Raw genomic sequence first — 54,918 nt, forward strand, 5'->3', positions numbered from 1 at the left:
GGCGGACGTCGTGCTCGAGCGCAGCGGCGCGATGGCCTACTTCCGCGGGATCAAGCGCGGGTAGCCGCTGGTTGAGGTGCGACGAGCGTAGCGAGGAGCCTCGAAACCAAGGCACCGGTGGTTTCGAGGCTCGGCCGCGGGCGGCCTCGCACCTCAACCAGCGGTGCTGCTCAGTGGCCGCTTGTCTTGTGACGCTCGAAGGACGCGTTGATCTCGAGCTCGGCCTCGGTGCGGCCGACCCAGTCGGCGCCCTCGACGGACTTGCCGGGCTCGAGGTCCTTGTAGACCTCGAAGAAGTGCTGGATCTCGAGGCGGTCGAACTTCGGGACGTGGTTGATGTCGCGGATGTGCTCCATCCGCGGGTCGCTGGTCGGGACGCAGAGGACCTTGTCGTCCCCGCCCTTCTCGTCGGTCATGCGGAACATGCCGATCGCGCGGCAGCGGATGAGGATGCCGGGGAATGTGGGCTCCTGCAGCAGCACCAGCGCGTCGAGCGGGTCGCCGTCCTGACCGAGGGTGTCCTCGATGTAGCCGTAGTCGGCGGGGTACATGGTCGAGGTGAAGAGGAAGCGGTCGAGGCGCATCCGACCGCTCTCGTGGTCGACCTCGTACTTGTTCCGGCTCCCCTTGGGGATCTCCACGAGGACGTCGAACTCCAGCACTTGTTCCTCCGCTCCGCAGGACCCGCGGGAGGGCCCGTTTCCACGACGGGGGACATCCTCCCGCAGAATGTGCCCGAACGCGCAGTCGAGAGGGGTGAGATCGTGGCCCAGCGTGACCTGGACCACAACCGGGCGTCCCTCGTGGGCTGGGTGTCGGCCGCGCTGGCGCTGCTCCTCGTGGTCGGCGTCGTGGGCTGGCAGCTCGGCTGGCTCGACCGCTTCCTGGACGGCGACGGGGACCGGCCGGTCGACCCGGCGGCGATCGCACCCCCGTCCGAGGTCGACGTACCTCCGGTGCGCCGTCCGCGTCCGGTCGCGCCGCCCGCCGACGGCTCGGTCCGGCTCGATCCCGCCGCCGTGCAGGCCGCGATCACCGGCTACCTGCGGGACCGCGACCTCGGTCGCAACGTGCTCGCCGCGGTCGCGCCGCTCGAGGGCGCGTTCGACGGCTTCTCCTACGGCTCCTCGACCGCAAGGCTCGCGATCCCGGCGTCGACGACGAAGATCGTCACCAGCGCGGTCGCGCTCTACCTCCTCGGCCCCGACCGCGTCTTCGAGACCCGGACGGTGCTCGAGAGCGGCGGTGGCACCCCACGCCTGGTCCTGGTCGGCGGCGGCGACCCGTTCCTGCTGAGCAGCCCGAAGGCCCAGTGGGGCACCAGCACCGCCGCGACCTTCGCGGCGCCGAAGTCCGACGTGGTCGCCCTCGCGCGGCAGACGGCGCGGTCGCTGCGCGCCGACGGCGTACGCCGGGTGCGGCTCGGCTACGACGACTCGCTGTTCAGCGGGCCGACCGAAAACCCGCACTGGCGTCCCGACTACGTGCCGGACGACATCGTCTCCCCGATCACCTCGCTGTGGGTCGACGAGGGCCGCGACCCGATCGGCTACGGCAGGGTGGCGGACCCGTCCCTCACCGCCGCCCAGGTGTTCTCGAACGCCCTCTCCGCAGCCGGGGTCTCCATCGTCGGATCGCCCACGGCGACGGTCGCCGAAGGCGGCGCACCCGAGATGGCGGCGGTCGCCTCCGCGCCGCTGGCGCAGATCGTGCAGCGGATCATCGAGGTCTCCGACAACGAGGCGTCCGAGGTGCTGCTGCGCCACATCGGCATCGCCGAGCAGGGAGAGGGCTCGTTCAGCGGCGGCCAGCGGGGCGTCGAGCGGGCGCTCGCCGCCAACGACATCGAGATGCGCGGCAGCGTCCTCTACGACGGCAGCGGCCTCTCCCGCGAGAACCAGATGTCGCCCCAGCTCCTGCTCGACGTCATCCGCTGGGCAGCGTCCGACGACCAGCCCGACCTGCGGTCGGTCATCACCAGCCTCCCGGTCGCGGGCTTCACCGGCTCGCTCGCAGACCGGTTCGACCAGGCGGCGGCCGAGGGCCCGGGGCGGGTCCGCGCCAAGACCGGCACCCTCACCGGCGTGACCTCGCTCGCCGGCATCGCCGTCGACATCGACGGTTCGCTCCTGGTCTTCGCGATGCTCGCCGACAAGGTCCGCCGGAACCGCGCGGAGCTCGCCGAGGTCGCGATGGACAACGCCGCCGGCGCCCTCGGCGCCTGCCACTGCGCCCGATGACCCGGCGCCGGCTCGGCGCCGCCCCGTACGCTTCACGGCATGACGAGCCCCGCCCCGAGCCCCGAGCCGCAGATGGTGGACTGGGGGCTCGCCGTCGCGATCGGGTCGAAGCTCGCCGGCGAAGGCCCCACCGTGACGCGGGCCGAGGCGGGCTCGGTGGTGGCCGAGCTCCGGGCTGATGCCGTGCGCAGCACGGGCCTGGTCCGCGACTTCACCGGGCTCGACGCGCCCGACGGCACCGCGCCACTGCTGGTGGTCGACCGGCCGGGCTGGGTGCGTGCCAACGCGGAGGGCTTCAAGGTCGCGACCGGTCCGATGATGCGCAAGCTCGTCGAGAAGCGCGAGCCGCACCGGATCTCGCAGATGATCGGCTCGAAGGTGACCGGCGCCGAGGTCGGGGGCCTGCTGGGCTTCCTGGCCGGCAAGGTGCTCGGCCAGTTCGACCCGTTCCACGACCCCGCCGGCCGGCTGCTCCTCGTCGCGCCCAACATCGTGCACGTCGAGCGGGAGCTCGACGTCGACCCGTCCGACTTCCGGCTCTGGGTGTGCCTGCACGAGGAGACCCACCGCGTGCAGTTCACGGCGGTCCCGTGGATGCGTGACCACCTCTTCTCCGAGATCGAGGCGATCGGCGAGACCCTCGACCCCGGCTCCCTCCTCGAGGGCGGGCTCGACCGGATCACCGACGCGATCAAGGCCGGCCGGCAGGGCGGCAGCATCATCGACATGTTCAGCACTCCCGAGCAGCGCGAGATCCTCGACCGGGTGACCGGCATGATGTCGCTGCTCGAGGGGCACGCCGACGTGGTCATGGACGACGTGGGCCCGCAGGTGATCGGCTCGGTCAAGGAGATCCGCGCGAAGTTCACCAAGCGCCGCCAGGGGATCGGCACCCTCGACCGGATCCTGCGCCGGCTGCTCGGCCTCGAGGCGAAGATGGCGCAGTACCGCGACGGAGCCAGGTTCGTCCGCGCCGTCGTCGACAAGGTCGGCATGGACGAGTTCAACGCGGTCTGGGCCGAGCCGGCGCACCTGCCGTCGAAGGCCGAGCTGACCGACCACGACGGCTGGGTCCGGCGCGTGCTGGGATAGGACCGTGGCGCTCCATCCCTCCGTGGCCGCGTGCCGACGCGGCGTCCGCGGGGTGCTGGCCGGCATCGAGCCAGGCGACGCGGTCCTCGTCGCCTGCTCGGGCGGCGCCGACTCGCTCGCGCTCGCCGCAGCCACCGTGTTCGAGGGGCACAAGGCCGGCCTGCGCGTGATCGGCGCGACCGTCGACCACGGGCTCCAGCCCGGTTCCGCCGACCAGGCGGCGCGGGTCATCGGCCAGCTCGCCGAGCTGGGCGTCGACGAGACGGCGACCATCCGGGTCGAGGTCCACGGCGGCGGCCAGGGCCCGGAGGCCGCCGCCCGCCGGGCCAGGTACGACGCGCTCGAGCAGCTGCGCGAGCACTTCGGCGCCGTCCTCGTGCTGCTCGGTCACACCCGCGACGACCAGGCCGAGACGGTGCTGCTGGGCCTGGCCCGCGGCTCGGGCGCGCGGTCGCTGGCCGGGATGCGGCGGGCGTTCGACCACTACGCCCGCCCGCTGCTCGACGTCACCCGCGACGACACCCTGACCGCCTGTCAGGTCGAGGGCCTCGCGCCCTGGGACGACCCCCACAACGACGATCCGGGCTACGCGCGGGTCCGCGTGCGTCGTACGGTCCTGCCGGTCCTGGAGGAGAACCTCGGCCCCGGCGTCGCCGCCGCGCTCGCCCGGACCGCCGACCAGGTCCGCGACGACGTGGAGGCGCTCGACGCCCTGGCCCGCACGGCGTACGACGACCTGCGGACCCCGGCCGCTCGCGGGGCCGAGGGCCTGCCGCTCGACCGGCTCCACGACCTCCACCGGGCCGTCGCCTCGCGCGTGCTCCGGCTCGCCGCGCTCGACGCCGGGGCGATCGACAGCGAGCTCTTCCACGTCCACGTGCGAGCGCTCGTCGACCTCGCTGCCGGCCTGGCCGACGGCGAGGTGCAGCTCCCGGGCCACGTCTCCGCCTACCGCGAGAGCGGTCGCCTGCGCTTCCGCCCGACTCCTGTGCCACGATGACGCTCATGGACTCTGGGGCAGTCGAGAAGGACCTGGTCGAGGTGCTCTTCACCGAGAAGCAGATCCTCGACCGGCTCGGTGAGCTGGCAGCCGAGATCGAGCGCGACTACGAGGGCAAGGACCTCGTCATCGTCGGCGTCCTCCGCGGAGCGGTCATGGTGATGGCCGACCTCGCCCGCGCGCTCGGCCGCCACGTCGAGATGGACTGGATGGCAGTGTCGTCCTACGGCTCCGGCACGAAGTCGTCGGGCGTCGTCCGGATCCTCAAGGACCTCGACGCCGACATCACCGGCCGCCACGTCGTGATCGTCGACGAGATCATCGACACCGGCCTGACCCTCTCGTGGCTCACCTCGAACCTCGGGTCGCGTGGCCCGGCGAGCGTCGAGATCTGCACCCTCCTCCGCAAGCCGGAGGCGCTGCAGATGCCGGTCGACGTGAAGTACGTCGGGTGGGACATCCCCAACGAGTTCGTCGTCGGCTACGGGCTGGACTACCGCGAGCGCTACCGCAACCTGCGCGACATCGGAACCCTCGCCCCGCACGTCTATTCGTGACGGCTGTCCGTGACGGGGTCCTGGTCACGGGGGGACCAGCCGCTCGTCACTCGGCCGCCCTGGGATCGTTGACCCTTGGGTCCTACCACCGGGCTGCGACAATGAAGGAAACCGGCGGCAGGTAACGTCGTCGGATCACTTGTGCCCGGGTCATGGCCAACACGGCCCGGGGTTGGGGTCCGATCGGGCCCGGTAGGAGCGGATGAGTCTGTGAAGCGCGTGTTCAGGGGTCCTTGGCTGTGGATCGTGGTGGCGGTCCTCGCGGTCCTTCTCGCCCTGGAGTTCCTCGCGCCCGGTGGCGGGTACGACGAGGTCTCGACCTCCCGGATGAGCGAGTACATCGCCGACGGGGAGGTCAAGGAGATCACCTTCATCGACGGCGACCAGACGATCGAGGCCACGCTCGACTCCGGCGCCCGTGACGAGGGCGACAAGGTGATGTCCCACTACATCCAGGGCCAGCAGGAGACGATCCTCGCCGCCGTCGACGAGCAGGTCGCCGAGGGCACCATCGAGGAGTCGAACTCCGAGAACCCGCAGCCCAGCCTGCTCGGCTCGCTCCTGGCGACGCTGCTGCCGTTCGCGCTGATCATCCTGCTGTTCATCTTCCTCATGAACAACGTCCAGGGCGGCGGCCGGGGCGTCATGCAGTTCGGCAAGTCCAAGGCGAAGATGATCAGCAAGGACATGCCGAAGACCACCTTCGCCGACGTCGCCGGCTGCGACGAGGCGATCGAGGAGCTCGGCGAGATCAAGGAGTTCCTCCAGGAGCCGGCGAAGTTCCAGGCCGTCGGCGCCAAGATCCCCAAGGGCGTCCTGCTCTACGGCCCTCCGGGCACCGGCAAGACGCTGCTGGCCCGGGCGGTCGCCGGGGAGGCCGGGGTGCCGTTCTACTCCATCTCCGGCTCCGACTTCGTCGAGATGTTCGTCGGTGTCGGTGCCTCCCGCGTCCGCGACCTGTTCGAGCAGGCCAAGGAGAACGCCCCCGCGATCGTCTTCATCGACGAGATCGACGCCGTCGGCCGCCACCGCGGCGCCGGCATGGGCGGCGGTCACGACGAGCGCGAGCAGACCCTCAACCAGCTGCTCGTCGAGATGGACGGCTTCGACGTCCGCGGCGGCGTCATCCTGATCGCTGCCACCAACCGGCCCGACGTCCTCGACCCGGCGCTGCTGCGCCCCGGCCGGTTCGACCGGCAGATCGGCGTCGACGCCCCCGACCTGGCCGGCCGCAAGCGGATCCTCGAGGTGCACTCGAGGGGCAAGCCGCTGGGTCCCGACGTCGACCTGATGGGTGTGGCGCGTCGTACCCCCGGCTTCAGCGGTGCCGACCTGGCCAACGTCCTCAACGAGGCCGCGCTGCTGACCGCGCGCAACAACCAGAAGCAGATCACGGCCTCGGCGCTCGACGAGGCGATCGACCGGGTCATCGCCGGCCCGCAGCGCAACTCCCGCCTGATGTCGGAGAAGGAGAAGCTGATCACGGCCTACCACGAGGGCGGCCACGCCCTCGTCGCCGCGGCGCTCCCCGGCACCGACCCGGTGCACAAGATCACGATCCTCCCGCGCGGCCGCGCGCTCGGTTACACGATGGTGCTGCCGGACGAGGACAAGTACAGCCAGACCCGCAGCGAGATGCTCGACAAGCTCGCCTACATGCTGGGTGGCCGGGCGGCCGAGGAGATGGTCTTCCACGACCCGACCACGGGCGCCGGCAACGACATCGAGAAGGCCACCAGCCTGGCCCGCGCGATGGTCACCCAGTACGGCATGACCGAGCGGCTCGGTGCGATCAAGCTGGGCGAGGCCAACGGCGAGCCGTTCCTCGGCCGCGACATCGGCCACACCCGCAACTACTCCGAGGACGTCGCGGCGATCATCGACGAGGAGACCAAGAACTTCCTCACGGCCGCCCACCAGGAGGCCTTCGACATCCTCGAGGAGAACCGCGAGGTGCTCGACGCGCTCGTGCTGGCGCTGCTCGACAAGGAGACCCTCGACAAGGCCGAGGTCGCCGCGGTCTTCGAGCCGCTCAAGCGGCGTCCGGAGCGGCCGGCCTGGACGGGCTCGCCCACGCGGGTGCCGTCGACCCAGCCGCCGGTGGAGATCCCGGAGGAGATCCGCAAGCGCGCCGCGACCAACGGCACCAACGGCACCGCGCCCGACGAGCACGAGGACGCCGGCACCGTGCTGACGCCGCCCGGGCCGGGTGGCGACGTCTACGGCGGGCACCCGGTCGCGCCCCCGTCCGACCCGAAGCCGCCGAGCCCGCCGATGGGCGCCTAGGCTTCCCTCCGTGCTCGACCCCATCCACACCCCGGACCGCGACCCTGCCGAGGTCCCCCCGTTCGACCACGCGCGCGCCGAGGCGGCCGTGCGGGAGCTCCTCATCGCCATGGGCGAGGACCCCGAGCGCGAGGGACTCCTGGAGACGCCCGCCCGGGTGGCGCGCGCGTACGCCGAGCTGACCAGCGGTCTCCACAAGCGGCCCGACGACGTCCTGACGACGACCTTCGACCTTGGACACGACGAGATGGTCCTGGTCCGCGACATCGAGCTGTGGTCGATGTGCGAGCACCACCTGGTGCCCTTCACCGGCGTCGCGCACGTCGGCTACATCCCCGCCGAGACCGGCAAGATCACCGGCCTCTCCAAGCTGGCCCGGCTGGTCGACGTCTACGCCAAGCGACCGCAGGTCCAGGAGCGGCTCACCACCCAGATCGCCGACTCACTGATGCAGATCCTCGAGGCCCGGGGCGTCATCGTCGTGATCGAGGCCGAGCACCTCTGCATGACCATGCGCGGCGTGCGCAAGGCGGGCGCCCGCACCATCACCTCTGCGATCCGCGGCTCGATGCACAACGCGGCCACCCGCAACGAGGCGATGAGCCTGATCATGCACGGGACCCGCTGAGCGGTTCGTTCACGAGACGTTCCTGGCGGGCGTCGTGGCATGTCAACGCAGGCTGGACGACTGGGGACAACGCCGCGCTGCTGGTCGGTGGCCGGGCCGGATAGCCTGCCGCGCATGGCCTCGACCCCGCTCGTCATGGGCGTCGTCAACGTCACGCCGGACTCGTTCTCCGACGGCGGGCGCTACCTCGACGCCGAGCGGGCGATCGCGCACGGACGGCGGCTGCTGGCCGACGGGGCGGACATCTTGGACGTCGGCGGTGAGTCGACCCGACCGGGGGCGACCCGGCCGCTGCTCGAGGAGGAGCTGGACCGCGTCGTACCCGTGATCGAGGCGCTCGCCGCCGACGGCGCGACGGTCTCGGTCGACACCATGCGGGCCGAGGTCGCGGCCGCCGCGCTCGGGGCCGGCGCCCGGATCGTCAACGACGTCTCCGGCGGCCTCGCCGACCCGGGGATCCTCCAGGTCGCGGCGGAGTCAGGGGCGACGTACGTCGCCATGCACTGGCGAGCGCACAGCGACCGGATGCAGGACTTCACGACGTACGACGGCCCCGTGGCGGCTGTCGTGGCCGACGAGCTGGGCGCACGCGTCGACGCCATCCTCGCGGCCGGCGTCGCCCGCGACCGGATCGTGCTCGACCCGGGCCTCGGGTTCGCCAAGACCGGGGACCAGAACTGGGAGCTGCTCGGCCGGATCGGGCTGGTCCGGGACCTGGGGTTCCCGCTGCTGGTGGGGGCCAGCCGCAAGCGGTTCCTCGGCGACCTGCTGGCCACCGGGGGGACGCCGCGCCCGGTCGACGAGCGCGAGTTCGCGCACGTCGCGATCGTGGCGGCGCTGGCGCTGGACGGCATCTGGGGGGTCCGCGTGCACGACGTCCGGGCGACCCGTGATGTGCTCACCGCACTGGACCGGATCGAGAGGGAGAAATGACCGACGAGCTGAGCGTGGTCGGCATCGAGTGCTGGGGTCACCACGGCGTTTTCGAGCACGAGCGCCGCGACGGCCAGGTGTTCGTCATCGACCTGACGCTGGGCGTCGACACCGCCCCCGCGGCGGCGTCGGACGACTTGCGTGACACCGTCGACTACGGAAGTCTCGTGGACGAGGTGACGGCGGCGGTTGCTCGGGAACCTGTCGACCTGATCGAGACTCTCGCTACGCGGATCGCCGGTGTGTGCCTCTTGGACGCTCGTGTTGAATGGGCGCGGGTGACCGTGCACAAGCCGGACGCGCCGATCGACGCCACGTTCGCCGACGTCCGGCTGACGATCACCCGACACCGACCACCGACATCCCCCGGAAAGGGAGAGGCCGACGATGAGTGAGACGCCCAACCCCAACATCATCGACGCGGACACCCTCACTGGTGAGATGCGGCCGATCCGCCGGGTGGTCATCGCCCTCGGGTCCAACCTCGGCGAGCGGCTCGGCAACCTCCAGGGTGCGGTCGACGCACTGGCCGACACCCCCGACGTCTGGATCACCGGCGTCTCGCCGGTCTACGAGACCGAGCCGGTGGACTGCCCGCCGGACTCCCCGACCTTCCTCAACGCCGTGGTGCTCGTCGACACCACGCTGTCGGCCCACCGCCTGCTCGACCGCGCGCTCGCGATCGAGGACGCCTACGACCGCGACCGAAGCCACGGCGGCAACGCGCCGCGCACCCTCGACGTCGACCTGATCGTGGTCGGCGACCGGCTCAGCGAGACCGACGTGCTCCGGCTCCCGCACCCGCAGGCGCACGAGCGGGCCTTCGTCCTCCAGCCGTGGCTCGACCTCGAGCCCGACGCGCAGATCCCCGGGCAGGGACCGATCTCGGTGCTGCTCGAGAAGGTCGGCACCGACGGCCTCACCCGCCGCGACGACCTGGTGCTCGAGTACGACGAGTGAGGGACCAGCCGGAGCCGGAGCCTCGCGGCGACGGTCCCGAGGACCCCGGCTCGTCGGGGCCGCAGGGCTCGCTGACCCCCACCCCGCCGGGGGTGATCGCCGGCTGGGCGCTCGTGGGCCTGGTGCTCGGCTGGGCGCTGCACCCGGTGAGCGACCGCCTGGGCCGGGTGCCGCCGTTGGTCACGTGGGGCCAGCCGCTGGCGCTGGTCCTGCTGGCGGTGATCCTCGGCTACGTCGCGTGGGCGACCTGGCGCACGGTGCACGTACGACGCGAGCGGCTGCTCCCGCACCAGGCCGTCAACCGCCTGGTCCTGGCCCGCGCGAGCGCCCTGGTGGCCGCGCTCGTCGCCGGCGGCTACCTCGGCTACGGCCTCAGCTGGGTCCGGGCCGAGACCGACAACGGCCGGATGTGGCCGTCGCTGGCCGCCGCGGCCGCCGCTGTGCTCGGCGTCTCAGCGGCGCTCCTTCTCGAGCGCGCGTGTCGCATCAGAAACACGAGTAACAACCCGTAACGTCAGTCACATGACTATCTCAGCGGGCAGCTCCCGCCGTCGTCAGCGGTCGACCCGCCTCGTGGTCGCCGTGCTCCTGCTGCTCGTGGCCGTGCTCGCGGTCACCGGCACCGCGGTCACCGGGTCGTGGCTCGCCGTGACCGTGGCCGGCGGGCTCGCCGTGCTCCTCGGCGGCGCCGCCACCAAGATCACCCACAGCGAGCTGATGGCCTCCCGCCTGGAAGCGGCCCGCGACCGCGCGGCGCAGGCCCAGGCCTACCGCGAGCTCGACAGCAAGCGGTCGGCCGAGGGCGTCGAGTTCGCCGCCGACATGCAGGGCCGCCTCGCCAAGCGCGACGCCACCGTCTCCCGCCTCGAGCGCCGCCTGTCCGACGCGGCCCAGGAGCTCGCCGACGCCCGCCGTGAGCTGGCCGAGGTGGAGAGCCAGGCCGCCCTCGCCGAGAAGGAGAACGCCCGTCTCGCCGAGCGCCTCGGTGACGCCGAGGAGCGCGCCGCCCAGGCCGTCGTCCGGGTCGCCGAGCTCGAGGTCGAGGTCGACATGCTCACCTCCCAGTGGGAGGCCGCCGAGGCCGCCCTCGCCGCGCGGTCGATCCGCAAGGGCGCCTGACCGGGCCCTAGGCCTCCAGCGACCTCCGCAGCGCCCGGTGGACCCCGGCGGGCGTCAGCACGCCCACGAACCGGGGCCCGTCGGTGACGCCGACCATCGCCCGGTCGTCGCGGAGCATCAGCGCGAGCGCCTCCTCGAGGGTGGCGCCGACGGCGACCGTCGACGCGAGCTCGGCCGCCTTCACGCCGTCGACCGGCTCGAGGTGGGCAGGGTCGATCCTGGTCACCGACAGCCGGCGAAGGCCGCGCTCGGCGCCGACGAACGTCGCGACCTCCTCGTCGACCGGGTGGGCGAGCAGGGCGGCCGGGGTGTCGTACTGCAGCAGCCGCCCTCCCTCGGCGAACACCGCGACCCGGTCGCCGAGGAGCACGGCCTCGTCGATGTCGTGGGTGACGAGCACGACGGTCTTCCCGAGCTCCTGCTGCAGCCGCCGGAACTCCTCCTGCAGCCGACCGCGGATGACCGGGTCGACCGCGCCGAACGGCTCGTCCATCAGCAGCACCGGCGGGTCCGCGGCCAGCGCCCGGGCCACGCCGACGCGCTGCCGCTGACCTCCCGAGAGCTGGTGGGGGTAGCGGTCGCCGTACAGCTCCGGGTCGAGCCCGACCAGTGACATCAGCTCGCGGGCGCGCTCCCGCGCGGTCGCCTTCGACTCGCCGTACAGCAGCGGCACGGTCATCACGTTGGTGATGACCCGCTGGTGCGGGAACAGCCCGATCTGCTGGATGACGTAGCCGATCCCGCGCCGCAGCTGGACAGGGTCGCCATGGGTGACGTCGCGGCCGTCGATCTCGATCAGGCCGGTGCTGGGCTCGACGAGACGGTTGATCATCTTCAGCGTCGTGGACTTGCCGCACCCCGAGGGGCCGACCAGGCAGACCAGCTCGCCACGCCCGACGTCGAGGTCCAGCTCCCGCACTGCGACCGTGCCGTCGGCGTAGGTCTTGCTGACGCCGGTGAGCCGGATCATCGGCTGGTCCGCGGTAGCGTCCATGCCGTGACCTTACTGGGAGTCACGGCCGCGCCGGCTGCGCGCGAGCCCAGCTGCTACAGCGCGTTCGTCAACGAGTGGTGGTGCGCGGAGTACGTCGATGACCGGCGCGACGACATCCTGGCGGCGACGACCGAGCACCTGCAGATCACCGTCGCCGCCGTCCTCCTCGGGCTGCTGCTCGCGTTCCCGCTGGCCCTGCTGGCGCGCCGCTACCCGAGGCTCGAGTCGACGATCCTCGGCGTCTCGACCGGCCTCTACACGATCCCGTCGCTGGCCCTGCTGCCGCTGCTCGTGCCGTTCACCGGGCTGTCCGCCAACACCGTGATCATCGGCCTCGGCGTCTACGCGCTGACCATCCTCGTCCGCGGGTTCCTCGACGGCCTCCGGTCGGTGCCCGACGACGTGGTCGAGTCGGCGGTCGGGCTGGGCTACGGCTCGGCCCGGCTGCTGTTCAAGGTGCAGCTCCCGCTGGCGCTCCCGGTGCTGGTCGCGGCGATGCGGGTGGCGACCGTGTCGACGGTGGCGCTCACGACGGTCGGCACGCTGGTGTCGTACGGCGGCCTCGGCGACCTGATCTCGCACGGCGTGCAGCGCAACTTCCGCGCCGAGCTCGTCACCGCCGCCGTGCTGTGCGTGCTGCTCGCGCTGCTCCTCGACGCCGTGCTCGTGGTCGCGCAGCGGCTCCTGACGCCGTGGGCCCGGCAGGAGGCGCGATGAGCCTCTTCGAGCTGACCTGGCAGTACCTCACGACCGCAGCGAGCTGGACGGGCTCCGGCGGCCTGCTCGACCGGCTGGCCGAGCAGCTGCTGCTGACCGTGACCGCACTGGTCCTGGGCCTGCTGATCGGGCTCCCGGTCGCGCTGTGGCTGGGCCACGTCGGCCGCGGCGGCTTCCTGGCGATCAACATCTCCAACATCGGCCGTGCGGTCCCGACGTTCGCCCTGCTCGCCGTCCTCGTCACGGCGGACTGGCCGGGTCCCGCCCACCTCGGCCCCTACGGCCGGGCCGGACTGGCGACCCTGATCGCCCTCGCGCTCTTCGCGCTGCCGCCCCTGGTCACCACCACCTACACCGCGATCCGGGAGGTGCCCGACGACGTCCTCGAGGCGGCCGACGGGATGGGGATGTCCGGCGTCCAGCGGTTCTGGCGCGTCGAGCTCCCGCTCGCGCTGCCGCTGATGATGTCGGGGGTCCGGCTCGCCCTGGTCCAGGTGTGGGCGACCGCGACCATCGCCGCTCTCGTCGCGGGGCCCGGCGTCGGGGCGATCATCGTGTCCGGGTTCGCCCGCAACCAGTACAGCGAGGGGATCGGCGCGGCGATGGTGGTGGCCGTGGCGGCGCTGGTGCTCGAGATCGCGGCCGCCGGCGCCCAGCGCCTGGTCGAGCCGACGCGCGAGCGGGCCGTCCCGACCAAGGTCAGGGCGCCTGTCGGCGATCCGGCCTAGGGTGTCGGCAGGCGCCCTGGAGCGCCAGGCGGGCTCCCGCCGACCGGACACGCGCGGGACCCCCGCGGGACACAGAAGGTAGACACCCATGACCATCCGCCGGACCCTCATCGCGGCTGCCCTCTCGGGCGGCCTCCTCATCACTGCCGGCTGCGCCGGCGACGACCTCACCGAGGACGACGACAGCAACGAGTCGGGCTCGGGCGGCGGCGGCACCGTCGTCCTGGCGAGCCAGAGCTTCGACGAGGCCGCCCTGGTGACCGCGATGTACGAGACGCTGCTCACCGACGCCGGCTACGACGTCGAGAAGAAGCTGGTGGACACCCGCCCGGCGTACCTCAGCGAGTTCCCGGGGTCGGTCGACATCGTCCCGGAGTACGTCGCGGGCCTCGGCGACCAGCTCAACACCGACGCCAACGGGGAGAACGCCCAGCCGATCAGCAGCAGCGACCTCGATGAGACCCTCGCCGCGATGGAGCCGCTCCTCGAGGAGAAGGGCATCACGCTCCTCGAGGCGTCCGAGGCGGCGTCGCAGAACGCCTACTTCGTCACCCAGGAGTACTCCGACGACAACGGCGTCACCCTGCTCTCCGACCTCGAGGGCGAGGCGGTCACCCTCGCCGCCGCCCCCGACTGCGAGGGCCGCGACGACTGCGAGGCGGGGCTGACCGAGGTCTACGGCATGGACATCGAGCTGCTGCCGCTCGGCTACGCCTCCCCGCAGACCTACCAGGCCGTCCTCGACGGCGAGGCCGACCTCGGCCAGACCGGCACCCTCGACGGCACGCTGGACGACCAGGGCCTGGTGCTGCTCGAGGACGACCGCGGCATCCAGCCGGCGCAGAACCTCGTCCCGGCCGTGTCGACCGAGTTCCTCGCGGAGCACGAGGACGTTCGCGAGCCGCTCGAGGAGCTCATGGCGGCGCTCGACAACGCGACCCTCGGCGAGCTGATCGCCCGGGTCACCGTCGACCGGGAGACCCCGGAGGACGTCGCCGCCGAGTTCCTCGAGCAGGAGGGTCTCGTCGGCTGACAGCCCGACGTCAGGCCTCGTGGGCCCGGAGGAGCATCGCCTCCGGGTCCACGGTTGCCGGGTCCAGCGCCGGTACGTCGACCCGCACCGACCCGTCCGCCAGGGTGATCCGGGGCAGCGGGCCGCCGAGGCTCCGCGCGTAGCCGCTGACGAGGGCGGCGTCCTCGCGCCGGTCCTGCTCGACGAGCCACCCGATCAGTCGCTGCGCGGGCGGCAGCGTCGTGCGGGCCAGTGACCGCTCGGGGCCCCAGAGCTCCCGGACCCCGCTCACCAACAGGTCCCACCACTCGTCGGAGCAGTCCGGGATGTTCACGAAGTAGGTCCCCATGTCGCCGGGCAGGACCCGGTCGCGGAAGACCTCGGTGACCCCCGCGGCGTCGTACGCCTCGACGGCGTCGAGCGCCATCCGCTTGGTGGTCCAGCGGTCGGTGAGGTCGGCGACAGTCCCCCGCTGCTGGGTGATCGAGCTGCCGTCGTCGCGCACCCGCCAGAGGTAGACCACCTCGCTCACGATGCCGATCCGTCCGGCCCGGAGGTAGGCGTCGGTCGTGGTGGGCTGGTCCTCGTAGCGGATCCGCTCGGGCCACGACAGCCCTGCGTCGTCCCAGAAATCGCGCCGGAAGAGCTTGTTCCAGGCGAACACGTCGCCGAGCAGCTCGGGCAGGTCGTCGATGACGATCGCACCCGGATCGGCGTGCAGCCGGTCCATCCAGCGCATCCGCGCGCGGCGCTCACCCTCGAGCCGCACCACGTTGCCGGTCACCAGCGGCGCGTCGCTCTCGCGCGCCCGGCCGACCAGCAGCTCGAGCGCCCGCGGCGTCATCAGGTCGTCGGCGTCGCAGAACCCGAGGTACTCCCCGCGCGCCTCCCGGATCCCGACGTTGCGGGCCGCGCCGAGCCCGCCGTTCTCGACGTGCAGCACCCGCACCCGCGGGTCGCGGGCGGCGTACTCGTCGGCGATCGCGCCCGACGCGTCGGGCGAGCCGTCGTCGACGACGACCACCTCGAGGTCCGGCAGTGTCTGCCCGAGCAGGCTGTCGAGGCAGGCCGGGAGGTAGACCGCGACGTCGTACGCCGGGACCACCACGCTGACTGCGGGGGTGGATCGCCGGCGCCGGAACACACCATGACCGTACTCAGGTCTCACCGGTCACACGTGGCACCGGGGCGTGTAGCCCACGTCACGCCGCCGTGACCTGTCGGCGCGCCATCGGTTGCACCTACGCTTGCGTTGCATCGAATGAGAGACGTCCGGTACCCACACCGGCCCGCACACGAGCGGGTGGTCGGAGGGATTGGAACGAAAGGTTCGAACAAGATGACCCCGTCGACGAGGTCGCCCGCGCACCGTGCCCTGAGCATCGGTGTGATCGGCGCCGGCAAGGTAGGCGCCGTGCTGGCCGCCCGCCTCCGCGAGGCAGGCCATCCCGTGACCACCGTCGCCGGTGAGTCCGACGCCTCCCGGCAGCGCGCAGCCACTCTTCTCCCGGGGGTCCCGGTCGAAAAGCCCAGCGCGGTCGCGCGCGGCTGCGACCTGCTGCTCCTCACCGTCCCCGACGACATGCTCGCCAACGTGGTCCGCGTGCTCGCCGACTCCGGCGCCCTCCGCGAGGGTCAGTACGTCGTGCACACCTCCGGGCGGCACGGGCTCGCCGTCCTGGCGCCCGCCGCCGCGGTCGGCGCCAAGGTGATCGCCCTCCACCCGGCGATGACCTTCACCGGCACCGAGGTCGACCTCGACCGGCTCGACGGCTGCGTCTTCGGCCTCACCGCCGGTGCGGAGGAGCGGGAGCTCGCCGAGCAGCTCGTCAGCGAGCTGGGCGGCCGGGCGACGTGGGTGCCCGAGGAGATGCGCACCCTCTACCACGCAGGTCTCGCGCACGGAGCCAACCACCTGGTCACCCTCGTCACCGAGGCGATGGAGCTGCTGACCGCCGCCGGGTCCGACGACCCGGCGGGCACCCTGCGGCCGCTCCTCGAGGCCGCCCTCGACAACGCGCTCGCGCACGGAGACGCCGCGCTGACCGGCCCGATCGTCCGCGGCGACGTCAAGACGGTCGCGGCCCACCTCGAGGACATCGCCGCCAACCGGCCCGACACGCTGCCGTCGTACGTCGCGATGGCGCGGGCCACCCTCGACCGCGCGGTCACCGACGGCCGCGTGCTCCCGATCCGGGCGGCTCGGATCGTCGCGGTCCTCGACGCCGCCGTCGCCCGCTCCACCCACGCAGCGGAGCGCTGATCCCGGTGACCACCGCTGTGCGGACGCCGGTCGTGGCGCGCTCGCGCGCGGACCTGATCACCCGGCTGGCCGACAAGCGGACCGGGGACGTCGTGCTCGTGCCCACCATGGGGGCGCTCCACGAGGGCCACGCCAGCCTGATCCGGCTCGCCCGCGAGCGCGCGGGTGCCCAGGGTGCGGTGGTGGTGTCGATCTTCGTCAACCCCCTGCAGTTCGGGCCGGGCGAGGACCTCGACCGCTACCCCCGCACGTTCGACGCCGACCTCGAGCTGTGCGGCCGCGAGGGCGCCGACGTCGTTTTCGCGCCCACCGTCGCCGAGATGTACCCGGGGGGCGTCCCACGCGACCCTTCGACGGGCTCAGGGACCGGAGCGGGCGCGGTGACCGTCGAGCCCGGCCCGCTCGCGGACGACCTCGAGGGCCGGACCCGGCCCGGTCACTTCCGCGGTGTCCTCACCGTGGTCGCCAAGCTCTTCGGCCTGGTCCGGCCCGACGTCGCCGTGTTCGGCGAGAAGGACTACCAGCAGCTGGTGCTGATCCGGCAGATGGTGGCCGACCTCTGTATCAGCGGCAGCCGCGGCGCCCTCGAGATCATCGGTGCGCCCACCGACCGCGAGGACGACGGCCTGGCCCGCTCCAGCCGCAACCGCTACCTCGACGCCGAGCAGCGCCGGCAGGCGGCGACCCTGAGCCGGGTCCTCTACGCGGCCGCCCGTGAAGCGTCGTACGGCCTGGAGGCGGCTCTCGACGCCGCCCGGGCCGAGCTGCGGATGGCCGACGGCGTCGACCTCGACTACCTCGAGATCCGGGCCACGGACCTCGCCCCGCTGCCGGGTCGCGTCGAGCCCGGCACGCCCGCCCGCGCGCTCATCGCCGCCCGGGTCGGGACGACCCGCCTGATCGACAACCTGCCCCTCACCATCGGAGGGCCCACCACCCAGGATTCAAGCCCGGATTCAAGCGAGGGGAGCAACTGATGTTGCGCACCATGATGAAGTCGAAGATCCACCGCGCCACGGTGACCCAGGCCGACCTGCACTACGTCGGCTCGGTCACCGTCGACGAGGACCTGCTCGAGGCCGCCGACCTGCTGCCCGGCGAGCTCGTGCACATCGTCGACATCACCAACGGCGCCCGGCTGGAGACCTACACGATCGCGGGCGAGCGGGGGTCCGGCGTGATCGGGATCAATGGCGCCGCCGCACGGCTCGTACACCCAGGCGACCTGGTCATCCTGATCGCGTACGGCCAGATGACGACCGAGGAGGCGAAGGCCTACCAGCCGCACGTCGTCTTCGTCGACGCCGACAACAAGATCATGGGCACCAGCGCCGACCCGGCGGACACGTTCGACGACCCGACCCTCCGCCGCGGTGACCTCACCGCAGCGGGGGTCTGACTCCGCCCACCCGGCCGCCCACCCGGTCGCTCACTCGGTAGCCTGCACGGATGCCAGACGCTCCCGCCGCGACGCGGCGCCTGCCCGGTCGGCTGACGGCGCCGCAGCCCGGCTGGACGACGCAGGCCGACGTGGTGATCATCGGGTCCGGCATCGCCGGGCTCACCGCGGCGCTGCGGCTCCGCGAGCACGTCGGCACGGTGCTGGTCGTGACCAAGGACGTGCTCAACGCCGGGTCGACCCAGTGGGCCCAGGGCGGCATCGCCGCCGCGCTCGGGCCGGAGGACACCCCCGAGGAGCACGAGGTCGACACCCTCGTCGCGGGCGCGGGCGCCTGCGACCGGGACGCGGTGCGGGTGCTGGTGACGGAGGGCCCCGACGCCGTCCACGAGCTGATCGCGCTCGGCACCAACTTCGACCTCGACGCCGCCGGCGAGCTCTCGCTGACCCGGGAGGGCGGCCACCACCGCGACCGGATCGCGCACGCCGGCGGCGACGCCACCGGCGCAGAGATCCAGCGGGCGCTGATCGCGGCCATCGAGGCGGCGCCCGACATCGAGGTCATCCAGCACGCGCTGGCCGTCGACCTGCTCCTCGACGAGGACGGCGGCGTGGCCGGCGTGACCCTCCACGTGATCGGCGAGGGTGTTCGCGACGGTGTCGGCGCCGTCCACTGCCGGGCGGTCGTGCTCGCCAGCGGCGGCCTCGGCCAGGTCTTCTCCCAGACCACCAACCCGGCCGTCTCCACCGGCGACGGCCTGGCGATCGCCCTCCGGGCGGGCGCGACCCTGCGCGACCTGGAGTTCGTCCAGTTCCACCCGACCGTGATGTACCTCGGGCCGGACTCACGCGGCCAGCAGCCGCTCATCTCCGAGGCCGTCCGCGGCGAGGGCGCGTTCCTCGTCGACCACGAGGGCGACCGGCTGATGCCGGGCGTGCACCCGCTGGCCGACCTCGCACCGCGCGACGTGGTCGCGAAGGCGATCATGAAGCGGATGCTCGAGACCGGGCAGCCGCACATGTGGCTCGACGCACGCCATCTCGGTGCCGCGTTCTGGGAGAAGCGGTTCCCGACCATCCTCGCCACCGCGCGCTCCCACGGCCTCGACCCGGTGACCCAGCTGATCCCGGTCGCGCCCGCCTGCCACTACGCGTCGGGCGGCGTCCGTACCGACCTCGACGGCCGGACCGACCTCCCCGGTCTCTACGCCACCGGTGAGGTCGCCTGCTCCGGTGTGCACGGCGCCAACCGGCTGGCGTCGAACTCCCTGCTCGAGGGCCTCGTCTTCTCGCGGCGGATCGCTGCGGTTCTGCCCGGCGAGCTGCGGCCGTGGTCAGACCCCGTGGCGGACCACCGCACGGCCGGGCTCGTGACGGGCGCGGTGCGCAGAGAGCTGCAGGAGACGATGACCTCCCGGGTCGGCGTGCTCCGCTCGGCCGACGGGCTCGCCGAGGCGACCGCCCTGCTCGACAAGCTGGGCGGCCACGCGGCGGAGCAGGTCGACCAGGACTCGTGGGAGACGACCAACCTGCTCACGATCGGCGCCGCCCTCGCCGACGCCGCCGCGCTCCGGGAGGAGACCCGCGGGTCCCACTGGCGCGACGACTTCCCCGAGCGCGACGACGAGCGGTGGGCCGGCCACTTCGACGTCTCCATGGCCGACGGGGTCACCACGGTGACCTTCCACCCGGCCCCGGCCACCGACACCGACCTGTCCGCGACGGGGGGATCCGCATGACGCTCACGCTGACGCCGTACGACGCGATGCCGGAGGCGCTGGTCGACGAGCACGCGTTGGGCGGGCTCGACCCGCGGGCGACCTACGACCTGGTCGCGGCGGCCCTCGCCGAGGACGTGCCGACCGAGGACGTCACCAGCGCCGCGACGATCGCCGCCGACACCCGTGGTGTCGCCGACTTCAACGCCCGCGAGCCCGGTGTCGTCGCCGGGCTCGGGGTCGCCGAGCTGGTCTTCCGGATGGTGCTGGGCGCTGACGTCGACGTCCCGCTGCGGGTCGCCGACGGCACCGCGGTCCAGCCGGGCGACGCCGTCCTGACGGTGGCCGGACCGGTGCGCGGCCTGCTCACCGCGGAGCGCACCGCGCTCAACCTGGCCTGCCACCTCTCGGGCGTCGCGACCGCGACCGCTGCGTGGGTCGCCGCCCTCGAGGGCACCCGCGCCCGGGTGCTCGACACCCGGAAGACGCTGCCGGGGCTGCGCGCGCTGCAGAAGTACGCCGTCGCCTGCGGCGGCGGGGTCAACCACCGGTTCAGCCTGTCGGACCGGGCGATGGTCAAGGACAACCACGTGCTGGCCGCGGGCGGCGTGGTGCCGGCCTACCAGGCGGTGCGCGCGGCCTATCCCGACCTGCGGGTCGAGGTGGAGGTGACCGACCTCGACCAGCTCCGCGAGCTGCTCGACGCCGGCTGCACCGAGGTCCTGCTCGACAACATGCCGACGGCGACCATGGCCGAGGCCGTCGCGATCAACGCCGGCCGCGCGACGCTCGAGGCGTCGGGCGGTCTCACCATCGAGCGGGCCCGCGAGGTCGCGGAGACCGGCGTCGACTTCATCTCCGTCGGCGCGCTCACCCACTCGGTCAAGGTGTTCGACCTCGGCATGGACCTGCGCGAGGCCTGACCCATGACGCTCCTGACGGTCGACATCGGCAACGCGCACACGGTCCTCGGGATGATCCACGACGGCGAGGTGGGCTCGCACTGGCGGGTCGCCACCGAGGAGCACCGCACCGCCGACGAGTGGGCCGTGCTGCTGCGCGGACTGCTGGGACCCGAGACCGCCGAGATCTCCGGCATCTCGGTCTGCGCCACCGTGCCTGCGGTCCTGAATTCCTGGCGCGAGATGTTGGCACGCCATTTCGGTGATATCCCGCACGTCGTCGTCGAACCAGGGGTCCGCACCGGGGTGCCGATCCTCGTCGACAATCCGCGCGAGGTCGGGACCGACCGCATCATCAATGCGCTGGCCGCGGCCAACGATTTCGGCGGACCCGCGATCGTCGTCGATTTCGGCGGCACGGCCACGACATTCGACGTCATCGACGGCGAGGGCCGCTACGTCGGTGGCGCGATCACGCCCGGGATCGAGATCTCGATCGAGGCGCTCGGCCGGCGCGGTGCCCAGCTGCGGATGGTCGAGCTGGCGCGCCCGCGCGGCGTGATCGGCAAGAACACGGTCGAGGCGCTGCAGTCCGGGATGCTCTTCGGCGTGGCCAGCCAGGTCGAGGGGATGGTCGAGCGGATCACCTCCGCCCTCGGTGTCGAGCCCGGCGAGGTGAGCGTGATCGCGACCGGATATCTCGCCCCCCTGGTCCTCGAGGAATGCCGGTGTTTCACCGACCATTCGCCATGGCTGACCCTGCGCGGCCTCGAAAAAGTATTCCTCCGGAATGTGCGGTAGAGCCCGATTTGTATTTGCCTGAATTTGCCAACTTTCCTTTATCGGAAGAATGCGGCACTATTCGCTCAGGCATCCGATATCGGGCTGCCGACACCTGGGAGGAAGGCTTCACCATGGCACAGCGCGTGAACATCGTTCTGGTCGACGACATCGACGGCTCCGACGCGACGGAGACGGTCGCCTTCGGGCTCGACGGCACGTCTTACGAGATCGACCTCAACGAGAAGAACGCCACGAAGCTGCGCGACGCGCTCGCCGCGTACGTCGGTCACGCCCGCAAGGTCAGCAGCAGCGGTCGTCGTACCCGCTCCAAGGCGACGGCGGCCGCCGGTGGCGCCTCGGCGGCCGAGGTCCGCGCCTGGGCCCGTGACAACGGCTTCACCGTCCCCGACCGGGGCCGGATCCCTGCCGACGTGCGCTCCGCGTTCGACTCCGCGAACTGAGCCCATCTCACGCACTGTTCGCTGTCAGCGGACGGGATTCTGTGCTTCACCGGAACGCGTAGGGTGGGAGAGGGGTTGTACCCGTCGTACGCCCCGTGACGTGTGGAGGAGCAACAGATGTTCGAGCGGTTCACTGACCGAGCCCGCCGGGTGGTCGTGCTGGCCCAGGAAGAGGCCCGCATGCTCTCCCACAACTACATCGGGACCGAGCACATCCTGCTCGGCCTGATCCACGAGGGCGAGGGCGTCGCCGCCAAGGCGCTGGAGTCCCTCGACATCTCGCTCGAGGCCGTGCGCGCCCAGGTCGAGGAGATCATCGGCCAGGGCCAGCAGGCGCCGAGCGGGCACATCCCGTTCACGCCGCGGGCCAAGAAGGTGCTCGAGCTGTCCCTGCGCGAGGCGCTCCAGCTCGGCCACTCCTACATCGGCACCGAGCACATCCTGCTCGGGCTCATCCGTGAGGGCGAGGGCGTCGCGGCCCAGGTGCTGCAGAAGCTCGGCGCCGACCTCAACCGGGTCCGCCAGCAGGTCATCCAGCTGCTCTCCGGGTTCCAGGGCAAGGAGTCCGGCTCGGCGGCCGCGTCGACCGGCAGCGGCAGCAGCGACGCACCGTCGTCGTCGCTCGTGCTCGACCAGTTCGGCCGCAACCTGACCCAGGACGCCCGCGAGGGCAAGCTCGACCCGGTCATCGGTCGCGAGCAGGAGATCGAGCGGGTCATGCAGATCCTGTCCCGCCGGACGAAGAACAACCCGGTCCTCATCGGCGAGCCCGGCGTCGGCAAGACGACGATCGTCGAGGGCCTGGCCCAGGACATCGTCAAGGGCAACGTGCCCGAGACGCTCAAGGACAAGCAGATCTACACCCTCGACCTCGGCGCCCTGGTCGCCGGCAGCCGCTACCGCGGTGACTTCGAGGAGCGCCTCAAGAAGGTGCTGAAGGAGATCCGCACGCGCGGCGACATCGTGCTGTTCATCGACGAGATCCACACGCTCGTCGGCGCCGGCGCGGCCGAGGGCGCGATCGACGCAGCGAGCATCCTCAAGCCGATGCTGGCGCGCGGTGAGCTGCAGACGATCGGTGCGACGACCCTCGACGAGTACCGCAAGTACCTCGAGAAGGACGCCGCGCTCGAGCGGCGCTTCCAGCCGATCCAGGTGGCAGAGCCGTCGATCGCCCACACGATCGAGATGCTCAAGGGCCTGCGCGACCGTTACGAGGCGCACCACCGGGTGACCATCACCGACGAGGCGCTGGTCTCGGCCGCGACGCTGGCCGACCGCTACATCTCCGACCGGTTCCTGCCCGACAAGGCCATCGACCTCATCGACGAGGCCGGCTCGCGGCTGCGCATCCGGCGGATGACGGCCCCGGCCGACCTGCGGGAGTACGACGACAAGATCGCCGAGGTGCGGCAGCGCAAGGAGGCCGCGATCGACGGCCAGGACTTCGAGGCCGCCGCGCGCCTGCGTGACGAGGAGAAGCAGCTCATCCTCAAGAAGGCCGAGCGCGAGAAGCAGTGGCGCGCGGGCGACATGGACGAGGTCGCCGAGGTCGACGAGGAGCTGATCGCCGAGGTGCTCGCGGTCGCGACCGGCATCCCGATCGTGAAGCTGTCCGAGGAGGAGTCCACGCGACTGCTCAAGATGGAGGACGAGCTCCACAAGCGGGTCATCGGCCAGGAGGAGGCCGTCAAGGCCCTCAGCCGCGCGATCCGTCGTACCCGTGCCGGCCTGAAGGACCCGAAGCGTCCCGGCGGCTCGTTCATCTTCGCCGGCCCGTCCGGTGTCGGTAAGACGTGGCTGTCCAAGACGCTCGCGGAGTTCCTCTTCGGCGACGAGGACGCCCTGATCCAGCTCGACATGAGCGAGTTCGGCGAGAAGCACACGGTCTCGCGGCTGTTCGGCTCGCCTCCGGGCTACGTCGGCTACGAAGAGGGCGGCCAGCTCACCGAGAAGGTGCGCCGGAAGCCGTTCTCCGTTGTCCTCTTCGACGAGGTCGAGAAGGCCCACCCCGACATCTTCAACAGCCTGCTGCAGATCCTGGAGGAAGGTCGCCTGACCGACTCCCAGGGCCGGGTCGTCGACTTCAAGAACACCGTCATCATCATGACGACCAACCTCGGCACCCGGGACATCGCGAAGGGCATCAACCTCGGCTTCCAGCAGTCGGGCGACGCTGCCGGCTCCTACGACCGGATGAAGGCGAAGGTCTCCGACGAGCTGAAGCAGCACTTCCGGCCGGAGTTCCTCAACCGTGTCGACGAGATCATCGTCTTCCCGCCGCTGAGCCAGGAGCAGATCGTGGCGATGGTCGACAACATGATCGCGTCGGTCGAGCTGCGGATGCGCGACCGCGACATGCGGATCGAGCTCACGTCGGCGGCGAAGAACCTGCTCGCGCAGCGGGGCTTCGACCCGGTGCTGGGCGCCCGGCCGCTGCGCCGCACGGTCCAGCGGGAGATCGAGGACGTGCTCGCCGAGAAGATGCTCTACGGCGAGGTCGGCCCCGGTCAGATCGTGCTCGTCGACATCGAGGGCGAAGGTCCGACCGCGACCTTCACCTTCGAGGGCCAGAAGGTCAGCGAGCTTCCCGACCTGCCGCCGCTCGAGACCACCGCGGTCGAGGGCGGCCCGGACGGTCCCGCCACCCCGGTCGAGGGCGGCCCGTCCGACGTGCCGCGCACGTCGGGGGAGTAGCCAGACGACGCGGCCGGCGTCCGATCCCAGTCACGAGATGGCGGGGATCGGGCGCCGTCCCGCGTTTGCGGTCACGGGAGGGCGTAGCGCCCGGCGCCCGCCGCGACGACCAGGCCGTCGGCGAGCAGCGAGGCGAGGCACCGCTCGCGCTGGGCGTCGTCGTCCCACACGGCATCCAGCCGCGGCTTCGGCACCGATCCGGGCGCATCACGGAGCACGGCGAGCAGCCGGCCGCGGCACTGGCGGTCGGTGCCGGCGTAGGTCTGGACGGGACGGGGCGGGCCGTCGTACGCCGGGCGGCCGGCGGCGTGCCAGGCACAGCGGTGCACGACCGGGCAGGCGTCGCACCGCGGCCGGTCCGCCGTGCAGACCAGCGCGCCGAGCTCCATCACCGCGACCGACCAGGTGGCGGCGGTCGGCGGGTCGTCGGGGAGGAGCGCCTCGGCCACCGTGCGCTCGGCCTTCGTCACCGATCGGGCGGGGAACTCCACGGCGCTGACCGCGCGTCCGAGCACCCGGCGGACGTTGGTGTCGAGCACGACCCGCCGCTGCCGGTAGGCGAACGCGGCCACGGCGGCCGCGGTGTAGTCGCCGACGCCGGGAAGGGCGCGCAGTGCGTCGTAGGAGTCGGGTACGACGCCGCCGTGGTCGGTCTCGATCGCGACCGCCGCGGCGTGCAGCCGTAGGGCCCGTCGCGGGTAGCCGAGCCGCCCCCAGGCCCGCACCGCCTCGCCGCTGGACTCCGCGGCCAGCGCGGCCGGGGTCGGCCACCGGGCCAGCCAGGCCTCGTGGACCGGCAGCACCCGTGACACCGGGGTCTGCTGCAGCATGAACTCCGAGACCAGCACCGACCAGGCCGACGCGGACGGGCGGCGCCACGGCAGGTCGCGGGCGTGCTCGTCGTACCACCCCAGGATCGGGGCGACCAGGTCGGGGGACGGCAGTGTGGTCATCGCAACGATTGTCCCCTGTGTCGACGCGCCTCCGCCGCACGGACCCGACTGCTGCCTAGCCTCGGAGCATGCCGCCGCTGACCCGTGGCCCGCTGCCGGCGGGTGTCTACTGGCGTCGCCGGGTCTTCGTCCTCGCGCTCGCCGCCACCTTGGTGTTCGTCATCGCGAACTGGCTCGGCGGAGGAAGTGACGCCGAGGACGACGAGGTGCCGGCGGCCCGGCAGGCCGGCGGCCGGGTCGACGCGTCCGAGACGATCACCGTCTCCGAGAAGGACAAGAAGGGGCGCAAGGACCGGCGCAGCTCCCGGGGGCCCCAGCAGGGGCCGACGTTCGACCCCTCGGTGCTCGTCGAGCCCGAGGGCAACTGCGAGCCGGCCGACGTGCGGGTGACCCCGCAGGTCGAGGAGGCCGTCGCAGGCCAGCCGGTCACCATCGGGCTCAGCCTGCAGACGACCCAGGCGGACGCGTGCTACTTCCGGATCGGCTCCGACAAGGTGTCCCTCAAGATCATGAAGGGCGGCCGGGAGGTCTGGACCTCCCGGGAGTGTCCCGACCCGGTGCCCGAGGAATCGGTCGTCGTACGACGCGTCGTGGCGACCCTCGTCGAGATGACCTGGGACGCGCGTGAGTCCACGCCCGACTGCACCCGCCGCGACTGGCTCTTCGACGGCGACTACACGGTCGTCGCGGCGGCGCTCGGCGGCGAGCCGGCGGAGTCGGACTTCGAGCTCGTCTCCCCGACGCCCGAGACGGTCACCGTCGCGCCGGAACCGGAGCAGGACCGCAAGGGCGAGCGCGGCGACCGGCAGGGTGAGCAGGACGCCGAGCAGGACGACGAGCAGCAGCCGAGCGACACCGAGAGCAGCGCACCGCCCCGGCGCTAGGCCGGCTCGGGTTTCGAGACGCGGTCGCTTCTGCTCGCAGGCTCACAGAAGCGCGCGCCCTCAACCTCTTCGGCCGAACGGCAGTCTGCTCGTACCTCGCAGACTGCCGGCCTCAGACATACCGCTCGAGGATCGTCGACTCGGCGAGACGGGACAGGCCCTCGCGCACGCTCCTGGCCCGGAGCTCGCCCACGCCCTCGACCGCCTGCAGGTCGTCGATGCCGGCGGACAGCAGCTTCTGCAGGGTGCCGAAGTGGTCGACGAGTCCCTCGACCACGCCGTCGGGGAGGCGCGGGACCTTGGTGAGCAGCCGGTAGCCTCGCGGGGCGACGGCGCCGTCGAGGTGCTCGCCCGCACCGATGCCGAGCACGCGCGCCACGGATGCCGGGTCGACCAGGTCGGTCGCGGAGAGGCCCTCCAGCTTGGCGAGGAGCTCGTCGGGCTCGCGGCTGCGCCTGCGCGACGGGACGTAGTCGCGGATGACGAGCTCGCGCTCGATGTCGACGCCGGTGATCAGCTCCTCGAGCTGCAGCGCGAGCAGCCGCCCGTCGGTGCCGAGCTCGAGCACGTAGTCGTCGATCTCGCGGGCGATCCGGGTGACCATCTCCAGCCGCTGGGCCACGACGGCGACGTCGCGGACCGTCACCAGGTCCTCGATCTCGAGCGCGGAGAGCGTCGCGGAGACCTCGTCGAGCCGCAGCTTGTAGCGCTCCAGCGTGGCCAGCGCCTGGTTGGCACGGGACAGGATCTGGCCTGAGTCCTCGAGGACGTGGCGGGTCTCGCCGACGTACGCCGCGATGATCTGCATCGACTGCGACACCGAGATGACGGGGAACCCGGTCTGGCGCGCGACCCGGTCGGCCGTGCGGTGCCGGGTGCCGGTCTCCTCGGAGGGGATCGTGTGGTCGGGCATGAGGTGGACCGCGGCGCGGATGATCCGAGTGATGTCGCGGTCGATGATGATGCCGCCGTCCATCTTCGCCAGCTCGCGGAGGCCAGTGGCGGTGAAGGGTACGTCGAGCTCGAACCCGCCCGTCGAGATCTGCTCGACCGTCTTGTCGTTGCCGAGGACGATGAGCGCGCCGGTGCGGCCGCGGAGGATCCGCTCGAGCCCGTCGCGGAGCCCGGTGCCGGGCGCTATCGACGCCAGTGTCTCGCGAAGCCGCGGATCACCTGGGCGCTCAGCCACAACGAACTCCCATCCCTCGGCCGGGTCGTCACCCGCTCGATCGCAACCTTAAAGGGTCTGCGACGTCGCGGGCAGGAGTTATCAGCCCTCGACGACCTTGAGCGCCCGGTCGAGGTGGAGGAGGCGAAGGGCGGTGCGGATGTCGGGGGCCTCCACGACCCGCATCCCGTCGACGGCGCGGAAGCTGCCGGTGCTGCCGGGCTCGGCCGGGACGACGGCGAGCTCGAACCCGAGCCGGGCCGCTTCGGCGAGCCGCAGCTGGACCTCACGGACCCGGCGCAGCTCGCCGGACAGGCCGATCTCGCCCATCGCGACGACCCCTCCGGGGGTGGGGGAGAGGAAGTGGGACGACGCGAGCGCGATCGCGAGCGCCAGGTCGGCGGCGGGCTCCGTCAGCTTCGCGCCGCCGACGGTCGACGCGAAGACGTCGCGCTGGCCGAGCCCGATGCCGGCGTGCTGCTGGAGGACCGCGAGCACCATCGCGAGGCGGGAGCCGTCGACCCCGGAGGTCGTACGTCGCGGGCGCTCCTGCGCGGCCGGCGCCACCAGCGACTGCACCTCCGCGAGCAGCGGCCGCCGGCCCTCCATGGTCACCGCCACGCAGGTGCCGGCGACGCGTCCGTGGTGGCGCTCGATGAAGATCCCGGTCGGGTCGGTGACGGCCGTGATGCCGTCGGGGCCGAGGTCGAAGCAGCCGACCTCGTCGACCGGGCCGAACCGGTTCTTCACGGCGCGCACCATCCGGAACCGGCTGCCCGACTCGCCCTCGAAGTGGAGGACGACGTCGACGAGGTGCTCGAGCACCCGCGGGCCGGCGATCGAGCCGTCCTTGGTGACGTGGCCGACCAGGACCACGGTGATGCCGCGGGTCTTGGCGACCCGCACCAGTGCTGCGGCCACCTCCTTCACCTGGGTGACGCCGCCGGGCACGCCGTCGACGCCCGAGGCGCCGATCGTCTGGACCGAGTCGACGACGACCAGCCGCGGCCGCACGTCCTCGATGTGGGTCAGCACGGCCCCGAGGTCGGTCTCCGCGGCGAGGTAGAGCTCGTCGTGGACGGCGTCGGTGCGGTCGGCCCGCAGCCGCACCTGGGCGGCCGACTCCTCGCCGGTGACGTAGAGCGTGCGCTGCCTGCGCGCCGCCGTGCGGGCCGCCACCTCGAGCAGGAGGGTCGACTTGCCGACGCCGGGCTCGCCGGCCAGGAGGACCGCGGCGCCCGGCACGAGGCCGCCGCCGAGGACCCGGTCGAGCTCGGGGACGCCGGACGAGTGGTGCAGCGCCTCCTCCGCCGGCACCGAGCCGATCGGCACGGCGGGCGTGGTGACAGGTGCGGCCGTCGTACGGCCTGCGGGGGTGACGCCGGCCTCGGCGACCGACCCCCAGGCCTGGCACTCCCCGCACCGGCCCACCCATTTGGCCGTCGTCCACCCGCACTCCGAGCACCGGTAGGACGGACGCGTCTGGGACCGTGTGCTCGAAGCCATGCTGCCGACGCTAAGCCACACCCCCGACGATCCGTCGGTGGGCCGAGCGTGTCTTCGGCGGCACCGCCCGGTTTTGGCCGACCGTCGTCGGCTCACCGCGCGCGACGGGCGGCACCACCTCACGCCACGCTGCCGGCGCCGTATCCTCGACACACCTGACTGTACGGGAGGAGGGCGACGCTCGATGTCCGAGTACGCACGGACGCCGCCGCCCACCCTGGCCGACGTCGCGGAGCGCGCCGGGGTCTCCCGGCAGACGGTGTCCAACGCGGTCAACAACCCCGACCTGCTGCGTGCCGAGACGCTGGCCCGGGTGCAGGACGCGATCCAGGCGCTGGGCTACCGGCCCAACCGGGCGGCGCGCCACCTGCGCACGCGGGCGTCCCAGCTGATCGGCCTCCGGATGTCGCCGGCCCAGGAGTTCACCGCCAACGCGGCGATGGACCGGTTCGTGCACGCGCTGGTCGAGGAGTCGCGCGAGGCGGGCTACCACGTCCTGCTCTTCTCGGGCGGTCCCGGCAAGCCGGAGACCACCGCCGCCGACCTGGTGCGGGGGTACGACGAGCTGCTCAGCTCGACCGCGGTCGACGCGTTCATCGTCACCGACACCTACCTCGGCAACCCGCAGACCCGGTGGCTCAGCGAGCGACGGGCGCCGTTCGTGGCGTTCGGCCGCCCGTGGGCCGACCCCGACGCCACCCACCGCTGGGTCGACGTCGACGGCGCGGCAGGAGTGGCCCTCGCGACCCAGCACCTGGTCGACCGCGGCCACGAGCGCATCGCCTGGCTGGGCTGGTCCGAGACCTCCTTCATCGCCGCGGACCGGCAGGCCGGGTGGGAGCGGGTGGTGGCCGCGAGCGGTCGGCCGACCGACGGGCTCGCGGTCTGCGTGGTGGACACGGTCGACGCCGGCCGCGACGCCAGCGCCGCGCTCCTCGACGGTGCTGCACCCACGGCGATCGTCTGCGCGTCCGACACCCTCGCGGTCGGCGTGCTCCACACGCTCGCGCAGCGCGGCCTCCACCCCGGTCGCGACGTCGCGGTCGTCGGCTTCGACGACTCGCAGGTCGCCCAGGTCGTCCCGCACGGGCTGACCTCGGTCCGCCAGCCGCTCGAGCAGGTCGCGCTCGAGCTGGTGCGGGCGCTGGAGTCGCTGCTCGCGCGGGAGCCGTACGACGGCAGCGGGGTCCTGCTGTCGCCGACCCTCGCGGTGCGGGGCTCGTCGGGCTAGAAGTCCCTAGAAGTCCTTCGACCAGAGGTTCACGGCGTAGTCGACGTCGAGGCCCTGGTGGTGCCGCAGGATCTCGTCGGCGACCTCGCGCTTGAACTCGATCCGCACCACGGCCTCGAGGTCGGCGCGGCTCTCGAAGCGCCAGCCCATGTCGACCGGGGTGCGGGTCCAGCCGCGCTGCGCCCAGAACCGCTCGATCTCGGCCGGCGGCGGGAGGTGCGGGTAGCCGCGGCGGAACCAGCCCCCGAAAGTCGACCGCGCTCCGTCGTTGTCGATGACCAGTGCCGTGCCCCCGCGGCGGACGACGCGGTCGAGCTCGGCGAGCCCGGGCTCGCAGCCGGGGCCAAAGAAGTAGGCCCAGCGCGCGTGCACCACGTCGACGCTGGCGTCGGGCAGCGGGACGTCCTGCGCGGTGCCGGACCGGACGTCGACCTGCGGCAGCCCGCGGATGCGCCGCCGCGCGAGCCGCACGAGCCCCGGGTGCGGCTCGACCCCGATCACGCCGGCGGCGTACTCGGCGAAGCGCGGCAGGTGGAAGCCGGACCCGCAGCCGAGGTCCAGGACGGTGCGACCGCGCCAGTCGGCGCGCTCCTCCATCGCCGACCAGAGCCGGCCGTCGGGGTCCGCGGCCCGGTTCTCGAGCTCGTAGGTCGCCGTGTGGTGCCAGATGTTCGGGCTGGGTACGGCGCCCGTGACCGGCCGGTCGCTCAGATCCGGACGATCCCGTCCGGGGTCTGCACCTGCGCGGCGAGGATGCCCGGGGTGCCGTGGGGGGCGACCCACTCGACCTTGACGTCCTCGAGCGGAGCCTCGACCGGCTCGCCGAGCCACTCGCTGACGCGCTGGGGGTCGCCCGCGATCTCGATGCCGGCGAGGGAGACGGAGCCGTCGGCGCCGTACGACGGGTGGAGCTCGGCCGGCACCTCCCAGTGGATGAAGAAGGGGAGCTGCGGGTCGGCGATCAGGCCCTGGATGCCGATCTGCTTCCACTTGAGCTCGGTGCCGTCGGGACGGTGCCGGTTGCCGGCGACCGCGGCGCGGCCGAGCCGCTCCTCGACCGGCGTGATGTCGGGGACGGAGACCACCCAGCCGAGCCAGCCGCCGCCGAGGGCGGAGCGGGCGCGCACGGCCTGGCCGAACGGCGCCTTGTCGGACGCGGGGTGGTCGAGCGCCTCGACGATCTCGAGGTAGGTCGCGTCGGCGAGCGGCAGGATCATGTTGCGGGTGCCGAAGCGGGGGTGCACGCCGCCATCGAGGAACTCGCGGCCGAGGGCCGCACCGAGGCGGGCGGCAGTGCCCGCGAGTCCGTCCGGGCCGGCTGCGTACGACAGGTGATCCAGGCGCATGTCAGACATTCTCAGCATGTGGCGATCACCACCGGGCATCGGGGTCGGAATCTCTTGACGTCGAGACTCCGCCTCGACGGAGCCGTCAGCGGTCGGCCGGATGCAGCGCCAGCGCCGACCGCGATCGCAGGTGCGCCTCGCAGTGGCGGACCAGCTCGTCGTAGGCCGGGCGCCCCATCAGCGCCACCAGCTCGGGCTCGTTGGTGACGTAGACCGGCTCGACGGCGACGTGCGCCTCGGTGTTGCCGGAGCAGTACCAGTCGAGGTCGTGGCCGCCCGCGCCCCAGCCGCGGCGGTCGTACTCGGTGATCGTGACCTCGGTGTACGACGACCCGTCCTGCCGCTCGACCTCCCGGTAGAGCCGGCGGATCGGGAGCTGCCAGCACACGTCGGGCTTGGTCTCGAGGGGGTTGCGCCCCTGCTCCAGCGCGAGGCCGTGCAGGGCGCAGCCCGCCCCCGTGCCGAAGTCGGCACGGTTGTGGAACACGCAGCCCCGCTGCCCGTCGACCTCGATCGCGCGGGTCTTCCGCTCGCCGTCCTCGTCCTTCTCCACCCAGTCCTTCGTGCGCACCTTGCCATCGGGGCGACCGGGGTGGAACTGCCACTGCTCGGGCGTCAGCTGCGCAACGCACGACGCGACGCGCTGCTCGTCGTCCTTGTCGCTGAAGTGCGCGCCGAGGGTGCAGCAGCCGGTGTCGGGGGAGTCGGCGTAGATCCCCTTGCAGCCCTGGCCGAAGATGCAGGTGAACGACGAGGTGAGCCAGGTGAGGTCGCAGCGCATCACCTCGGACTCGTCGGCCGGGTTGACGAACTCGACGAACGCTCGGGGGAAGTCCAGGTCGACCTCGGGCATTCCTCAAACCTACTCGCGCCATCCGCCCGTGCGGAGGCAGGGCGATACGGTGGGACCATGCGGCTGGGCGTGCTCGACATCGGCTCGAACACCGGGCACCTGCTCGTGGTGGACGCCCACGAAGGCGCCGCCCCGCTGCCGGCCTTCTCGTTCAAGCAGCCGCTGCGCCTCGCCGAGCACCTCGACGACGAGGGCGCCGTCACCCAGAGCGGGATCGACGCGCTGACGTCGTTCACCGCGGAGGCGCTCGTGGTCGCCGAGGACAAGGGCTGCGAGGAGATGCTGTCGTTCGCCACCTCGGCCGTCCGCGACTCGCTGAACTCCGACACGGTGCTGGCTCACGTGCGCGACCGCACCGGCGTCGCCATCGAGGTGCTGTCCGGTGAGGACGAGGCACGGCTGACGTTCCTCGCCGTCCGCCGGTGGTTCGGGTGGTCCGCCGGCAAGCTCACCGTCTTCGACATCGGCGGCGGCTCGCTGGAGATCGCCTCCGGCACCGACGAGCGCCCCGACATCGCGCAGTCGCTGCCGCTGGGCGCTGCGCGGCTGGCAGCGAAGTACTTCACCGCGCCGCTGCAGGAGGGCGAGCTGAAGAAGATCCGCCGGACCATCCGCGCCGCGCTGGCGAAGGACGCGGGCCAGGTCCTCCGCACCGGCACGACGCACCGCGCCGCTGCGACCTCGAAGACCTTCCGCTCCCTCGCGCGCATCTGCGGCGCCGCGCCGTCGACCGACGGGCGGCTGGTGCCGCGGACGCTCGGTCTGGCCGACCTGCAGGAGTGGATCCCCAAGCTGGTCGGCATGACCCCGGAGGAGCTGGCGGCGCTGCCGGGCGTCTCGCCGAGCCGGACCCACCAGATCGTGCCGGGCGCTCTCGTCGCCGAGGCGTGCATGGACATCTTCGACCTGGAGGCACTCGAGATCTGCCCGTGGGCCCTGCGCGAGGGCGTGATCCTCGAGCGCATCGACAAGCTCGGCAGCGATGTCGGGGCCGACGGGGCCTGACGTGGCCGCAGCAGGACGTCCCCGGATCGGGTTGTCGAGCTCCTCGGTCTACCCCGAGTCGACCGCCCATGCGTTCAGCTGGGCGGTGGAGCTGGGCTACGAGGCCGTCGAGGTGATGGTCGGGATCGACGCGCTCTCCCAGCAGACGAGCGCCATCCAGCAGCTGATGGACCACCACGAGATGCCGATCTGCGCGATCCACGCGCCGTGCCTGCTCTTCACGCAGCGGGTCTGGGGCCTGGAGCCGTGGGGCAAGCTCGAGCGGTCGGCGGAGATGGCGAAGGCGGTCGGCGCAGAGGTCGTCGTCGTACACCCGCCGTTCCGGTGGCAGCGCGACTACGCCCGCGACTTCGTCAACGGCATCGCAGCGCTCGAGGAGTCGACCGGCATCGCGTTCGCGGTGGAGAACATGTATCCCTGGCGGGCGTCCTCCAGGCGCCACCTGGAGATGTACCTCCCCGGCTGGGACCCGTCGACCGAGCCCTACGCCAACGCGACCATCGACCTCTCCCACGCCGCGATCGCGCACACCCCGCCGATCGAGATGGCCCAGCGGCTCGGCTCGCGGCTGCGCCACGTCCACCTCACCGACGGTTCCGGCTCGGCCAAGGACGAGCACCTGGTGCCGGGCCGCGGGGCCATGGGCGCGGCCGAGTTCCTGCGCCACCTGGCGGACGCAGGCTTCGGCGGCGAGGTCGTGCTCGAGATCAACACCCGCCGGTGCACCACCCGTGAGGAGCGCGAGGCGGACCTCCGCGCGTCGCTGGAGTTCGCGCGCGAGCACCTGGCGGTCGAGAAGACGACCAGCGGCTGATGACGACCACCACCCGCCGTGGCCGGCGGCCCGGCCGTCCCGACACCCGGGCGGCGATCCTCGCGGCCGCGCGTGAGCGCTTCGCCTCCGTCGGCTTCGGGGGTACGACGATCCGCGCGGTCGCCGTCGACGCCGGTGTCGACGCCGCGCTCGTCCACCACTACTTCGGCTCGAAGGACGACCTCTTCGTCGCCGCGCTGGCCCTCCCGGTCGACCCCCGCGCGGTCATCGGCGCCGCCCTCGCCGGGCCGGTCGAGGAGGCCGCGGAGAAGCTGGTCCGGACCTTCCTCTCGGTCTGGGACGACCCCGGCTTCCAGCCCGCCCTGCTCGCCACCCTGCGCCGGATCCTCGAGCCGGGCGGCGACAAGCTGATCCGCGAGGGGTTCCTCCCCGTGGTGCTCCTCCCTGTCGGCGAGCAGCTCGGCATCGACCGGCCCGAGCTGCGGATGCCCCTGGTCGCCAGCCAGGTGATCGGGCTGATCCTCGCCCGCTACGTCGTCCGGATCGAGCCGATCGCCTCCCTCGACCCCGACCGGCTGGTCGCGATCTACGCGCCCACGATCCAGCGGTACCTCACCGGCGAGCTGCCCTGAAGCCCCTTGCAATCCGGCCGTGCCAGGCGCATTATTCATCACATGATGAAAAACGCGGTGGAGGTGGCGGGGCTGACCGTCGTCCGCGGACGGCGCGAGGTCCTGCACGGACTCGACTTCACGATCCCGGCCGGCCAGGTGACCGGCCTGCTCGGCCCGTCCGGCTGCGGCAAGTCGACGCTGATGCGGACGCTGGTCGGGGTGCAGGCGGGCGTCACCGGCACGGTCACGGTCCTCGGTGAGCCGGCCGGCTCCCCGGTGCTGCGGCACCGGATCGGCTACGTCACCCAGGCGCCCAGCGTGTACGACGACCTGAGCGTCGCCGAGAACCTCGCGTTCTTCGCGCGGGTGCTCGGCGTCGACCGGCGCGAGACGAGGCAGGTGATCGAGGCGGTCGACCTCGTCGACCACGCCGACCAGGTCGTCGGCCGCCTCAGTGGCGGGCAACGGTCGCGGGCCAGCCTGGCTGTCGCGCTCCTCGGCAGCCCGAGCCTGCTGGTCCTCGACGAGCCGACGGTCGGTCTCGACCCGGTGCTGCGGGAGGACCTGTGGGCGATGTTCCACCGGCTCGCGGACGGGGGCGTCGCCGTACTCGTCTCCAGCCACGTCATGGACGAGGCCGAGCGCTGCGACCGGCTGCTCCTCATGCGCGACGGGGTCTTCATCGCCGACGGGACGCCGACCGAGATCAAGGAGAAGGCAGGCCTCGATCGGGCGGCCGACATCGAGCAGGCGTTCCTCACGATCGTGCGGGGTGAGGCGGCATGAATCCCCGGATCACCCTCGCGATCGCGGCCCGCGTGCTCACCCAGCTCCGTCGCGACCACCGCACCCTCGCGATCATGCTCGTCCTGCCGTGCCTGCTGATCAGCCTGCTCTGGTGGATGTTCGAGGACCTGCCCGGTGACAGCTTCGACCGGCTGGGGCCCGGCCTGCTGGCGATGTTCCCCTTCATCGTGATGTTCCTCGTCACCAGCGTGACCACGCTGCGCGAGCGCTCCGGCGGCACCCTCGAGCGGCTGCTCGCGATGCCGATGGGGAAGCTCGACTTCCTGTTCGGCTACGCGATCGCGTTCGGGCTCGTCGCCGCGGTGCAGTCCGCCGCCGCGGTCGCCCTCAGCGTCGGCCTGCTCGACCTCACCATCGAGGGCCCGGTGTGGCTGCTGACCGTCGTCGCGGTCGCCGACGCCGTCCTCGGCAGCGCGCTCGGCCTCTTCGTCAGCGCGTTCGCGCAGACCGAGTTCCAGGCCGTGCAGTTCATGCCGGCGCTGGTGATCCCGCAGATCCTCCTCTGCGGGCTCTTCGTCCCGCGCGCCGTCCTCCCCGACGTCCTCAACGTGGTCAGCGACGTGCTGCCGCTGTCCTACGCCGTCGACGCGATGGCGCACCTCACCCGCTCCACCACGACCAGCGACGTGTGGGCGGACCTGGCGGTCGTCGCGGCGTACGCCGTCGCCGGGCTCGCACTCGGGGCGGGCACCCTCCGCCGCCGGAGCGAGTGACGCCGACGACCTCCGCTGCTGACCGGCGTGGTGGCGCGTCGTACCGTTTCTCCCATGCGACCCGTGCGTGACTCGCTCCTCCTCCTCTCGCGGAGCCGCGGCGTGAAGCGGCTCATCACCACGCTCCCGGTCTCGGCGGCGGTCGTCCGCTCCTACGTGCCCGGCGAGTCGGCCGAGGACGCGGTCTCCGCAGCGGCGACGCTGGCGGCCGAGGGCATCAACGTCACGCTCGACTACCTCGGCGAGGACACCACCGACGTCGACCAGGCGGAGGCAACCGTCGCGGCGTACCTCGACCTGCTCAAGCAGCTCTCCGCGAAGGGCCTCGCGCGGCGCGCGGAGGTCAGCGTCAAGCTGACCGCCATCGGGCTCGCGCTCGACGACTCCGTCGCTCCGGGCGGCGGCCGGAAGATCGCGCTCGAGAACGCCCGGGCGATCTGCCGCGCGGCGCGCAACGCCGGCACCACGGTGACCCTCGACATGGAGGACCACACCACCACCGACCAGACGCTCGCGATCCTGCGCGAGCTGCGCAAGGACTTCCCCGAGACCGGCGCCGTGCTCCAGGCCTACCTGCACCGGACCGAGGCCGACTGCCGCGCGCTGGCCTACGCCGGCAGCCGGGTCCGCCTCTGCAAGGGCGCCTACGACGAGCCGTCCGACGTCGCCTTCACCGATCCCGACGAGGTCGACAGGTCCTATGTGCGCTGCCTCAAGGTCCTGCTCGGCCACACCGGCGCCGAGGGCGACTGCTACCCGATGATCGCGACCCACGACCCGCGGCTGATCGAGATCGCCTCGTCCCTGGCGAGCCGCTACGGCCGCGCCCAGGGCACCTACGAGTTCCAGATGCTCTACGGCATCCGTCCGGCGGAGCAGCGCCGGCTCGCGGCGGCGGGCGAGACGGTGCGCGTGTACGTCCCCTACGGCACCGAGTGGTACGGCTACCTCATGAGAAGGCTCGCCGAGCGCCCGCAGAACCTGTCATTCTTCCTGACGTCCCTGGTGAAGAAGAACTGAGCTGAGCACCCTATGAAGCAGACCGCCGTCATCGGCGCCGGAGTGATGGGCGAGACCCTGCTGTCCGGCCTGGTCCGCGCGGGCCGCCGGGTCGACCAGCTGCTCGTCGGCGAGAAGCGCGAGGCGCGGGCCGCCGAGCTGGAGGAGAGGTACGGCGTCGCCGTCGTCTCCAACGTCGACGCGGCCACGAAGGCCGACACCGTCGCGCTCGTCGTGAAGCCGCAGGACATGGCCGACGTGCTGCGCGAGATCTCGCCGGTGCTGCGGCCCGGCCAGCTGCTGGTCTCGCTCGCGGCCGGCATCACCACCGACTTCATCGAGTCCCACGTCCCCGAGGGCGTGGCGGTCGTCCGGGTCATGCCCAACACCCCGGCGCTCGTCGACCAGGGCATGTCCGCGATCTCGCCCGGGTCCCACTGCGACGACGCCCACCTCGCCGAGGCCGAGGAGCTGATGGCCTCGGTCGGCAAGGTGATCCTGGTGCCGGAGAAGCAGCAGGACGCGGTGACCGCGATCAGCGGGTCCGGCCCGGCCTACATCTTCTTCGTCGTGGAGTCGATGATCGAGGGCGGCGTGCACCTCGGCCTCCCCCGCACGACCGCCACGGAGCTGGCGATCCAGACCCTGGTCGGGTCGGCCGCGATGCTGCGCGAGACCGGCGAGCACCCGACCGTGCTTCGCGAGCAGGTGACGTCGCCGGCCGGCACCACCGCCGCGGCGCTGCGCGAGCTGGAGATCCACCGGGTGCGCGCGGCGTTCCTCGCCGCGCTCGAAGCCGCCCGGGACCGCTCGCGGGAGCTGGCGTCGGGGGCCTGAGGGGCGGGTCGCGCGGGGCGCGGAATACCCGGTCGACCGGGTATTCCACGGGTTGTCGGCCAATGCAACAGCGGACAACCCGTGGGAAAGGCGGACAACCCCGCCCAGCCGAGCCGCGCTACCAGCCCAGGTCGGCGAGCGACCGGATCCGGGTGATCCCCGCGACCTCGTCGGCGCGGTAGCGACCCACCCGGTCGATCAGCACCCCGGCCATCCCCGCCGCGGCCGCGCCCTGCACGTCGTGGCGCAGCGAGTCGCCGACCATCACCACGCCCCCGGGGTCCACGCCCAGCTCGTGGCAGGCGTGGTGGAACGCGCGGGGGTCGGGCTTCGCCGCGGGCAGCGCGGACGACGCGTAGACGGGCACGCCGTGGGAGGAGAGGCCGGTACGGCGCACCTTCTCCTCCTGCGCGGCCTGGTCGCCGTTGGTGAGGATCCCGACCGGGAGCCCCAGCGCGCGCACCCGGGCGATCGCCGGGCCGGCGTCCTGGAACGCCGACCAGGCAGCGCGGAAGCACGCGAGGTACCCGCCGATCACGTCGTCGGCGACCGCGTCGTCGCGCAGGTCAGAGCCTGGGAAGAACGCGCGGATCCGCGCGCGTCGCTGCTCCCTGTGAGAGATCTCGCCGCGCTGGTACCGCTCGTAGTGGAACGCCTCGAGCGTGAACCAGCGCTCGACGTGCTCCTCGATGTCGTCGTCGAGGCCCATCCCCGCCAGCCAGACGCGCAGGCCGCGCTCGACGGCGCCGCGGTGGTCGACGAGGGTGTCGTCGAGGTCGAACAGCACGCCGGTCACGGGCCTCCCGAGCCAGCTCGCCGTCGCCATGACGCCATCCTCGCAACCGCCACCGACACCGCTCACACCAGGCCGATCGCCGTCCGCGCGGCCGTCAGCACCTCTGCGGTCACGCTGCGACAGCGGTCCGCTCCGGCCGCGAACACCGCCGCCACGGGGACCGGATCGGCGGCGAGCTCGGCGTACCTCTTCTGCACCGGCTCGAGCTCCGCCACGACCGCGTCCGCGACCGTCCGCTTGAGCGCGCCGTACGACGTGATGCCGTCCGTCGAGCCGCCGCACGCCTCGAGGATCTCGACCAGGTTGGTCACCCCCGGCTTGGTGTCCCGGTCGTGCCGGACCGCCGCCGGCCCGGTGTCGGAGTCGGTGACGGCGCGCGCCAGCTTGCGGCGTACGACGTCCGGCGGGTCGAGCAGGTAGACCGCCCCGGCCCCGCTCCGGTGCGACTTGCCCATCTTCGTGGCCGGGTCCTGCAGGTCCATCACCCGGGCTCCGGTCGCCGGTGTCACGATCTCGGGCACCGTGAACACCGGCCCGTAGGCGTGGTTGAACCGCAGCGCGAGGTCCCGGGTCAGCTCGACGTGCTGGCGCTGGTCGTCACCGACCGGCACCCTCTCCGCACGGTAGAGCAGGATGTCGGCCGCCATCAGCACCGGATAGGTGTAGAGCGACGCCCGGGTCGTGGGCACGTCGCGGCCCTTCTCCTTGAACTGGATCATCCGGTTGAGCTCGCCGGTGTGGGCCGTGCACTCCAGGAGGTAGGCGAGCTCGGAGTGGGCCGGCACGTGGCTCTGCACGAAGAGCGTCGACGAGTCCAGGCCGACCGCCAGCAGGAGCGTGGCCATCTCGCGCACCAGCGCGCGGAGCTGGGCCGGATCGTGCGGCACGGTCAGCGCGTGCAGGTCGGCGACGCCGTAGTACGCGTCGTCGCCCTGGGCGGCGGTCATCGGGCGCAGCGCGCCGAGGTAGTTGCCCAGCGTGAGGTGGCCGGTGGGCTTGAGCAGGGACAGATGGGTCATGGCAGAGCTCCTGGGATCGAGCCCGCGAACGACCAGGGGAGTACGACGAACGGCCGCCCGCAGGCGGCCGTCGGATGGTGAAGGGGGTGCTGGAACCGGTGGGCCGCCGTCAGGCGGGCCACCAGCAGTACGTCGTAGGCCTCAGCACCCGCCCATGGTCGCACGTCCGTCGGGCCGCCGCTTCCTGCTTTCCCTTGCCTCAGGGTGTGAAAGCGAGTAATCATGATTACATGACTGCAGAGGAGATCCGCGGCTGGTTCGCCGGCCGCCTGCCCGAGGGGCTGTTCGAAGAGCTGGTCGAGGTCACCGTCGACCGCGAGGAGATCACCGTGATCGGCCGGATCCCGGCCCCCGAGGTCGCCGCCGACGTGTCCGACGCCGAGCGGGAGGCCACCGTGCAGGGCCGGATCGCGGAGTTCCGCGAGCGCACGCGCGGCGACCGGATGACGGTCGCGCGGGAGGCCGAGCGCCGCTTCGACCGCAAGGTCTCGTGGGGCGTCGAGTGCGACGAGACCCGCGCCCTGTTCACCCACGTCGCCGCTCCGGTGATGACCCGGCTCCGGCAGCCCGAGCGGCGCGTCCTCGACCTGCTCGTCGCCGGCGGCGTCGCGCGCAGCCGCAGCGACGCGCTCGGCTGGTGCGTCCGGCTGGTGCAGCAGCACGCCGACGACTGGCTGGCCGAGCTGCGCGACTCGCTGGTCCAGGTCGAGGAGGTGCGCCGTCGCGGTCCGGACGCCGCGGCCGGCTAGCCCTGCGCCAGCCCGATCACCACGAGGACGACGGCGAGCAGCGGCACCAGACCCTGCTTGAGCGCAGCCGACCCGCGGCCCGGGTTCCCCAGCACGAGCACGGCCGCCGCCGCGGCCATGGAGCCGGTGCCCGCCAGCACCAGCGCCGGTCCGACGTCGTCGGCGTCCGCGGCCGCGAGCCCGACGCCGAGCCCGGTCACGATCGCGAGGAAGAGGTTGTAGAACCCCTGGTTGAACGCGAGCTCCTTGGTCGTCTCGGCCTCCTCCGCCGAGGTCCCGAACACCGCGCGGGTGCTCGGCCTGGTCCAGGCCAGCGACTCCATGAAGAAGATGTACACGTGGAGCGCGGCGGCGAGCGCAGCGAGCACGAGACCGGCGGTCAGCATGAGCGCAGGGTCCCACAGGGGGAGTCCCTCGACCAGCGGTCCGTCCGCGTCAGGCGTCCGGGACCGGCGCGCCGGGAGGCGTGGTCGCGCCGAGCACGGCCGTCGTGATCGCCAGCGGCGCGTCCTCGGCGGTGAGCTCCCCGTTGTGCACGGCAGTGGCCGCGGCGTGGGTCACCGTGTGCAGCAGCGTGACCTGCCACTGCACGGGGAGGTCGTCGCGGAAGTGGCCGGCCGCGCGGCCGCGCTCGAGGAAACCTACAGCGCGGTCCCGCAGCCCGGCGTGCGCTGCCACCATCTCGTCGTCGGCGAGGGTGCGCTCGGCGGCGACCACCAGGGCGCCGTACCTCGCGCTGACCTCCCAGGTCGCGGCGACCAGCCGGCGCAGGGCGTCGACCGGGTCACCGTCGAGGTCGACCGCGCCGAGGACCGACTCCGCCTCGGCCATCGCCCGGTCCACGACGGCCGCGACGAGCGTCGCGCGCGAGTCGAAGTGGCCGTAGAGCGTCACCCGGCCGACGCCGGCCGCCTTCGCGATCTCGCTGATGCTCGCATCCGGGTCGCGGGCGAGGCAGTCCGTCGCAGCGTCGATGATCGCCGCGATGTTCTTGCGGGCGTCGGCCCGCAGCTGTCGGCCTGCGCCCGCGGGCCCGGTGCGAGTGGTGGTCACGGTCCGGCCATCGTATGCGCCGGGTCGCCCTTCCCGTGGTGGCCGTGCCCGCCGGCGTACTCGCTCCAGCGGAGGAGCATGGCCCCGAGCATGAACCCGAACATCAGCACGTGCCCGACCGTCATCACGCCGTGCTCGCCCAGCGCGCCGGCCCAGTGGAAGGGATAGGCCACGACGAAGCCGGCGTACATCGCCGCCGACATCTCCAGGGTCGGTGCCCACGCGTGGCCCCCGAACCTCATCCAGCCCGCCATCGGGACCGCCATCGTCGTCGCCATCACCAGCGTCTCGACCTCGACGGAGCGCAGCACGCTGCCGTCGTCGACGCCGCTCGTCGCCAGCAGCCAGACGGGGAAGAGCACCATCATCCCGACCAGCATCGCGACGACCATCTCGAGGTAGTGCAGGCCGAACCTGCGCAGCTCACGTCTCCTCATCAGTGGAACCCTCCCTGGTGGGCGGAGTGGCCGGTTGCGGGCGAGCGCCGGGGGACGAGCGCCACGGCGACGAGGCCGGCCACGACTCCGACGACCGCCGCGAGCGTGAAGCCGTCGACGAAGCCCGCCAGGGTGGCGCCGCCGAGGCTGGCGGCCGCGACGCTGGAGATGACGGCCGCGCCCAGGGCCGCCCCGAACTCGTGGAACGTGCTCACGATGCCCGACGCGATGCCGGACTCGTGCGGCGCGACCTGACCGAGCGCGGTGGCCGACGCGGCGACGAACAGCACGCCGAGGCCCAGCGCGGCGACGGTCAGCCCGACGACGACCGCGGTCGACCCGTCCGCCACGGCCGGTACGACGAAGCCGGCTGCGGCAACGGCGAACCCGAGGGCCGACAGCGTGCGGGCGCCGAACCGTGCGATCAGGTGGCCGCCGGCGGTCGCGCCGACCACGGTCGCCAGCGCGACGGGCAGGAACAGCACGCCGGTCAGCAGCGCGCCGTGGTGTGCGCGGTTCTGGAGGTAGAAGGTCCCCAGGAAGAACGCGGCCACCATCAGCGCGGTCGCTGTCACCACGACGAAGGTGCCGGCGGCGACGGGCCGCCGGACCAGCAGCCGGAGGTCCATGAGCGGGGAGCGCGCCGTCTGCTGGCGGATGCCGAAGGCGGCGTACAGCGCGGCCGCGGCGGCCAGCAGGAGGGTCGTCGTCGGGTCGGCCCACCCGCGGTCGCCGGCACCGATCAGCGCGTAGATGCCGGTGCCGGTCGCCGCGGTCACCAGAGCGGCGCCGAGCACGTCGACGCCCCCCGTCGGTGCCGGCCGGGGCGTCCGGGGCAGCAGCCGGACGAGCGCCACGCCGACGACCACGCCGATCGGGAGGTTCACGTAGAAGACCCACGGCCAGCCGGGACCGGCCGTCAGCACCCCGCCGACCAGCACGCCGAGCGCGGCGCCCCCACCCCCGAGCGCTGACCACACCCCGAGCGCCCGGGAGCGCTCGTCGCCGTCGAACAGGTGGAGGACGGTCGACAGCGCGGCGGGGGAGAGCAGCGCGGCGCCCACGCCCTGCCCGACGCGGCCGGCGATCAGCACCTCGCCGCTCCCGCTCAGGCCCGACGCGAGCGACGCGACGGTGAAGACGGCGAGCCCGGTGAGCACGACCGGCCGTGAGCCCACGATGTCGGCCACCCGACCGCCCACCAGCATCAGGCCGCCGAACGCGAGCGTGTAGGCGCTCACCACCCAGGTGGTCGCAGCGCGCCCGAGGCCGAGGTCGGCGCCGAGGTCGGGAAGGGCGATCGCGACGACGGTGACGTCGACGATCAGCATGAGCTGGGCGGCGCCGAGGAACCCCAAGGTGGTCCAGCGGCGGGGGTCGGCGACTGCGGTGACTGTCGCCGACGGGGGCGGGGATGGCGTCATGGCTACTCCAATAAGTCGAACGATGATGTTCGAGATCATAAGTCGAACACGAGTGTTCGACAAGAGGCTGCGGTCGGTGACCTCGTCGGCAGGCGGGGGCGGTACGTTGCTGGGCATGACGACGGGGTCACCAGAGGCGCTGCAGGCGTGCGCGGGCCGCGCGAGCGTGGTGTTCGACGCGTCGCTCACCGACTACGACTTCGGGCCCGAGCACCCCATGGCCCCGCTCCGGGTCGACCTGACGATGCGGCTCGCCGACGAGTGCGGCGTCCTTGCGCACCTCGAGCAGGTGCCGGCCCCGATGGCGTCCGACGACCTGCTGGCCACGGTCCACGACCCCGCGCTCATCGAGGCGGTTCAGCGGATGAGCGCCCGCCCCGGCCCGGGGGAGGAGCTGCGCGGGCTCGGCACCGACGACAACCCGGTGTTCCGCGGCATGCACCACGCCGCCGCCCACATCGTCGGCGCGAGCCACGAGGCGTTCCGCCGGGTCTGGTCGGGCGAGAGCCTCCACAGCGCCAACATCACGGGCGGCCTCCACCACGCGATGCCCGACCGGGCGAGCGGGTTCTGCATCTACAACGACGTCGCGATCGGCATCAAGTGGCTGCTCGACAACGGCGCCGAGCGGGTGGCGTACGTCGACGTCGACGTCCACCACGGCGACGGCGTCGAGGCGATCTTCTACGACGACCCGCGGGTCCTCACCGTCTCGCTCCACGAGTCCGGCCAGTTCCTCTTCCCCGGCACCGGCTTCCCCGCCGACCACGGCGGACCCGACGCGGAGGGGACGGCCGTCAACGTCGCGCTGCCGCCGGGCACCAGCGACGCGGGGTGGCTGCGGGCCTTCCATGCCGTGGTCCCGCCCCTGCTGCGCGAGTTCGCGCCGGATGTGCTCGTCACCCAGCACGGCTGCGACTCCCACGCCGAGGACCCGCTCGCACACCTGATGCTGAGCGTCGACGGGCAGCGCGCGGCGTACGTCGCCCTGCACGACCTCGCGCACGAGGTCGCCGACGGCAGGTGGGTCGCGACCGGCGGCGGGGGGTACTCCCTCGTCCGCGTGGTGCCGCGCGCCTGGACCCACCTCCTCGCCACCGTTGCCGGACGGCCGCTCGACCCCGGGGTCTCGGTGCCGGAGGCCTGGCGCGACTACACCCTCGAGCGCTACGGCGCGGACACACCGCGGCGGATGACCGACGGCGGGCCCGCCGACTACCAGCCGTGGGAGGGCGGTTACGACCCCGACGCGTGGCTCGACCGCGCCGTCCACGCCACCCGGAGCGAGATCTTCCCGCTCCACGGGCTCGACCCGATGCCCTGACCCGATGGGGAGCAGCAGGCGCCGGTCAAGGCGACACGCCGGGTTCACAAAAGTTGCAGTGGTGAATCTCTTCCCCATGAGTCACATCTGGCTCTATTCTCACGGCTAGGCGTCCGCAGATCACAGCTGGGGAAGGCGGTGACGGGCGCGCAGAAAGTGTGGTTGGCCATGGCCCCGTCCAACGAGCGGTCCCAGGAGCGTTCTGAGTCCCGTCCGGACCCCAAGTTCCTCACGATCGCCGAAGTGGCGACCATGATGCGCGTCTCCAAGATGACGGTCTACCGCCTCGTCCACAGCGGCGAGCTCCCCGCCGTCCGTGTCGGCCGGTCCTTCCGGGTCCCCGAGAGCGACGTCGACGACTACCTCCGCAAGTCCTTCTACAACGCCGGCTGACTGAATCGGCCGAGCGTGTCGCAGATCCTGCGCGCCGCCCGGGCCATCGCACGGTGATGGGACGTTCCTCTCACCGCTGCTCCTGATTCTCCAGACCTTCGCGGTGGCCGATAGGCTGTCGGGGTCGTCCGGCCACCGCCGGTGCGGCGATAGTCGAATGCCGGGCCCGCAGGGACCCGGCGTGTTGGAGAGGTCCACGTGGGTTCTGTCATCAAGAAGCGGCGCAAGCGTATGGCGAAGAAGAAGCACCGCAAGCTTCTGAAGAAGACGCGGGTGCAGCGCCGCAAGCTCGGCAAGTGACCCACGCCCCGCCCGGGGCGTCCTAGGTCGAACGTTGGTGCTGGGGAGTCGGGAGTCGTAGGGATGAGCGGTCGCACCGTTCTGGTCACAGGGGTCTCGCGGGACCTCGGCCGCACCTGCGCCCGCTCCCTCGCGAACGACCCCTCCGTCGAGCGGGTGATCGGCGTCGACGTGATGCCGCCCCGTGGCGACATCGGTGACGTCCAGTTCGTGCGCGCCGACATCCGCAACCCGGTGATCGCCAAGGTGATCGCCCGGGAGGACGTCGACACCGTCGTCCACATGAGCGTCATCGCCACCCCCGGCAGTGCCGGCGGGCGCGGCACGATGAAGGAGCTCAACGTCATCGGCACGATGCAGCTCCTCGCTGCGTGCCAGAAGTCGGAGTCGCTGCGCCAGTTGGTCGTGAAGTCGACGACCACCGTCTACGGCGCGAGCAACCGCGACCCCGCGATGTTCACCGAGGACCTCGAGCCGCGGCGCCCGGCACGCAACGGCTATGCCAAGGACGTCGCCGAGGTCGAGGCCTACGTCCGCGGGTTCGCGCGGCGCCGCCCCGACGTCACCGTCACCCTGCTGCGCTGCGCCAACGTCATCGGGCCGCGCGTGGTCAGCCCCGTGACGTCGTACTTCCGGCTGCCGGTCATCCCGACCGTGCTCGGCTTCGACCCGCGCCTGCAGTTCCTCCACGAGCACGACCTCAACCGGGTGCTCCGCCACGCGGTCAACGCGGGCGTCCACGGCACCTTCAACGTGGCCGGAGACGGCGTCCTGATGCTGTCGCAGGCGCTGCGCCGGCTGCAGCGCCCCGGCGTGCCGCTGCCCGGCTTCGCGTTCGGGGGCCTCGGCTCGGCGCTGCGGTCGGCCCGGTTCGCCGACCTGTCGCCCGAGCTCGTCGCCTTCCTGACCTACGGCCGGGGCGTCGACACCACCCGGATGCGGGCCGAGCTGGGCTTCGAGCCCCGCTACAGCACTGCGGAGGCGTTCGGGGAGTTCGCCTCCACCCTGCCGCCGACCGGCGGCCGCACCGAACGGGTGCTCGGCGCCGTCGCCGAGCGCCTGCCCGAGGTCGAGCCAGACCGCCCGCCCGCACTGACGGTAGCCGGAGGCACTGATGGGTGACGCCGAGATCATCCCGATCGGCACCCGCGGCCGGCCCGGCCGCGGGACGGGGACCCGGCCGTCCGCGGCCGCCCGCAACCTGGCGGGCAAGTCGCGCCCGACGCCGAAGTCCGAGCCGCCCCGCGAGGAGCAGCCGCCACCGCCCGCCGAGGCGCGCGCCGAGAAGGCCGCTGCACCGCATCCGCCCACGGCCGAGCCCCCGGCGACGGAGCCCGTGCTCCCGCTGGGCGAGGACGTCGTACCCCTGGCCACGCTGCCCCCGTCCGCGCTCACGCCCCGGCTCGAGGTCAGCGAGCGCGAGCAGCCGGGCATCCCCGTCGGCGACTGGCTGGCGGCGGTCCAGGCCGCCGCGCGCGAGGTGTTCGGCGAGCAGTGGGAGCACCAGCTCGCCCACTTCCTCGCCTTCCTCCGTCGCCGGCTGACCGGCGACTACGTCGTCGACGAGTTCGGCTTCGACCCCGAGATCACCGAGCGGTTCTTCCTGGCCACGCTGCGGCCGATCGCCCAGAAGTGGTTCCGGATCGAGGTGCGCGGCGCCGAGAACATCCCGGCCGAGGGTGGCGCCCTGATCGTGTCGAACCACTCCGGCACCGTCCCGGTCGACGCCCTGATGACTATGGTGTCGGTGCACGACCACACCGACCGCTACCTGCGCGCCCTCGGCGCGGACCTGGTGTTCCGGCTGCCCTTCGTCGGCGCCGTCGCCCGCAAGGGCGGCGCGACCCTCGCCTGCGCGGAGGACGCGGAGCGGATGCTCGCCGGCGGTGAGCTCGTCGGCGTCTGGCCCGAGGGCTTCAAGGGCATCGGGAAGCCCTACTCCCAGCGCTACAAGCTGCAGCGCTTCGGTCGCGGCGGCTTCGTGTCCGCCGCCCTGCGCACCCAGGTCCCGATCGTCCCGCTGTCGGTCGTCGGCGCCGAGGAGATCTACCCGCTCGTCGGCAACGTCCCGGCGCTGGCGCGACTGCTCGGCGTGCCGTACATCCCGATCACCCCGCTCTTCCCGCTGCTCGGCCCGCTGGGCATGGTCCCGCTGCCGTCGAAGTGGCTGCTGGAGTTCGGCGAGCCGATCCGCACCGACGAGTACGACGAGGGCGCGGCCGAGGACCCGATGCTGGTCTTCAACGTCACCGACCAGGTGCGGGAGACGATCCAGCAGACGCTCTACAGCCTGCTGATGCAGCGCGAGTCGGTCTTCAAGTAGCCCGTCTTCAGTAGCCCAGCGGCGCGTCGTCCGCGACACGCTCGGGCAGTCAGTCCGAGCTGTCCGAGGTGATGGTGTCGACGAGGCCGCCGATGCCGCTGACGACGTCGTCCACCGTGTCGTCGAGATCCACCTTCACGTCGTCGCCCGGCAGGTCACGCTTGATGCGGTCGCCGAGGTCCTCGAGCGGGGTCGTCGTGGGCCGGGGGTCGATCACCGGCTCGGTGTCCGAGGTCTCGTCGACCGGGGGCAGCACGCCGGTGTCGTCGGGGCCGCCGCGGTCGTCCGCGGGCTCCTGACGTGCCGGGGGCATCCGGTCGGCCATCGCCTGGACCTCGTCGAGGAAGCCGGGCGGGACCACCGTGGACTCGGCGTTGCCGCCGAGGCGGAGCAGCGACGAGACGGGGGTGGTCGCGAACTCGGGGAGCTCGGTCACCGTGCCGTCGCCACAGGTCGGGCAGACCTGGAACGCGGCCGAGTCGGCCTGCTGGACGGACTGGGCGGCCGCGATGAGCGCCGCGCGGGCGTCCTCGGGGACGACGTCCCCGAGCTCGGCGAGCTCGGTCATCGAGCGCTCCGTGAACGACCGCAGGTCCCCGATCGGAGCCTGGTCACCGGTCGTCTCGTAGTCGTCGAGGGCGAGTTCGGCCGCCTGGTTGGACTGGGCGGTGAAGTCGTGGAGCGTCGCCGCCACCGTCGCCGCGTCGGCACCGTCGGTGCTGAGCTGCTGGGCCTCCTGCAGGCGCCGCTCGGCGTGGTCGCGCAGCGTCTCGGCCTTGGCGGCGTCGTCGGACTGGAGGTTGGTCTCGGCGTTCTCGATCGCCCGCTTCACGGGGTAGAGCACGTCGCCGGGCAGCGCGGCCTGCGAGGCCATCGCCATGGAGCCCGAGGCGGCGACGATGGCGAGCCCGCCGAGGAGCGTCGCGGCCCGCCGCTCGCGGACGGCGCTGCGCTTGGACGGGGTCAGCCGCGCGCGCAGCGCGTCGTCGACGGGACGCGCCATCCGGGCAGCCTCGACGACCAGCTGGCTGCGGAGGTCGGCGACGAACTCGGGACGCGCGGTGACGTCGGGGACGGACCGCAGGGAGCTCACGACCTCGAGCAGGTCGGCGTACCGGCTCTCCGTCGCGGAGTCGCGCCGCGCGGTGGGAGCCGAGACCACCGCGTCGAACTCGTCGGCGCGGCGCCTGCTCAGGAACGCCCCGGTCATGCCTGCCATCCTCGATTGCTCTGGTCTGTCGTGGTGGTCCGGGCAACGCCCACCCGCGCCTGGCTCCACCCGTTGAACGATGGCGCGGGAGCGTTGGTTACGCGGCGTTCGGTGTGACCTGAGCAATCCGCACGGACTACTCGGCAGTAGTCCGAACGGACCATGGCGGCTGGGACCGTCACCGGAGGCCCTCCGGCATCAGCTTGGCGAGGTTGCGCACGCCGCGGAGCTGGAGCTGCTTGATGGCGCCCTCGCTCCTGCCGAGCGCCTGCGCGGTCTCCGCGATGCTCATCCCCTGCAGGAAGCGCATGACCAGGCAGTCCTTCTGCTCGTTCGGGAGCTCGGTCAGCGCCTGGAGGAGGATCTCGTTGGTTAGCGAGGCGAGCACGGCCGACTCGGGACCCTCGGTCGTGTCGTCGTGCTGGCCCATGTCCTCGGTCGTCATCTCGAGGCGGGTGCGGCCGGCCTTGAAGTGGTCGGTCGCGAGGTTGCGCGCGATCGTCATGAGCCAGGCGCCGAAGTCCTTGCCCTGCCACCGGAACGACGCCATGTTGCGCAGCGCGCGGAAGAACGTCTCCGACGTCAGGTCCTCGGCGACGACGATCGAGCGCGTGCGGTAGTAGAGAAACCGGTAGATCGACGGCTGGTAGTGGTCGTAGAGCAGGCCGAACGCGTCCGCGTCGCCGCCGCGGGCGAGCTCGACCAGACCGATCAGGCGCTCACGGTCCTCGGCCGAGTCCTCGGATGATGCGGCGAGCCGGGCGTCGCCGAAGCCGCCGACCCCGGAGTCGCCGTACGTCGCCTCCGCCTCGACCAGCAGCCAGCCGAGGGCCGGGCGGCGACCGGTGGGGACAGCCGCGGCGCCACCGGCAACGGCGAGGGCGGGGGCCGGAGGGGGGAGCAGCGCGGACAAGACGGCGCGCCGAAGGCCTTCCAGCCCGCGCGCGAGGTCCTTGTCCAGGCCCACTGGTTCCCTCCCAGGTCGTCGCCCCGAACTTCGATCGTAGAGCCGATCGGTCCCCAGCGAAACCAGAACGGGAAGAGCGGGCCGGTGGGACCCGGTCCGATCACCCCGGGTCAGGTCACCCGAGGTGCCGCCGGACCTGCCTGCGGACCAGCACGCTCGCCACCGCAGCGCCCGACGCGGCCGACCCCACGACCAGGCCGGCGCGGGCCGCCTTGCGACCGGTGCGGTAGTCGCGGATCCGCCATCCCTCGGCCCGGGCGTGGGACCGCAGCTTCGGGTCCGGGTTGATCGCGCAGGGGTCTCCCACCAAGCTCAGCAGGGGCAGGTCGTTGTAGGAGTCGGAGTAGGCCGAGCACTGCGCGAGGTCGAGGCCCTCCCGCTCGGCGAGCGCCTTGACCGCCTCCGCCTTCGCCGGACCGTGGAGCATGTCGCCGACCAGCCGGCCGGTGTAGACGCCGTCGATGTGCTCGGCGACGGTGCCGAGGGCACCGGTGAGCCCGAGGCGCTTCGCGATCAGCCGGGCGATCTCGATCGGGGCGGCCGTGACCAGCCACACCCGCTGGCCCTCGTCGAGGTGGAGCTGGGCCAGGGCGCGGGTGCCCGGCCAGATCCGGTGGGCCATCGCCTCGTCGAAGATCTCCTCGCCGATCTCCTCCAGCTCGGTGACGGTGTGGCCGGCGATGAAGGCGAGCGCGGAGTTGCGGGCCTCGGCGACGTGCTCGGGGTCCTCGACGCCGGCGATCCGGAAATAGGCCTGCTTGTAGGCGGCGCCGATGAGGTCGCGGGTGGTGAAGAACTTGCGCCGGTAGAGGCCGCGGGCGAGGTGGAAGATGCTCGCGCCCTGCATGACGGTGTTGTCGACGTCGAAGAACGCCGCGGCGCGGGGGTCGGCCGGCAGCGCCAGTGCGGTCTCCACCTCGGCCGCCGCCGCGGCGGCCTCGCCGGCGAGCTTGGAGCGCTGCTTGAGGTTGGGCCGCTTGGAGCGATCGGTTGGCGCTGCCATGGCGGCAGCCTAGTAGCGACGCCTGTGGGCCGAGCTTGCGAAGGCCCGGGCGGTGGCGCACCGTCTGCGACACGCTCGGCCGATTCAATACTGCGTAGGATCCCTTTCATGTCTGTCGCCGACGTGGCCGCCCTCCTGGGATCCGCCGCCGCCGAGGCCGGGGACCGGCTCGCGGTCGTCGAAGCAGGCGGCCGCGGCATGACGTGGGCCGAGCTGGACGTCGAGGTGAGCCGGGTCGCGAGCGGACTCGGGGCGGCCGGGTTCGTCGCCGGCCACCGGGTGCTGCTGGCGCTCGGCAACCGGCTCGAGTTCGTCACCACCTACCTCGGCGTGCTCCGCGCACAGGCCGTCGCCGTACCCGTCAACCCGGGCTCCACCGGCGACGAGCTCGCCCGGATGCTCGCCGACTCGGGCGCGCGGCTGGCCGTCTGCGACCCCGACACGGCCGCCGCCGTGCGCGCGGCCGTCGCGGAGGTCAACGAGGGGAGCGAGCGGCCGGTGCGGATCGTCGTCGTCGGCACGCAGCCCGAGGCCGACGAGCGGTCGTACGACGACCTCCGCGCCGCGGCGCCGCGGCCGGCGCCGCAGCTGCCCGATCCCGAGAAGCTCGCAGTGCTGCTCTACACCAGCGGCACGTCCGGCCTCCCGCGGGCGGCGATGCTCACGCACCGCGCCCTCATCGCCAACATCGAGCAGGTGGCCACCGTCGACCCGCCGATGATCCACAGCGACGACGTGGTGCTCGGGGTGCTGCCGCTGTTCCACGTCTACGGCCTCAACGCCGTGCTCGGCGGCGTGCTGCGCCACCGCGCGAAGCTGGTGCTGACCGAGCGGTTCGACCCCGAGGGCACCCTCGACCTGATCGAGGACGAGGCGTGCAGCGTGGTGCCGGTCGCGCCGCCGGTCTTCGCCCACTGGCGGGGCGTCGACGCGCTCGAGGAGCGGCTCGGGCCGGTCCGGCTGGTGCTGTCCGGGTCGGCGCCGCTGGCCGCCGACGTCATCGACGAGTTCACCGCCCGCACCGGCATCCCGGTGCACCAGGGCTACGGCCTGACCGAGGCGGCGCCCGTGGTCACCACCACGCTCCGGTCGGAGCGGTTCGAACCTGGATCGGTCGGCGCTCCCCTCGACGGCATCGAGCTGCGCCTGGTCAACGACGACGGCGTGCCCCTGAGCGGCGCGGACCTCAACGGTCCGGGCGAGATCGTGATCCGCGGCGACAACCTGTTCAGCGGCTACTGGCCCGACGGCGCCGACGGGCCCGACAGCGACGGCTGGTGGGCCACCGGCGACGTGGGCGTCCTCGACGACGCGGGCGACCTGCACCTGGTCGACCGGGTCAAGGAGCTGATCATCGTCTCGGGCTTCAACGTCTACCCGACCGAGGTCGAGGCGGTGGTCCTCGAGGTCCCCGGCGTGCGCCAGGCCGCGGTGATCGGCGCGGAGGACGAGCTGACCGGCGAGGCAGTCGTCGCCTACGTCGTACCCACGGAGCCGGAGGCGGACCCCGCCGAGCTGGCTGCCGCGGTCGCGGCGCACTGCGGCGACCGGCTGGCCCGGTTCAAGCAGCCGACCCGGATCGAGGTCGTCTCCGAGCTCCCGCACACGGTCACCGGCAAGGTGCAGAAGGGCCGGCTGCGCGGCCGGGAGCGCCGGCGGGCCCTGGGGCTCCTCGAGTGACGAGCGGCGAGCCCCGGGTGACGCTCTACTCGCGGCCGGGCTGCCACCTGTGCGACGACGCACGTGCAGTGATCGAGGCGGTCTGCGCGGAGGTCGGGGAGGAGTACACCGAGATCTCCATCGACGACGACCCGGAGCTCCAGGCGCGCTTCGCCAACGAGATCCCGGTGACGCTCGTCGACGGCCGGCAGCACGACTTCTGGCGGGTGGATCCGGCGCGCCTGCGGAGGGCCCTCACGGGCTAGGGGCCGGCACGTCCTAAGGTCTGGCAGGTGACCGGCAAGACGCGGAGCCTCGGGGCGCTGGCGGGGATCGTGGTGGTTCTCGTGGTGCTGCTGCTGAGTCACCGGTTCGGACGCGCCGAGCCCACCGCGGACTACCGTCCCAGCCTGCCCGAGGATGCCCTGGCGACCGGTTGCTTCCCGCTGCCGGGCGACGTCCGGTTCAGGTTCCCCTACCAGGTACGACGTGACGGCGACGTCGAGGTCGACGGCGAGATGCGCCGCCGGCTCCTCGGCCAGTACGACGAGATCGACGAGGCCGAGGCGCTCGAGGCGATCGTCGCCGACTTCGCCGAGGCCGGGTTCGTCGCCTCGCAGCGCCCCGCGCCGCCGTACGACGCCGTCCTCCGGCCGCCGGACGGCAGCCGCGACGAGGTGGTCCGGGTGATGGTCGAGCAGCTGCCCGGGATCGAGGAGGACACCCTGGTCCGCGGCACGTTCGAGCTCGACCTGCCGGTCGTCGAGGCCCAGAGCGAGGCGGAGGTCTGCAGCGACCCGAGGGTCACCAAGCGCTGGGAGGACTCGTGAGCGGCGTCGTGGCGCGGGTGGCGGCCCGGCTGCCGCGCCCCGAGGTCCTGCTGCTGTGGCTGCTCGGCGCCCACCTCGTGCTGAAGCTGCTCGTCTACCCGCTCACGATGAACGCGCCGGCCTACAACGACGAGCAGCAGTACTACGACAGCGCGCGTGCGCTCTCCAACCTGCTGCGCGACGTCTTCGCGTTCACCGCTCCGGACGGCGCCGAGCTCGAGCGCAACGTCGTCGCCTCCGGGTGGTTCATGCCCGGCATGGGGATCGTGATGACGCCCCTGTTCGTGGTGTTCCCGGACGCCTCCGACCCGCTGTGCCGCGCCTACCTCGGCCTCGCCAGCCTGGCGGTCCTGCTGTGGGCGGTGGCGTCGGTCCGCAAGCGGCTGGGCCCGACGTACGCCGCGCTGCTGGTGGTCTTTCCCGGCCTGCTGCCGAGCTGGGTGCTCATGTCGTTCACGGCGTACGGCGACCCGCTCAGCGGCATCGTCCTGATCGTGCTCGTCGCCCACATCGTCGACATGCTCCGCAAGCTGCGCGCCGGCCGGTCGCCGGCCTGGACGGAGGCCCTCCAGCTCGGCCTTCTCGCCGTCTTCGTCCTCTACCTGCGCTCGAGCACGTCGATCGTGCTCGCCGCGCTCGGCTGCGCGACGCTGGTCGCCGCGCTGCTGCTGCTCAAGGGTGCGCAGCGGGTGCGGGCCGTGCTGGCCGCGGGCCTCGCCGGAGTGGTCTTTCTGCTGCTGCTCGCGCCGTGGTCGATCGTGGCGTCGGCGTCCTTGGACGCCCGCGTCATCACGACCACGACGGTCCCGATCTCGCTCGCCAACACGTTCGGCGACCGCGAGCAGGTGTGCTTCGGCAAGTGCGATCCCGACAGCTACCTCTGGTTCCGCCCGTTGCGCTACGCCCGCGAGGTCGGCCGTGCCACGGGGGAGTCCGAGGTCGAGGTCGAGAAACAGATGTCGGACTACGCGCTGCGCGACCTCGAGCGCCGCGACTACGCCCGGCAGGCGTGGTGGAACATCGGCTCCTACTTCTTCATCCCCGCCAACTTCGTCCGCTACATCGAGCCGGCGGAGGGGCGGTCGGCCGCCGGCGAGGTCGGCGAGGACGTCGTGTGGTGGTCGACGTACCTCCTCTACGTGCCGTTCCTCCTGCTGACGCTGATCTCGATGCTCTTCGTCCAGCTCCGCTCCCTCGAGGCGCAGATCCTCGACACCCTCGCCAAGCTCGCGCTGCTCGCGCTGTTCGTGC

General features: G+C 72.4%; 60 protein-coding genes (2 of these 60 only partly in view). 42 read left to right on the top strand and 18 right to left on the bottom strand.

Annotated elements, in window-relative coordinates; genetic code table 11:
* Positions 1-64: the end of a class I SAM-dependent methyltransferase gene (locus F0U47_RS04930; protein ID WP_188111175.1), read on the top strand. 617 nt of this gene lie to the left of the window's left edge; only the last 64 of its 681 coding nucleotides appear in the window; its start codon lies off the left edge, out of view; its stop codon occupies positions 62-64.
* A gap of 106 nt (positions 65-170) precedes the next feature.
* On the opposite strand, the gene F0U47_RS04935 is transcribed toward F0U47_RS04930, so the two are convergent.
* Entirely contained in the window at positions 171-659 is a 489-nt protein-coding gene (locus F0U47_RS04935; RefSeq protein ID WP_149749441.1) for an inorganic diphosphatase, read from the bottom strand.
* Between the two features lie 105 nt (positions 660-764).
* Here F0U47_RS04935 and dacB point away from each other — a divergent pair, with 105 nt between their 5' ends.
* The 11 genes from dacB (at position 765) to F0U47_RS04990 (ending at position 10,815) form a co-directional block, all read left to right on the top strand.
* Positions 765-2,240, top strand: coding sequence for a D-alanyl-D-alanine carboxypeptidase/D-alanyl-D-alanine endopeptidase (gene dacB / locus F0U47_RS04940; RefSeq protein WP_188111176.1), 1,476 nt, complete (start codon positions 765-767; stop codon positions 2,238-2,240).
* A 39-nt stretch (positions 2,241-2,279) separates the two neighbouring features.
* A complete protein-coding gene (locus F0U47_RS04945) occupies positions 2,280-3,332 on the top strand; it encodes a zinc-dependent metalloprotease (protein WP_246159455.1) in 1,053 nt (350 codons plus the stop codon).
* Between the two features lie 4 nt (positions 3,333-3,336).
* Positions 3,337-4,332: a tRNA lysidine(34) synthetase TilS gene (tilS, locus tag F0U47_RS04950; protein ID WP_149749225.1), complete on the top strand. Its 996-nt coding sequence runs from the start codon at positions 3,337-3,339 to the stop codon at positions 4,330-4,332.
* A gap of 5 nt (positions 4,333-4,337) precedes the next feature.
* Entirely contained in the window at positions 4,338-4,889 is a 552-nt protein-coding gene (gene hpt, locus F0U47_RS04955) for a hypoxanthine phosphoribosyltransferase (RefSeq protein WP_149749226.1), read from the top strand.
* Positions 4,890-5,099: 210 nt separating this feature from the next.
* Positions 5,100-7,175 (top strand): ATP-dependent zinc metalloprotease FtsH, encoded by a 2,076-nt coding sequence (ftsH, locus tag F0U47_RS04960; protein ID WP_149749227.1) that lies wholly within the window; start codon positions 5,100-5,102, stop codon positions 7,173-7,175.
* A gap of 109 nt (positions 7,176-7,284) precedes the next feature.
* Positions 7,285-7,803 carry a GTP cyclohydrolase I FolE gene (gene folE / locus F0U47_RS04965; RefSeq protein ID WP_246159484.1) on the top strand — a complete coding sequence of 173 codons (519 nt, stop codon included), beginning with the start codon at positions 7,285-7,287 and terminating at the stop codon, positions 7,801-7,803.
* Between the two features lie 114 nt (positions 7,804-7,917).
* Entirely contained in the window at positions 7,918-8,736 is an 819-nt protein-coding gene (folP, locus tag F0U47_RS04970; RefSeq protein WP_149749228.1) for a dihydropteroate synthase, read from the top strand.
* Positions 8,733-9,131, top strand: a complete 399-nt coding sequence (gene folB / locus F0U47_RS04975) for a dihydroneopterin aldolase (protein ID WP_149749229.1) — start codon at positions 8,733-8,735, stop codon at positions 9,129-9,131. The genes folP and folB overlap by 4 nt, the downstream gene beginning before the upstream one ends.
* On the top strand, positions 9,124-9,696 hold the full coding sequence (gene folK, locus F0U47_RS04980; RefSeq protein ID WP_149749230.1) for a 2-amino-4-hydroxy-6-hydroxymethyldihydropteridine diphosphokinase: 573 nt from the start codon (positions 9,124-9,126) through the stop codon (positions 9,694-9,696). The genes folB and folK overlap by 8 nt, the downstream gene beginning before the upstream one ends.
* On the top strand, positions 9,693-10,208 hold the full coding sequence (locus F0U47_RS04985; RefSeq protein ID WP_246159456.1) for a DUF3180 family protein: 516 nt from the start codon (positions 9,693-9,695) through the stop codon (positions 10,206-10,208). Before folK ends, F0U47_RS04985 begins: the two co-directional genes overlap by 4 nt.
* Before the next feature lie 10 nt (positions 10,209-10,218).
* A complete protein-coding gene (locus F0U47_RS04990; RefSeq protein ID WP_149749231.1) occupies positions 10,219-10,815 on the top strand; it encodes a hypothetical protein in 597 nt (198 codons plus the stop codon).
* A gap of 7 nt (positions 10,816-10,822) precedes the next feature.
* Here the strand turns inward: F0U47_RS04990 and F0U47_RS04995 are convergent, their stop codons facing one another.
* A complete protein-coding gene (locus tag F0U47_RS04995; protein ID WP_246159457.1) occupies positions 10,823-11,809 on the bottom strand; it encodes an ABC transporter ATP-binding protein in 987 nt (328 codons plus the stop codon).
* Between the two features lie 3 nt (positions 11,810-11,812).
* On the opposite strand from F0U47_RS04995, the gene F0U47_RS05000 reads away from it, so the two are divergent.
* The 3 genes from F0U47_RS05000 to F0U47_RS05010 all read left to right on the top strand — a co-directional run bounded on the left by F0U47_RS05000 (position 11,813) and on the right by F0U47_RS05010 (position 14,287).
* The gene (locus F0U47_RS05000) at positions 11,813-12,526 is read left to right on the top strand and encodes an ABC transporter permease (RefSeq protein WP_149749232.1); all 714 of its coding nucleotides are present in this window, start codon (positions 11,813-11,815) and stop codon (positions 12,524-12,526) included.
* Positions 12,523-13,254, top strand: a complete 732-nt coding sequence (locus tag F0U47_RS05005) for an ABC transporter permease (protein WP_149749233.1) — start codon at positions 12,523-12,525, stop codon at positions 13,252-13,254. The genes F0U47_RS05000 and F0U47_RS05005 overlap by 4 nt, the downstream gene beginning before the upstream one ends.
* An 88-nt stretch (positions 13,255-13,342) precedes the next feature.
* A complete protein-coding gene (locus F0U47_RS05010) occupies positions 13,343-14,287 on the top strand; it encodes a glycine betaine ABC transporter substrate-binding protein (RefSeq protein ID WP_149749234.1) in 945 nt (314 codons plus the stop codon).
* A 10-nt stretch (positions 14,288-14,297) separates the two neighbouring features.
* Here F0U47_RS05010 and F0U47_RS05015 read toward each other — a convergent pair whose 3' ends face one another.
* A complete protein-coding gene (locus tag F0U47_RS05015; protein WP_246159458.1) occupies positions 14,298-15,434 on the bottom strand; it encodes a glycosyltransferase family 2 protein in 1,137 nt (378 codons plus the stop codon).
* Between the two features lie 171 nt (positions 15,435-15,605).
* Here F0U47_RS05015 and F0U47_RS05020 point away from each other — a divergent pair, with 171 nt between their 5' ends.
* The 8 genes from F0U47_RS05020 to F0U47_RS05055 all read left to right on the top strand — a co-directional run bounded on the left by F0U47_RS05020 (position 15,606) and on the right by F0U47_RS05055 (position 24,489).
* Entirely contained in the window at positions 15,606-16,529 is a 924-nt protein-coding gene (locus F0U47_RS05020) for a Rossmann-like and DUF2520 domain-containing protein (RefSeq protein WP_149749235.1), read from the top strand.
* A 5-nt stretch (positions 16,530-16,534) separates the two neighbouring features.
* Complete coding sequence (gene panC, locus F0U47_RS05025) at positions 16,535-17,506, top strand: pantoate--beta-alanine ligase (RefSeq protein WP_246159459.1); 972 nt, start codon at positions 16,535-16,537, stop codon at positions 17,504-17,506.
* Complete coding sequence (gene panD, locus F0U47_RS05030; protein ID WP_149749236.1) at positions 17,506-17,928, top strand: aspartate 1-decarboxylase; 423 nt, start codon at positions 17,506-17,508, stop codon at positions 17,926-17,928. The genes panC and panD overlap by 1 nt, the downstream gene beginning before the upstream one ends.
* A 50-nt stretch (positions 17,929-17,978) precedes the next feature.
* A complete protein-coding gene (locus F0U47_RS05035; protein WP_188111177.1) occupies positions 17,979-19,667 on the top strand; it encodes an L-aspartate oxidase in 1,689 nt (562 codons plus the stop codon).
* Complete coding sequence (nadC, locus tag F0U47_RS05040; RefSeq protein WP_149749237.1) at positions 19,664-20,569, top strand: carboxylating nicotinate-nucleotide diphosphorylase; 906 nt, start codon at positions 19,664-19,666, stop codon at positions 20,567-20,569. The genes F0U47_RS05035 and nadC overlap by 4 nt, the downstream gene beginning before the upstream one ends.
* 3 nt (positions 20,570-20,572) lie before the next feature.
* Positions 20,573-21,349, top strand: a complete 777-nt coding sequence (locus F0U47_RS05045; protein ID WP_149749238.1) for a type III pantothenate kinase — start codon at positions 20,573-20,575, stop codon at positions 21,347-21,349.
* Between the two features lie 113 nt (positions 21,350-21,462).
* Positions 21,463-21,792, top strand: coding sequence for a histone-like nucleoid-structuring protein Lsr2 (locus F0U47_RS05050; RefSeq protein ID WP_149749239.1), 330 nt, complete (start codon positions 21,463-21,465; stop codon positions 21,790-21,792).
* Positions 21,793-21,909: 117 nt separating this feature from the next.
* Complete coding sequence (locus tag F0U47_RS05055; RefSeq protein ID WP_149749240.1) at positions 21,910-24,489, top strand: ATP-dependent Clp protease ATP-binding subunit; 2,580 nt, start codon at positions 21,910-21,912, stop codon at positions 24,487-24,489.
* Between the two features lie 71 nt (positions 24,490-24,560).
* Here the strand turns inward: F0U47_RS05055 and F0U47_RS05060 are convergent, their stop codons facing one another.
* On the bottom strand, positions 24,561-25,442 hold the full coding sequence (locus F0U47_RS05060; protein ID WP_149749241.1) for an HhH-GPD family protein: 882 nt from the start codon (positions 25,440-25,442) through the stop codon (positions 24,561-24,563).
* Between the two features lie 68 nt (positions 25,443-25,510).
* Here F0U47_RS05060 and F0U47_RS05065 point away from each other — a divergent pair, with 68 nt between their 5' ends.
* Positions 25,511-26,326: a hypothetical protein gene (locus F0U47_RS05065; protein ID WP_149749242.1), complete on the top strand. Its 816-nt coding sequence runs from the start codon at positions 25,511-25,513 to the stop codon at positions 26,324-26,326.
* A gap of 112 nt (positions 26,327-26,438) precedes the next feature.
* Here the strand turns inward: F0U47_RS05065 and disA are convergent, their stop codons facing one another.
* Positions 26,439-27,515, bottom strand: coding sequence for a DNA integrity scanning diadenylate cyclase DisA (gene disA, locus F0U47_RS05070; RefSeq protein ID WP_149749243.1), 1,077 nt, complete (start codon positions 27,513-27,515; stop codon positions 26,439-26,441).
* An 81-nt stretch (positions 27,516-27,596) separates the two neighbouring features.
* Positions 27,597-29,000, bottom strand: a complete 1,404-nt coding sequence (gene radA, locus F0U47_RS05075) for a DNA repair protein RadA (RefSeq protein WP_149749244.1) — start codon at positions 28,998-29,000, stop codon at positions 27,597-27,599.
* Positions 29,001-29,184: 184 nt separating this feature from the next.
* On the opposite strand from radA, the gene F0U47_RS05080 reads away from it, so the two are divergent.
* Complete coding sequence (locus tag F0U47_RS05080; protein WP_149749245.1) at positions 29,185-30,231, top strand: LacI family DNA-binding transcriptional regulator; 1,047 nt, start codon at positions 29,185-29,187, stop codon at positions 30,229-30,231.
* 6 nt (positions 30,232-30,237) lie between these two features.
* On the opposite strand, the gene F0U47_RS05085 is transcribed toward F0U47_RS05080, so the two are convergent.
* The 3 genes from F0U47_RS05085 to F0U47_RS05095 all read right to left on the bottom strand — a co-directional run bounded on the left by F0U47_RS05085 (position 30,238) and on the right by F0U47_RS05095 (position 32,430).
* Entirely contained in the window at positions 30,238-31,014 is a 777-nt protein-coding gene (locus tag F0U47_RS05085) for a class I SAM-dependent methyltransferase (RefSeq protein ID WP_246159460.1), read from the bottom strand.
* The gene (locus F0U47_RS05090) at positions 30,939-31,577 is read right to left on the bottom strand and encodes a VOC family protein (RefSeq protein ID WP_149749246.1); all 639 of its coding nucleotides are present in this window, start codon (positions 31,575-31,577) and stop codon (positions 30,939-30,941) included. The genes F0U47_RS05085 and F0U47_RS05090 overlap by 76 nt, the downstream gene beginning before the upstream one ends.
* Before the next feature lie 85 nt (positions 31,578-31,662).
* A complete protein-coding gene (locus tag F0U47_RS05095) occupies positions 31,663-32,430 on the bottom strand; it encodes a DUF3109 family protein (protein WP_149749247.1) in 768 nt (255 codons plus the stop codon).
* 57 nt (positions 32,431-32,487) lie between these two features.
* Between F0U47_RS05095 and F0U47_RS05100 the strand changes: the two genes are divergently transcribed.
* The 7 genes from F0U47_RS05100 to proC are packed head-to-tail and all read left to right on the top strand — an operon-like array spanning position 32,488 to position 38,180.
* Entirely contained in the window at positions 32,488-33,435 is a 948-nt protein-coding gene (locus F0U47_RS05100; protein ID WP_149749248.1) for a Ppx/GppA family phosphatase, read from the top strand.
* Position 33,436: 1 nt separating this feature from the next.
* Positions 33,437-34,249, top strand: a complete 813-nt coding sequence (locus F0U47_RS05105) for a sugar phosphate isomerase/epimerase family protein (RefSeq protein WP_246159461.1) — start codon at positions 33,437-33,439, stop codon at positions 34,247-34,249.
* Positions 34,249-34,842 (top strand): TetR/AcrR family transcriptional regulator, encoded by a 594-nt coding sequence (locus F0U47_RS05110; protein ID WP_149749250.1) that lies wholly within the window; start codon positions 34,249-34,251, stop codon positions 34,840-34,842. Before F0U47_RS05105 ends, F0U47_RS05110 begins: the two co-directional genes overlap by 1 nt.
* A gap of 42 nt (positions 34,843-34,884) precedes the next feature.
* Complete coding sequence (locus tag F0U47_RS05115) at positions 34,885-35,610, top strand: ABC transporter ATP-binding protein (RefSeq protein ID WP_149749251.1); 726 nt, start codon at positions 34,885-34,887, stop codon at positions 35,608-35,610.
* Positions 35,607-36,344: an ABC transporter permease gene (locus F0U47_RS05120; RefSeq protein ID WP_149749252.1), complete on the top strand. Its 738-nt coding sequence runs from the start codon at positions 35,607-35,609 to the stop codon at positions 36,342-36,344. The genes F0U47_RS05115 and F0U47_RS05120 overlap by 4 nt, the downstream gene beginning before the upstream one ends.
* Positions 36,345-36,398: 54 nt before the next feature.
* Positions 36,399-37,364: a proline dehydrogenase family protein gene (locus F0U47_RS05125; RefSeq protein WP_149749253.1), complete on the top strand. Its 966-nt coding sequence runs from the start codon at positions 36,399-36,401 to the stop codon at positions 37,362-37,364.
* Positions 37,365-37,376: 12 nt separating this feature from the next.
* Entirely contained in the window at positions 37,377-38,180 is an 804-nt protein-coding gene (gene proC / locus F0U47_RS05130) for a pyrroline-5-carboxylate reductase (RefSeq protein WP_149749254.1), read from the top strand.
* A gap of 118 nt (positions 38,181-38,298) precedes the next feature.
* On the opposite strand, the gene F0U47_RS05135 is transcribed toward proC, so the two are convergent.
* Both F0U47_RS05135 and trpS read right to left on the bottom strand, forming a co-directional pair.
* The gene (locus F0U47_RS05135; RefSeq protein ID WP_149749255.1) at positions 38,299-39,006 is read right to left on the bottom strand and encodes an HAD family hydrolase; all 708 of its coding nucleotides are present in this window, start codon (positions 39,004-39,006) and stop codon (positions 38,299-38,301) included.
* A gap of 32 nt (positions 39,007-39,038) precedes the next feature.
* Entirely contained in the window at positions 39,039-39,995 is a 957-nt protein-coding gene (gene trpS / locus F0U47_RS05140; protein ID WP_149749256.1) for a tryptophan--tRNA ligase, read from the bottom strand.
* 230 nt (positions 39,996-40,225) lie between these two features.
* On the opposite strand from trpS, the gene abmR reads away from it, so the two are divergent.
* Positions 40,226-40,744: an ATP-binding transcription factor AbmR gene (gene abmR, locus F0U47_RS05145; RefSeq protein ID WP_149749257.1), complete on the top strand. Its 519-nt coding sequence runs from the start codon at positions 40,226-40,228 to the stop codon at positions 40,742-40,744.
* Here the strand turns inward: abmR and F0U47_RS05150 are convergent.
* The 4 genes from F0U47_RS05150 to F0U47_RS05165 are packed head-to-tail and all read right to left on the bottom strand — an operon-like array spanning position 40,741 to position 43,658.
* On the bottom strand, positions 40,741-41,130 hold the full coding sequence (locus F0U47_RS05150) for a DUF1304 domain-containing protein (protein ID WP_149749258.1): 390 nt from the start codon (positions 41,128-41,130) through the stop codon (positions 40,741-40,743). The two genes, abmR and F0U47_RS05150, sit on opposite strands and share 4 nt — an antisense overlap.
* 49 nt (positions 41,131-41,179) lie before the next feature.
* Positions 41,180-41,797 carry a TetR/AcrR family transcriptional regulator gene (locus F0U47_RS05155; protein ID WP_149749259.1) on the bottom strand — a complete coding sequence of 206 codons (618 nt, stop codon included), beginning with the start codon at positions 41,795-41,797 and terminating at the stop codon, positions 41,180-41,182.
* Positions 41,794-42,234: a hypothetical protein gene (locus F0U47_RS05160; protein ID WP_149749260.1), complete on the bottom strand. Its 441-nt coding sequence runs from the start codon at positions 42,232-42,234 to the stop codon at positions 41,794-41,796. The genes F0U47_RS05155 and F0U47_RS05160 overlap by 4 nt, the downstream gene beginning before the upstream one ends.
* The gene (locus tag F0U47_RS05165; RefSeq protein WP_149749261.1) at positions 42,234-43,658 is read right to left on the bottom strand and encodes an MFS transporter; all 1,425 of its coding nucleotides are present in this window, start codon (positions 43,656-43,658) and stop codon (positions 42,234-42,236) included. Before F0U47_RS05165 ends, F0U47_RS05160 begins: the two co-directional genes overlap by 1 nt.
* Before the next feature lie 115 nt (positions 43,659-43,773).
* On the opposite strand from F0U47_RS05165, the gene F0U47_RS05170 reads away from it, so the two are divergent.
* From F0U47_RS05170 to F0U47_RS05190, 5 genes are all read left to right on the top strand, one after another.
* On the top strand, positions 43,774-44,982 hold the full coding sequence (locus F0U47_RS05170; RefSeq protein ID WP_149749262.1) for an acetoin utilization protein AcuC: 1,209 nt from the start codon (positions 43,774-43,776) through the stop codon (positions 44,980-44,982).
* Positions 44,983-45,150: 168 nt separating this feature from the next.
* Positions 45,151-45,375 (top strand): helix-turn-helix domain-containing protein, encoded by a 225-nt coding sequence (locus F0U47_RS05175; RefSeq protein WP_149749263.1) that lies wholly within the window; start codon positions 45,151-45,153, stop codon positions 45,373-45,375.
* A 198-nt stretch (positions 45,376-45,573) separates the two neighbouring features.
* Positions 45,574-45,675: a 30S ribosomal protein bS22 gene (locus tag F0U47_RS05180; RefSeq protein WP_008356322.1), complete on the top strand. Its 102-nt coding sequence runs from the start codon at positions 45,574-45,576 to the stop codon at positions 45,673-45,675.
* Positions 45,676-45,738: 63 nt separating this feature from the next.
* A complete protein-coding gene (locus tag F0U47_RS05185; RefSeq protein ID WP_149749264.1) occupies positions 45,739-46,797 on the top strand; it encodes an NAD-dependent epimerase/dehydratase family protein in 1,059 nt (352 codons plus the stop codon).
* Positions 46,790-47,998, top strand: coding sequence for a lysophospholipid acyltransferase family protein (locus F0U47_RS05190; protein WP_149749265.1), 1,209 nt, complete (start codon positions 46,790-46,792; stop codon positions 47,996-47,998). The genes F0U47_RS05185 and F0U47_RS05190 overlap by 8 nt, the downstream gene beginning before the upstream one ends.
* Before the next feature lie 49 nt (positions 47,999-48,047).
* Here the strand turns inward: F0U47_RS05190 and F0U47_RS05195 are convergent, their stop codons facing one another.
* The 3 genes from F0U47_RS05195 to F0U47_RS05205 form a co-directional block, all read right to left on the bottom strand.
* A complete protein-coding gene (locus tag F0U47_RS05195; protein ID WP_149749266.1) occupies positions 48,048-49,208 on the bottom strand; it encodes a DUF5667 domain-containing protein in 1,161 nt (386 codons plus the stop codon).
* Positions 49,209-49,386: 178 nt separating this feature from the next.
* Positions 49,387-50,175: a sigma-70 family RNA polymerase sigma factor gene (locus F0U47_RS05200; RefSeq protein ID WP_246159462.1), complete on the bottom strand. Its 789-nt coding sequence runs from the start codon at positions 50,173-50,175 to the stop codon at positions 49,387-49,389.
* Between the two features lie 115 nt (positions 50,176-50,290).
* A complete protein-coding gene (locus F0U47_RS05205; RefSeq protein ID WP_149749267.1) occupies positions 50,291-51,178 on the bottom strand; it encodes an HAD family hydrolase in 888 nt (295 codons plus the stop codon).
* A gap of 108 nt (positions 51,179-51,286) precedes the next feature.
* Here F0U47_RS05205 and F0U47_RS05210 point away from each other — a divergent pair, with 108 nt between their 5' ends.
* The 4 genes in view from F0U47_RS05210 to F0U47_RS05225 are tightly spaced (at most 27 nt apart) and all read left to right on the top strand, a layout consistent with a single transcriptional unit that may run on beyond the window.
* Positions 51,287-52,858: a class I adenylate-forming enzyme family protein gene (locus F0U47_RS05210; protein WP_149749268.1), complete on the top strand. Its 1,572-nt coding sequence runs from the start codon at positions 51,287-51,289 to the stop codon at positions 52,856-52,858.
* The gene (locus tag F0U47_RS05215; protein WP_149749269.1) at positions 52,855-53,103 is read left to right on the top strand and encodes a glutaredoxin family protein; all 249 of its coding nucleotides are present in this window, start codon (positions 52,855-52,857) and stop codon (positions 53,101-53,103) included. Before F0U47_RS05210 ends, F0U47_RS05215 begins: the two co-directional genes overlap by 4 nt.
* A 27-nt stretch (positions 53,104-53,130) precedes the next feature.
* Positions 53,131-53,667, top strand: a complete 537-nt coding sequence (locus F0U47_RS05220) for a hypothetical protein (protein WP_149749270.1) — start codon at positions 53,131-53,133, stop codon at positions 53,665-53,667.
* On the top strand, positions 53,664-54,918 hold the 5' portion of the coding sequence (locus tag F0U47_RS05225; protein WP_149749271.1) for a hypothetical protein. It continues 236 nt past the right edge of the window; only the first 1,255 of its 1,491 coding nucleotides appear in the window; the start codon lies at positions 53,664-53,666; the stop codon falls past the right edge of the window. Before F0U47_RS05220 ends, F0U47_RS05225 begins: the two co-directional genes overlap by 4 nt.

The sequence above is a fragment of the Nocardioides antri genome, assembly GCF_008373765.1.
Classification (GTDB): Bacteria; Actinomycetota; Actinomycetes; order Propionibacteriales; family Nocardioidaceae; genus Nocardioides; species Nocardioides antri.

Excerpts from the sequence above, each read along its gene's own strand:
- F0U47_RS04945 (WP_246159455.1), top strand. The coding sequence starts at position 2,280 with ATGACGAGCCCCGCCCCGAGCCCCGAGCCGCAGATGGTGGACTGGGGG.
- hpt (WP_149749226.1), top strand. The coding sequence starts at position 4,338 with ATGGACTCTGGGGCAGTCGAGAAGGACCTGGTCGAGGTGCTCTTCACC.
- folE (WP_246159484.1), top strand. The coding sequence starts at position 7,285 with ATGGGCGAGGACCCCGAGCGCGAGGGACTCCTGGAGACGCCCGCCCGG.
- folP (WP_149749228.1), top strand. The coding sequence starts at position 7,918 with ATGGCCTCGACCCCGCTCGTCATGGGCGTCGTCAACGTCACGCCGGAC.
- folB (WP_149749229.1), top strand. The coding sequence starts at position 8,733 with ATGACCGACGAGCTGAGCGTGGTCGGCATCGAGTGCTGGGGTCACCAC.
- folK (WP_149749230.1), top strand. The coding sequence starts at position 9,124 with ATGAGTGAGACGCCCAACCCCAACATCATCGACGCGGACACCCTCACT.
- F0U47_RS04990 (WP_149749231.1), top strand. The coding sequence starts at position 10,219 with ATGACTATCTCAGCGGGCAGCTCCCGCCGTCGTCAGCGGTCGACCCGC.
- F0U47_RS04995 (WP_246159457.1), bottom strand. The coding sequence starts at position 11,809 with ATGGACGCTACCGCGGACCAGCCGATGATCCGGCTCACCGGCGTCAGC.
- F0U47_RS05005 (WP_149749233.1), top strand. The coding sequence starts at position 12,523 with ATGAGCCTCTTCGAGCTGACCTGGCAGTACCTCACGACCGCAGCGAGC.
- F0U47_RS05010 (WP_149749234.1), top strand. The coding sequence starts at position 13,343 with ATGACCATCCGCCGGACCCTCATCGCGGCTGCCCTCTCGGGCGGCCTC.
- F0U47_RS05020 (WP_149749235.1), top strand. The coding sequence starts at position 15,606 with ATGACCCCGTCGACGAGGTCGCCCGCGCACCGTGCCCTGAGCATCGGT.
- panD (WP_149749236.1), top strand. The coding sequence starts at position 17,506 with ATGTTGCGCACCATGATGAAGTCGAAGATCCACCGCGCCACGGTGACC.
- F0U47_RS05035 (WP_188111177.1), top strand. The coding sequence starts at position 17,979 with ATGCCAGACGCTCCCGCCGCGACGCGGCGCCTGCCCGGTCGGCTGACG.
- nadC (WP_149749237.1), top strand. The coding sequence starts at position 19,664 with ATGACGCTCACGCTGACGCCGTACGACGCGATGCCGGAGGCGCTGGTC.
- F0U47_RS05045 (WP_149749238.1), top strand. The coding sequence starts at position 20,573 with ATGACGCTCCTGACGGTCGACATCGGCAACGCGCACACGGTCCTCGGG.
- F0U47_RS05050 (WP_149749239.1), top strand. The coding sequence starts at position 21,463 with ATGGCACAGCGCGTGAACATCGTTCTGGTCGACGACATCGACGGCTCC.
- F0U47_RS05055 (WP_149749240.1), top strand. The coding sequence starts at position 21,910 with ATGTTCGAGCGGTTCACTGACCGAGCCCGCCGGGTGGTCGTGCTGGCC.
- F0U47_RS05060 (WP_149749241.1), bottom strand. The coding sequence starts at position 25,442 with ATGACCACACTGCCGTCCCCCGACCTGGTCGCCCCGATCCTGGGGTGG.
- F0U47_RS05065 (WP_149749242.1), top strand. The coding sequence starts at position 25,511 with ATGCCGCCGCTGACCCGTGGCCCGCTGCCGGCGGGTGTCTACTGGCGT.
- radA (WP_149749244.1), bottom strand. The coding sequence starts at position 29,000 with ATGGCTTCGAGCACACGGTCCCAGACGCGTCCGTCCTACCGGTGCTCG.
- F0U47_RS05080 (WP_149749245.1), top strand. The coding sequence starts at position 29,185 with ATGTCCGAGTACGCACGGACGCCGCCGCCCACCCTGGCCGACGTCGCG.
- F0U47_RS05090 (WP_149749246.1), bottom strand. The coding sequence starts at position 31,577 with ATGCGCCTGGATCACCTGTCGTACGCAGCCGGCCCGGACGGACTCGCG.
- F0U47_RS05095 (WP_149749247.1), bottom strand. The coding sequence starts at position 32,430 with ATGCCCGAGGTCGACCTGGACTTCCCCCGAGCGTTCGTCGAGTTCGTC.
- F0U47_RS05100 (WP_149749248.1), top strand. The coding sequence starts at position 32,488 with ATGCGGCTGGGCGTGCTCGACATCGGCTCGAACACCGGGCACCTGCTC.
- F0U47_RS05110 (WP_149749250.1), top strand. The coding sequence starts at position 34,249 with ATGACGACCACCACCCGCCGTGGCCGGCGGCCCGGCCGTCCCGACACC.
- F0U47_RS05115 (WP_149749251.1), top strand. The coding sequence starts at position 34,885 with ATGATGAAAAACGCGGTGGAGGTGGCGGGGCTGACCGTCGTCCGCGGA.
- F0U47_RS05120 (WP_149749252.1), top strand. The coding sequence starts at position 35,607 with ATGAATCCCCGGATCACCCTCGCGATCGCGGCCCGCGTGCTCACCCAG.
- F0U47_RS05125 (WP_149749253.1), top strand. The coding sequence starts at position 36,399 with ATGCGACCCGTGCGTGACTCGCTCCTCCTCCTCTCGCGGAGCCGCGGC.
- proC (WP_149749254.1), top strand. The coding sequence starts at position 37,377 with ATGAAGCAGACCGCCGTCATCGGCGCCGGAGTGATGGGCGAGACCCTG.
- F0U47_RS05135 (WP_149749255.1), bottom strand. The coding sequence starts at position 39,006 with ATGGCGACGGCGAGCTGGCTCGGGAGGCCCGTGACCGGCGTGCTGTTC.
- trpS (WP_149749256.1), bottom strand. The coding sequence starts at position 39,995 with ATGACCCATCTGTCCCTGCTCAAGCCCACCGGCCACCTCACGCTGGGC.
- abmR (WP_149749257.1), top strand. The coding sequence starts at position 40,226 with ATGACTGCAGAGGAGATCCGCGGCTGGTTCGCCGGCCGCCTGCCCGAG.
- F0U47_RS05150 (WP_149749258.1), bottom strand. The coding sequence starts at position 41,130 with ATGCTGACCGCCGGTCTCGTGCTCGCTGCGCTCGCCGCCGCGCTCCAC.
- F0U47_RS05160 (WP_149749260.1), bottom strand. The coding sequence starts at position 42,234 with ATGAGGAGACGTGAGCTGCGCAGGTTCGGCCTGCACTACCTCGAGATG.
- F0U47_RS05165 (WP_149749261.1), bottom strand. The coding sequence starts at position 43,658 with ATGACGCCATCCCCGCCCCCGTCGGCGACAGTCACCGCAGTCGCCGAC.
- F0U47_RS05170 (WP_149749262.1), top strand. The coding sequence starts at position 43,774 with ATGACGACGGGGTCACCAGAGGCGCTGCAGGCGTGCGCGGGCCGCGCG.
- F0U47_RS05175 (WP_149749263.1), top strand. The coding sequence starts at position 45,151 with ATGGCCCCGTCCAACGAGCGGTCCCAGGAGCGTTCTGAGTCCCGTCCG.
- F0U47_RS05185 (WP_149749264.1), top strand. The coding sequence starts at position 45,739 with ATGAGCGGTCGCACCGTTCTGGTCACAGGGGTCTCGCGGGACCTCGGC.
- F0U47_RS05190 (WP_149749265.1), top strand. The coding sequence starts at position 46,790 with ATGGGTGACGCCGAGATCATCCCGATCGGCACCCGCGGCCGGCCCGGC.
- F0U47_RS05195 (WP_149749266.1), bottom strand. The coding sequence starts at position 49,208 with ATGACCGGGGCGTTCCTGAGCAGGCGCCGCGCCGACGAGTTCGACGCG.
- F0U47_RS05205 (WP_149749267.1), bottom strand. The coding sequence starts at position 51,178 with ATGGCAGCGCCAACCGATCGCTCCAAGCGGCCCAACCTCAAGCAGCGC.
- F0U47_RS05210 (WP_149749268.1), top strand. The coding sequence starts at position 51,287 with ATGTCTGTCGCCGACGTGGCCGCCCTCCTGGGATCCGCCGCCGCCGAG.